The sequence below is a fragment of the Maribacter chungangensis genome (genome assembly GCF_042676845.1).
Taxonomy (GTDB): Bacteria; Bacteroidota; Bacteroidia; order Flavobacteriales; family Flavobacteriaceae; genus Maribacter; species Maribacter chungangensis.
The window spans coordinates 1-57,671 of sequence record NZ_JBHTHY010000022.1 but is presented as its reverse complement, the minus strand read 5'-3'; the positions used below and the strand labels follow the sequence as shown (position 1 = coordinate 57,671).

Genomic DNA, 57,671 nt, shown 5'->3' with positions numbered 1-57,671 from the left:
AGCCTTGGATTCTCCGTTGTTAAATGATAATAAAATTCACGGTGCTAAAAACGTATTGTTGCTTATCGTTTCCGGAGCCCAAGAAATTACGATCGATGAAATAGGGGAAATCAATGATCATATTCAAATAGAAGCAGGCCACGGTGCAAATATAATAATGGGTGTAGGTGAGGACGAAAGTTTGGGAGAAGCTATTGCCGTAACGGTTATTGCCACGGGATTTAATATAGAACAACAGGACGACATCGTAAATACGGAATCAAAGAAAATAATTCATAACCTTGAAGAGGGCCAGAAAGCAGAAATGAGTCTTATGTCCTCTACTAAAACTGTTCACGTGCTAGAGGAGGATAAGCCAGAAGAAAAACCTCAGGCTAGGTACGAATTACTAAATCAGGGCGATTTTGATTTGATTCCTACCACAAATTATATTAAAAACTTCAATGTTTTTTACGAAGAGGTTGTGGCAAAGGATGTCTCCGAGGATGATTTCGTAATCATCGAATCTTCTGATAATTTAAGGGGAATAGAGGTAGTTGACCCACAAGAAGTGACTAGGCAGAATCAAGAAGACCAATTTACAATAGGTTTTGATCTGCCCTTGGTAACGGATGAAGAGGAGAAGGAAAATGTGATTATGTTCGACCTTAATGATGAGGTCAAGGATATGGATGTAAAGGATAGCGTTGAAATTATCCCGGTATTGGAATATAATAACAAGGGCGAAACCAGATATAGCCTTGACGATTATATGCAACTGGAGAACAAGCTTACCGGAGCAAAGTCAAAAGCTGAGGAATTTGAGCCTAAAATAGTTGAGGACGAGCTCGTTTTTGAAAGAAAAACTGTTGCTCCAAGAGCTCCGGTTAATCAGCCAGAGGAACAATTAGATCCTATGGAAACTCCTATTGAGGAATTACTTAAGGAAAGAGCCGATGAGCGACGACGTAAATTGAAGGATTTCAACTATAAGTTTAAAAACAGTGTAAATAACATAGACGAGTTTGAAAAGCAACCTGCATACAAAAGGCAGGGTGTTGATTTAAATGAGAATAGGAGAGAACAAAAAATTTCTAGGACAAGTTTAAGTGATGACAGCAACAATGATATTCAGTTGCGTTCCAATAACTCATTTTTACATGATAATGTAGATTAATAAGGTATTTCAGTAGTAGTTTTAAACCCGTAAACAAGTCTTGTTTTCGGGTTTATTTTTTATCTTCGCTGCACTAAAAACTTATGAATATGGGACTGCAACAATTGGTAATGGATCAAATGAAAACAGCGATGAAAGCTAAGGATTCGGTTGCATTAGAATCACTACGTGCTATTAAGTCCGCTCTACTATTGGCGCAGACCAGTGGGGAGGGAGCGCTTACGGAAGAGGATGAAGTAAAGTTGGTGCAAAAATTAGTAAAGCAACGAAAGGATAGCGCAGCCATATTTAGCGAACAAGGTAGACAGGACTTAGCTGATCCGGAATTGGCTCAAATTGCGGTTTTGGAGCAGTTTTTGCCGGAGCAATTAGCCGATGAGGAAATTGAGAAAGTGGTAGTACAAACTATCGCGGCAACAGGGGCATCAGGAATGAAGGATATGGGGAAGGTCATGGGAATGGTTTCAAAGGAATTAGCCGGTAGAGCAGATGGTAAAACTATTTCCGCCATTGTTAAAAATAAGTTGGGTTAAAGTATTGAAATAGCAATAAGAAATTCTATTTTTGAACCTTGAAGTAGAATCAATGGCCGCGTGGCGCAACTGAATAGCGCATCAGATTTCGGCTCTGAGGGTTGGGGGTTTGAATCCCTCCGCGGTCACGACACTCAAGAACCATGCTTAGGAGAGCATGGTTTTGTGTTTTTTGGGAGTATCACAAAGCGCGGCTTTGTGTAAGCGACCAGAAAATACAAAACTAGCACCGCTTTTTCCGCGGTGCGTGGTTTCTTATTTGCAACATTGAGCGTATTAGGGATATGCAATCCCTCCGCGGTCACTAAAAGCAGAAAACCACGTCACTTTTGACGTGGTTTTGTGTTTTTTGAAAAAACTGAGGCATTGGCCTCAAAGTTTTGGAGACAATAGAAAACTAGGGGGATAGCCCCTAAGCCATAATGTAAGCTTCCCTTTTATTTAAACAATCCATAGTTCAATATTAGTTGCATAATTTCCACATTAGTATTAATTTGCATCAATAATATTAATTTTGGTTCAAAATGGCAGTAATCAGAAAATCTATCACATTTACGGAGCAACAGGAGGCTTTTGTAAAAAGCCTGATCGAACAGGGTTTTTATACGAATGACAGTGAATATGTCAGAGATATCATCCGGAAGGACCAAGAGCGAAGAAAGCGTATTGTTGATTTGAATGAGGCACTTATCGATGGCATTGAAAGTGGACCGTCCGATGCGACTTTAGATAGCATTTGGAAAGAAGCCATAAATGAGCAAAATGCCGAAGAATAGCTATATAATAAGTGTCAAGGCGAAGAGGGATATCAAGTCGATCGCCAAATACACGATTAAAGAATTCGGGGAACGACAATCTCTAAAATATGCCAAAGGCCTAAAGAAGGTTTTGGAAGAATTGGCCAATAACCCAGAATTGGGTAAAAGATACGTTGCAGTCAAAAATAAAATGCTACTGCGGTATCGATATAAGTCACATGTAATTTTCTACTATATGAATCAGAAAGGAATATTCATAGTCCGAGTCCTCGGTGGCATGATAGACTTTTCAAAACACCTTAAGTAAAGTTCAATAAAACGATTCCTTTAAACGTACTGTCGGTATGTTCTTTTATATTTTCAGAAATACATATTACTCCATTCAAAATACTTGTAACAAAAACAGTAAAAGTTTGTTACAAAGTATTTCACTTGTAAGGTAGGCAAAACAGACGGTCGGCCTATTTTAATTGTTCATGTTTGAAAAGTTCAACTGGTGGGATTTTGAAATAATTAAATGGACATCTTCCTTCAAGAAGTTTGAACTCTGTTCGTTTTGGGTTACTAACAGAACAAACCATCTTTTAGTAAATGCTTTATTGATGAATTATAGCCTTATAATTTGTTGGTGATATCCCAAATAATCATCTTCGCATGAACTCTGGAATTTTCTATAAACCATTTATGGGTTTCCATGCCGCCACATATAACCCCGGCGAGGTAAAGACCCTTTACGTTGCTTTCCATGGTTTCCGAGTTGTATTCCGGTAGTTTTTTTTCGTCATCACTTAAATTGATTCCAAGTGATTTTAGAAAAGTAAAATTAGGTTTATAGCCGGTAAGGGCAAGAACAAAATCGTTTTTGAGCGTCTTACCACCCTCAGGTGTATCTAATCGGATTTCTTTTGGGGTTATGGCTGTAACGGTGCTATTGTAGTAGGCGATAATGCTGCCTTCTTCGATCCTATTGATAATATCCGGGCGCACCCAGTATTTTACACGTTGCCCTACTTCCGGCCCTCTAATAATCAGGCTTACTTCGGCTCCCTTTCGGTAACATTCCAACGCAGCATCCACGGCGGAATTGCTAGCACCGATAACGGCAAGTTTTTGCCCCGCATAATAATGGGGGTCCTTGTAATAATGGGACACTTTTTCTAAGGATTCTCCGGGTACATTTAATGTATTGGGTATATCGTAAAACCCAGTGGCAATAATTACATTGGAAGCCGAGTAAGTGCTCTTTACCGTTTGTACGTTAAACTGATGACCTGTATTCACAAGCTTATCAACTTTCTCGAATAAATTGATGTTGAGCTTATTGGAAGTAACGATTCTTCTGTAGTACTCCAAGGCCTCGTCGCGTTTTGGTTTGGCCTCCTTGCTTATAAAAGGTATCTCGTCGATTTCCAATTTTTCGGAGGATGAAAAAAACTGCATGTTGGCCGGATAGTTGAAGAGCGAGTTTACTATAGGACCTTTTTCTAAAATTAGATAGCTGAGTCCATTTTTTTTTGCTTCGAGTCCGCATGCGATTCCGATGGGGCCTCCTCCAACAATAATAACATCCAAGTGTTCCATTATGCCTTTAGGCTTTTTATGGTTGCAATGGGGTCAGTGCTCTTAAATACAAAGCTTCCGGCTACCAAGACGTCTGCACCTGCTGCGACCAATTCTTTTGCATTTGCAGTAGAAACACCACCATCGATTTCAATTAAAGCCTTACTTCCCCTTGCGGTGATCAGTGCTTTTAAGGCTCTTACTTTATCAAAGGTATTGGCAATAAAGGATTGTCCTCCAAATCCTGGGTTTACACTCATTACACAGACCAAATCGATATCTTGGATTATATTTTCCAAAAGCTGTACCGGTGTATGTGGATTTAAGGCCACCCCAGCTTTCATGCCGGCCACTTTTATGGCCTGTAAGGTTCTGTGTAAATGTGTACAGGCTTCGTAATGCACGGTAAGGTAGGTTGCTCCCAAGTTGGCAAACTCTTTTATATACCTGTCCGGGTCCACGATCATTAAATGTACGTCCAAAGGTTTTGTGGCATGTTTTTGAATGGCTTTTACTACCGGCATTCCGTATGAAATATTAGGTACAAAAACGCCGTCCATTACATCGATATGGTGCCAATCGGCATCACTGTTGTTCACTAATTCAACATCGCGTTGCAGGTTGCCAAAGTCCGCGGCGAGCAGAGAGGGCGCTATTTTTGTCTTTTGCATTTTATGACTGCTATATATTCAGTGCAAAAATAGTGAATTGCGTTTTTCCATAGGCACTTGTGTTGCCATTTACGGATGCCCTTTGCCAAAGTACTGTATAAGGTCGCTTTCTGCTGCTATATATCCGAAAGAACTCCATGATGGGCTTTCCACCAAATTGGTCATTAGGTTTTTGGCTGTTTCCTTATCATTATGGTAGAAATACCAATTAGAAAGTCCATAGGCCACGGCATCATTAGACGGATTACCGGTTTCGGTTCGTAAAAGGGAATCAACGGGAATCAACGCTTTGTACAATTTACAAAGTTCGTGGTAGCTTTGATTTTCTATTACCTTCATTTTGGCCGTAATCGGTTTCAATATTTCTTGGGCCATTGTTTCATTTCCAAGCCTGCGTTGAATCATATAGAGCCAATGTGTGCTTGAAACAATATTATCTGGAAGATCGCTCGATTCCCTACATTTTACAAAAGCATCAAAAGCTTTTTGATAATTGTGTTCAAGGTAATACGCCAATCCTAAATGATACCAAATGTTTCCATGCAATGTGCTTACGGGAATATTTTGGGCATTTGGCATACCGTCGGGTTCTATTTCATTATCCGTACCTTGTATTAACTGGCCTGCTTTCTCCAAATCTGATATCGCTTCTTTGAACTTGCGGATGGAGATATACCTATGACCTCGATGCCTATACAATCTAGGTTCCTGTGGGTGTTTTTTTATCCCTTCGCTATAAATGGCAATTGCCTCGTTATAACGACCTAGATAAGCCGTTCTTCTACCGTACCAAATTAGGGACTCTACGTTGGCAGCATTGGAATCGTATTTTTCTTTTGCTTCTTTATATTGTCCCATAAGTTTTTCCGAGGGTTCGGCAATGACTATTGTTTTGTTTAAAGGTGTTGTGAAGATAACCGGTTTTTCCGCCACCACCTTTTTACGCTCTTGATTGTTTTTTTTGGTGTCCTTACAATTTATAAATAGCAAGCTGGCGATGACCGGTAAAAAGAGTATTAATGCTTTACCTGCGACAATTTTCATCATTATCATTTATTTATTCAGAGATTTCAATTTCATCAAACCCCGTATTCTTCAGCGTGGTATTTACCTTTGGTAGATGCTTCTGCATCACGGTGTTTAGTTTGTCCAAGTGTTGATCTAACGCTGCGGAAAGCTCTTTGAATACCTTGTACGCACCATCCGTAGGTCTTGCATCACCGGTTTCCACGCTTCTTCTTAATGAGGCCAGTCTATTGTTCAGTTTTATAGGGAAATTCAATGGATCTTGATTGGATTGATTTTTTACTTGATACAAATCTTCCTCAATTTCTGAAATTGCTACAATAAATGGGTCAACAGTCTTTTTCCAGTCCCTACTCGCAATCTTCTTTTTGGCAGGTTCTAACTGGTTTTTAATTTCCCTGATTTTGATAACGGTGCGGTTGGCCTTGTCCGTTTTTTCCATAATGTTCTTGGACAATTCAAATTGCTCGTCCAGATGGTCTTTTGTTATCCCTTTTAGGTTAGGATCTATTTCAATAGCAAAATCATAGGTTTTTTCTTGATTCGGAGTTTTCATACGAATCTTATAATCTCCCAATGGAGCTTTAGGTCCTCTTGTAGGTCTAGCGCTCCAAATAATCATTCCTTCAAAATCGATAGCACCCGGATAACGTAGGTCCCACGTAAAGGTGTTCAGCCCTTTAGCCGTGGTCGGTTTGGAAGACCCGCCTTTTTGCCACCAAGGAAGGTCCGGGTCTTCTTCATATTTCGCCTTGCTACCGGTAAAGGTATCTATCAGTGCACCCTGTGCATCCAATATTTCAAAAGTAATGGTGTCTAATTCCTGTTGCAGATAATATTGGATTTTTGCGTCCGAAATACCTCTTATGGCATTCGATGGTCGGAACAGTACCGCGGATTGGTTTTTCATTTCTTCCTGATATTGTCGTAAGGGATGGATGTCGTCCAAGATCCAAAAACCCCTTCCGTGTGTTCCCAAGACCACATCATTGTCCTTGATTACCAAATCCCGTATGGGGGTATCCGGAAGTTTTAATTGAAGTGATTGCCACGAATCACCATCATTTGCGGAAAAATAAACCCCATGCTCCGTGCCTAGAAATAGAAGTCCTTTTCGTACTGGGTCCTCCCGTACGGCTCTTGCGAAATGCCCATCGGCAATACCGGTAATAATTTTGCTCCATGTTTTTCCGTAATCATGTGTTTTGAAGACGTAGGGTTGGCGATCATCCACTTGATAACGGTTAGCAGCTACATATAAGGTTCCCGGGCTATGCACGGATTCTTCTATGATACTTACACGAGAAAATTTGGGAAGTTCCGCCGGGGTGATGTCCTGCCAGTTGCTGCCACCATCCCTGGTAATATGGATTTTACCATCATCTGATCCAGCCCATATCGTATTGATGTCATGAAAAGATGGTGCTAGGGCAAAGACAGTGGCATATATTTCCGGTCCGTTCATATCCATGGTGATCACACCGCCGGTTTTTCCTAGGGTACTTGGGTCTGCATAAGTAAGGTCCGGACTTATTTTGGTCCAAGACTGACCATCATCCGTTGTTTTCCATACATGTTGAGAGCAGGTGTACATGACCTTGGAATCCTGTGGGGCAAACATGATAGGAAAGGTCCATTGCCATCTTTCCGGTAAGGCACTAGCAGGTTCTCCGGAGAAGAATCTAGGATAGACCTGTATGTCCCTGATCTGTCCGTTACTTCTGTCGTATCGCGTTAATAATGCGCCTTGGCTGCCAGCGTAAAAAACATCCTTGTTCTCCGGATGTTGGGTAATCCAACCGCTTTCGCCGCCGCCAACGGCATAGTACCAACCGTGGTTGGGGCCTCTGGCTTGCTTATGTTCCCAGCCCTCGCTGGGTACCGCCACGGTACTATTGTCCTGTTGTGCCCCTGCTACATGGTAAGGAACATCGCTGGTAGCCATTACGTGGTATAGTTGTGTGGTACTATAATCCTGCTCCGTCCAACTTTTACCGCCATTGATACTGACGTTTCCCCCTCCATCGTTGGAATTTATCATACGATCAGGATTGTTTGGGTCTATCCATAGATCATGATTGTCACCATGGGGAACCTTAATGGTAATGTCAAAAGTTTTACCACCATCCGTAGATTTGTAGAAACCGGTATTTAAACAATAGACCGTTTCTTTGTCTTTTGGGTCCGCATAAATTCTGGAATAATAAAAGGCTCTTTGGCGTAATTTACGTTCATCATTGGTGCGTGTCCAAGTTTTACCGGCATCATCGGAACGAAAAACACCACCTTCGTTCGCTTCCACTATGGCCCAGACCCTATTGGAATCTACGGGTGAAACGGTTACCCCAATTTTTCCTATGGGAGGAGCGGGCATTCCGCTGTTACTTGTGAGATCCGTCCAATTTTCGCCACCGTCCGTTGATTTCCATAGTTTGCTGTCGCCACCGCCGCCCCACATTTTCCAGGCTTTGCGTTGTACTTGCCAGGTTGACGCATAGATCACTTGTGGGTCGTTTTGGTCAATTATTAGGTCTACGGCACCGGCCTTATCGCTCACATACAATACTTTTTTCCAGGTTTTGCCACCATCGATCGTTTTAAAAACCCCTCGTTCTTCATTGTCGCCATAAGGATGTCCTAATGCTGCCACATATACGATATTTGCATCCGTAGGGTGTATTCGAATCCTTGCGACAGCCTGAGTTTCCTTTAGGCCTACATGCTCCCAGTTCTCACCGGCATCGCTACTTTTGTAGACGCCGTCTCCTTGGGTAATGCTGCCACGTAATTGCACTTCGCCCATGCCTATATAAACGATATCGGGGTCCGATTCCGATACGGCCACGGCTCCAACGGAAGAACTGGTAAGTTGTCCGTCCGTAACCGGTTTCCATTCGTTGCCGCCATCTACTGTTTTCCAAAGTCCGCCACCGGTGGCGCCAAAGTAGTATTCATTGGGTCGGGATGGGCTTCCTGCGCATCCCAGTGATCGTCCTCCTCTAAGTGGCCCGATGTTTCGCCATTCCAGACCTTCATAAAAAGAAGCGGGAATAACTTCATTTGAAACACTAATTTGCGAATCGTTGTTGGTTTGACCGTTTAGAACGGCACCCATGATACATGCGATTAAGGTAAGTAAACGTGATAAAGTTTTCATTTTTTAATGGTTGTGATAGGATGAAATTTATTTTTCTGCCGAATAAATTTTATGACTACGGTCTCCCCCTGCCTGCAAATACGCAAAAAGATCTTTGATTTCTTTTGGATTCAGTCGGTTTAATAATCCAGAAGGCATAGGGGATAGTGGCGATAATTCTTTTTTGACGATGTTATCTTTTTGGATATCGATCGTATAGGTGTCGTTAAATGGGTTGGGCATCAAAACAACGGTGGCATCGGTTTCCGATTTAATCCGGCCCGATAGTTTTTTGCCGTCTTTTAAATGGAACAAGGTGTTGGCATATTGATCTGATATTTCATCATTAGGGCTGTAGGTGGCAAACAGCATCTCGTAGTTGCCAAATTTGGTATGGGCCTGGGTCAAATCCGGTCCTACCGCAGCTCCTTCTCCCCGCATTCTATGGCATAGAATACACATACCTGCTTCAAAGGCACGTTTTCCTTTTTCAAAATCTACTTTGTAATCGGCCAATTCCGCTCCCCAAACTACACTGCCTATTTCATTTGCACCGTATTGTTGCCCTGGCCCAATAGGTGCAGGTAATTCTGCAATGGCCGTTTCGGGGGAATAGACACCGGACAATTCCTGGAAATAGTTCTTTTCATTATCGGGAACATGTTGCATAGCTGTCAAACGGATATTTTCCATCCCTGGTTTAAAGCTAAGGCCACCTTTCGCGTTCAGCACATCATAAAACCATTGAAAGTAGGATGATCTGCTTTCTTTGGTCCATCCTTTATCGGCATGGCTCAGTAATACCCCATAATAAATAGCTTCTGTTGGTGGCATTTTAGCTATGATTTCCCTGATTAGTGGTCCATATTGCTCACTGCGTTCCGTAACTTCAGATGAGAGGAACGCTGTTTGGCCTGCAGTGCCTTCTTGGGTGTGGCGTTGCAATAATGCCACAAGTTGTTGCGTGCTGTTTTCGGGGTCTAAATACAACATTAACTGACCCAGCTCCCGGTTAATTTTGTCACTGGTGTTCGGAAAATTGGATTTCAATTGGTTTGCCACTAATTTTTTATCCGAAGCCTTTGGTTCGCCCATACGGATAAAAAGCAACTGGTAGGCGCGAAGAAGATTTAACTGCTGCTCGGCCGTCTGGTCTTTTAAGGCCACGCTATTTAGTTTCTTTAGTATTTTGGATTGTAAGGCAGCATCGCCCTGGTGCGCCAAAGCAATACTGGCTTCGATGATTTTTACACTATTATTTTCGGATAAAAATTTAGTTTCCCATTGGTCCGTAGGTTGGTGCTCCAAAGCAACGCGTGCGGCATATCGTATAAAACGGTCTTCATGATCTAAATGATTCCATGCTAGCGCAACGGCTTCTGGATCTTTTGCCGAATGGTACTTTTCAAGACGGTGCCGTAATTCCCTGAGTTGCTGTTCATCATTTTCCTCCTCAATTTTGAACTCGCTCTTTGCAGCTCCTGTATATCTTAATCGAAATACATGTGAATCTATCCTACGACCACCCGTTGCAAAGTAGAGATGGCCATCATTACCGGCGATCATATCCGTTAAGGGGAGCGGAGTGCCAGAGAGGAATTCTTTGCGCACCGCGGTATAGCTACTTCCTTTGGCTTTTAAGTCCGCAAAGTAAATAGTACCAAAGCTCCAGTCCATTACAAAAAGGCCGTTCGAATATTCATTAGGGAAATTGAGTGTTTGTCCTGAAAGTACCGCTGTGGGCGAGCCCTGCTCTAAATTGTGTACCGCTGGCAACGCATCAGGATAATATTCCGGCCATTTTCCAGATCCGGTTCTCCAGCCATACTCACTTCCACTGGTCACGTGACATATTCTCGTAGGTCTATACCAAGGCATGCCTATGTCCCATTCCATATCGGCATCATAGGTGAATAATTCGCCATCGGCATTAAAAGCCATATCAAAGGGATTACGGTAGCCTGCGGAAATTAATTCCCATTCTGTACCATCTGGGTTGAATTTACAGATCCATCCGCCAGGTGCTGTTATATCATTGGCATGTCCCCGGGCATCCAAATAGGGTTTAAAAAGGTTGTCCTCTCCCCAGTTGGTGGGGATTCTACTATTTTCTTTAAGTTGGTCGGGAACCAAGGTATGGTTGCCTGCAATAAAATAGATTTCTTTGCCGTCCGGGGAAGGCACGAAACTATGTGGCCCATGCTCACCGCCTCCTTCAAGTCTGAGCAACATGGTTACCGTATCCAAGGTTCCATCGGTATCGGTATCCGTAATTCTGTAAATTCCGCTTCCGTTTTTAACTCCTTCGCGCCAATGCTTGTTCACGGCTACGTATAGGCTATTATGGGCCCAAAGCAGTCCGTGAGCTTCACCTATTTCTAATTCCAAGGGGTGTACGTCATCCGGTACTAGTGTTTGTCCAATGTCCGGTGCTTTAAAACTATAGATTTTACCATATTGATCACAGGCAAAAATGGTGTTGTCACCACCCTGAGCCATGGCTACCCAGGATCCTTGGTCGTTTTTGCTGGGTTGATAGAGTTCTTCCAAAACAAAACCTTCCGGAATATTGAATTCTATTTTAGTTGCGTCTTCAAAAGCAGCACTGACAGTGCTATCGTTTTTGCAGGACAGAAATATACAGCCAAGGAAGAACAGTAGCAGAGTAGTGTATCGCATAGTTTTGAAAAATAGTGGTTCCTATAAAAATAATAAAAACTAAGGTAGTATGTCGCTATATTGGTAAATGGTTGAAAATGTAGCACACTAGTGCAGTATTACTAACATATACGATAATTGTTGCAAGTACCATTGGTGTTATGGATAGTGTTTGTGTTAATTTAACGCATTGAAATAGATTACCATGGTTCGGGATCTACGTTACCACGGATTTTGAATGTTGGTAAGTGGTGTTCGTAAGATTTATTGTTGATGCAAGCGTAGCTTTGCTTACTATGTAATTACGTTGCATTTATATTTTCAATTGCCGTAGTCCCTCATAAACCGTTATAGCTACTGCATTGGCTAGATTTAGACTTCTGATTTCTGTGCTGTAGAGTGGAATTTTAGCAATCTCGTAATTTTGATTTTCTATGATCGATCTTGGAAGACCAACTGATTCTTTACCAAAAACTAAAAACATTTCGTCTGAATAATCGACGCTCCAGTGTGTTTTTTCCCCATGGGATGAAAAGAAAATCATTTTTTTCGCTTTGTGCGATGCAAAGAACTCCTCTTGGCTTTCATAAGTGAATAATGATATATGCTGCCAATAGTCAAGTCCGGCACGTTTTAACCGTTTGTCCGATATTTCAAATCCAAAGGGTTTAACAAGGTGAAGGTTAGCACCTGTCGCTAGGGCAAGTCTGCCTATATTTCCTGTATTGGTAGGAATTTCCGGTTCTATGAGTACGATATTTAAAGCCACTATGAACGTATGGATTGTAGATACAAATGTTCAACCTGTTCTCTTGCCCAAGGTGTCCGTCGTAAAAATTTTAAACTGGACTTAATGGAGGGATTGCTCTTAAAACAATTGATGTTTACTTGGCCGGCCAGATCTTCCCAAGAGTATTTACGGGTTAGATACTCTAGGATATCTATCAGTTTTACACCATGTAAGGGATTGTTGGGTTGACTATTGTCCTCTTTCAATATAGTTGCTTATGTTTAGTTAAAGTTCTAAGAAATTTATAGTATTGGTTACATAAATTTTATGCAATACTTCAGTAGAAAGCCCCAAGCCTTTGTTTACTTGTCCACGGATTTCAACGGTATCTGTGCTACTAAGATATAAGTGAAGTTGGTCATAACCGGTCTTTAGGTCTTGTTCTTCTTTTTTCCGTTCTTCCGGACTCATGCCAGTAGGTGGGTCATAGTTTCCGAAGTCGGTACCAAAATGGATACGGTTTTGATATTGCTCAAAAAAAGCTTTCACCTTATCGGAATCTTGACGTACTAAATCACCAAACCTAGCTGCTAATTCTATATTAAAATTTGGAAATTTATCAAGTCTTTCCGCAATCATGTCTACATCGTGGGACATGCTTCCATTATGTGCGCCTAAGATTTTAAGATTTGAATTATTTTGTGCCCATTTATCTCTTGCGGCTATTATAGTTTCATAACTTGGAACTTCTGGAGATGTATAGGCATGGTATTGTGGGTTATTCTTATAGTAACTAAAGTGCGGATTTTTTGGGTCTAAAGGTGTCCAAGCTTGTAGCGGTTCCCCTATGTGCGCCATTACGGGAATGTTTTCACTGGATAGGAAGTCCCATATTGGTTGTAGCCGAACGTCGTCTATTTGTATAAATTTCCCAGAGGCATCTTTGGTAATCATTCCAAAATTCTTCCAAACTTTTACCATTTTGGCGCCTTGCCTTATTTCTTTCTTTAGACGAGAAATTTCTTTTTCTGTATACTTTGGGTCGTCTATCCCAATACCGATCAAAGAGGAGCATAATAGAAAGATATCGGGATATTGTTTTGAAAGTGCAAGGTAGTTGTCCCAGCTTCTGTTCACTTTTGTGCTATCGTCCGTGTTATGTTGCGCGACATCCACTAGCACGGCCTTCATATTGTTGTTATCCATAAACGATTTTAGATAGTCGGTATCATATCTAAAATGGGAATGTATATCTATTTTATCTATCTTATCAACGTTGTTTTTAGCTATTGCTTTAACCTTTGCGTTAGGGCCTTTGGAGTTTTGTTTACAAGAAACAAAAGCAAGTACAAATAAAAAAATTAGCTTAGTTTTCATGGTAACTTTAGGTATCAAAAGCATGCAACCTACCTAAAGATAAGATTTTAAATTAAAAAATGAATCCTTAATGTTAGGGTATCTAAATTTTGAAGCTTTAAAATGAAAAAACTCCGGTAATCAGCCGGAGTTTATTCATCAATCAAAAAACGAACAGTCATGATAACTGTTGTTAAGGTTAAAATTACAACTTATATGCCAAATTTCCAATTTAAGGAATGTTTAACGTGTAATTTTTGACCTTGGTTTAGCCAAGGTAGGTTTTAAGTATTTTACTTCTAGAAGTATGCTTTAATCTACGGATCGCTTTCTCCTTTATTTGGCGAACACGTTCTCTTGTAAGATCAAAAGTTTCTCCTATTTCTTCTAAAGTCATCGAGTGCTGTCCTGCAAGACCAAAATATAAACGGATAACATCCGCCTCACGTGGTGTCAAGGTTTCCAAAGCACGCTCGATTTCCGTTCTTAGGGATTCATGTAATAATTCCCTATCAGGATTTGGAGATTCTCCACTACGTAAAACGTCGTAAAGGTTGGAATCTTCACCATCAATTAATGGTGCGTCCATGGATACATGTCTTCCGGAGTTTTTAAGTGATTGTTTTACATCATCAACGGTCATATCCAACTCCTTTGCAATTTCTTCGGGAGAAGGCATTCTTTCATGGGCCTGCTCTAGAAAAGCAAAAGTCTTGTTGATCTTGTTGATCGAACCAATTTTGTTCAAAGGCAAACGAACGATACGCGATTGTTCTGCCAATGCCTGTAAAATAGATTGACGGATCCACCATACGGCGTAGGAGATAAATTTGAATCCCCGCGTTTCGTCAAAACGCTGTGCAGCTTTGATCAGGCCAAGGTTTCCCTCGTTGATCAAATCCGGTAAAGTAAGTCCTTGGTTTTGGTACTGCTTGGCAACCGATACTACGAATCTGAGATTGGCTTTTGTAAGTTTTTCAAGAGCGATCTGGTCGCCTGCCTTGATGCGTTGTGCCAATTCTACTTCTTCATCTGCAGTAATCAAGTCCACTTTTCCAATTTCTTGTAAGTACTTGTCCAAAGATGCGGTTTCCCTATTGGTAACCTGTTTTGTAATCTTAAGCTGTCTCATTAAAGTAAATTAAGTTCAATTTGCATAGACTGCATATACTTATACGTAAAAATCTTAGGAATGTTACAAATAGGTAAAAAAAAGATGATTTTAACGATGAACGACATAAAAAAAGCCCCATCCTAGGTTGGATGGGGCTTTTTAGTTATTCAAAAATTAATTTTTGTCTAATGTTGCAAATTAATCTCTTCTTGGTTTGCGATCTCTGTTTCTATCGTCCCTGCCACGGCCACGGTCACGATCGTTGTTCTTGCGCGGTGGTCTTTCAACAAAGCCTTCTGGTTTTGGTAAAAGCGCTTTACGCGAAACTTTCTCCTTGCGTGTTCTTGGATCTGTACCTAAATACTTTACTTCGAATTCGTCGCCCATGTTCACCACGTCGGTAACATTTTCGGTGCGTTCCCATGCCAATTCGGATACATGTAATAAGGTCTCGTTGCCCGGAGCATCAAGATACTCTACCACTGCGCCAAAATCCAGCATCTTTATGACCTTGACCTTATAAGCTTCGTTCATTTTAGGTTTGAACATCAACGAATCGATTTTAGCCAAGACTGCATCGATACCATTTTGATCTGTACCCAAGATCTCAACTAGACCTTCTTCCGTAACAGGGTCTTCATTTATAACTATGGTAGTTCCTGTTTCTTTTTGAAGTTCTTGAATCACTTTTCCTCCTGGTCCGATAAGAGCACCAATGAACTCATTAGGAATGGTACGCGTAACCATTTTCGGAGAATGTGGTTTCACATCTGCCGCTGGTGTGGCGATCGTATCCGTTAATTTCTCTAGAATATGTAAACGACCTGCTCTAGCCTGTTTTAATGCATTCACTAGAATTTCATAGGACAGTCCTTTTACTTTAATGTCCATTTGGCATGCGGTAATACCATCAGCGGTTCCGGTCACTTTAAAGTCCATATCTCCTAAGTGATCTTCATCACCAAGGATATCGGACAACACGGCGTATTTTCCAGAGGCTGCATCGGAAATTAATCCCATAGCGATACCCGAAACTGGTTTTTTCAACTGAACGCCTGCGTCCATCATTGCCATAGTACCTGCGCAAACTGTAGCCATAGAAGAAGAACCGTTAGATTCCAATACTTCTGAAACGATACGGACCGTATACGGACAATCATCGGGAACCATTCCTTTTAATGCACGTTGTGCAAGGTTTCCATGACCTACTTCTCTCCGTGATGTTCCACGAATAGGTCGTGCTTCACCGGTACAAAAAGGAGGGAAGTTATAGTGTAGGTAGAAATTTTCCTCGCCTTCGTGAGAGGGCATATCTATTTTGTTGGCATCTCTAGAAGTACCCAAGGTAACCGTTGCCAGTGCTTGAGTTTCCCCGCGGGTAAAGATCGCAGATCCGTGTGTAGACGGTAAATAATCGATCTCACACCAGATTGGACGGATCTCATCGGTTTTACGGCCGTCCAAGCGTAAACCTTCGTTTAAAGTAAGGTCCCGAATAGCCGCTTTTTCGGCTTGGCGGTAGTATTTGGATACCAAACCACCAAAATCCTCTAATTCCTCTTCTGAAAAAGTAGCTTTTATTTCTTCTTTGATTTCATTGAACGCTGCACTTCTTTCATGCTTTGCAGAGCCAGCTTTGGCTATGGCGTATACTTTGTCATAAGCCATGTCGTGAATCTTTTTCGCAAGGTCTTCATCCGAACGCTCCTCTGGGTACTCGCGAGCTTCTTTCTTGCCGAAAGCTTCCGCTAAACGCAATTGGGCGGCACATTGTACCTTAATGGCCTCGTGGGCAAACTTGATAGCGTCTGCCATTTCCTCTTCGGAAATTTCATCCATTTCACCTTCCACCATCATAACGGAATCGGCAGATGCGCCGATCATCATGTCGATATCCGATTCTGCTAATTGCGCTCTTGTGGGGTTAATGATGAACTCACCATTGACACGACCCACTCTGGCTTCGGAGATAGCGCATTCAAAAGGAAAATCCGATAATTGAATAGCTGCGGATGCAGCCAAACCTGCCATTGCTTCTGGCATTACATCATCGTCATGGGACATTAATTGGATCATCACTTGTGTTTCGGAGTGGTAATCTTTTGGGAAAAGTGGACGTAAAACACGGTCTACCAATCGCATGGTGAGTACTTCGCCGTCACTTGGTCTAGCTTCTCGTTTGAAGAAACCACCAGGATACCGACCAGCAGCTGCGAATTTTTCGCGATAATCTACCGTTAATGGAAGAAAATCCAAATCTTTTTGCTCGTAATTGGAAACTACCGTACACAGTAGCATACATTTTCCAGATTGAACAACAACAGATCCATGTGCCTGTTTTGCCAGTTTTCCGGTTTCGATAGAAATTTCCCTACCGTCACCAAGGTCTATGACCTCTCTAAATACTTTTGGAATCATAAAATTGATTTTTACCCGATACGTGTCGGGATTTTGTTAAACAATGGTCATCCGGTTGTTGAAGCCGGAAGGTTGTGTTGTTGTATGTGCTTAAAGCACTTGACCAATGAAAAACTGTGTGCAGCTTTTTACGCTGAAACAAGTTCAGTGTTAATTTTGCCTTTCCTTCAGATAAATCTACAGGATATAATTTCAGGACTTTGAAATGCTATAGTCCAAACCGGAGTTTAGTCAAATAATAAAGAGGGAAGCAAAAGCTTCCCTCTTTATATATGTATTATTTTCTAATGTTCAATTCCTTGATAAGCTCACGATACTTAACGATATCGTTCTTGATCATATAATCTAAAAGACTTCTTCTTTTACCCACTAGCTTTACCAATGAACGCTCAGTATTGTAGTCTTTATGGTTCTTTTTTAAGTGACCGGTCAAATGATTGATACGGTGCGTGAACAATGCAATTTGCCCTTCGGTAGAACCAGTGTTCTCCGCTTTTCCGCCGTATTTCTTAAAAATTTCGGCTTTTACTTCTTTCGTTAAATACATGCTAATATTAGTATTAATGATTTTTATGTATCTGATTGATTTTCAAACAGGGTGCAAAAGTACTGTTTTGTTGGCAAATAATATAACTATTTTTCTCTATTTTTTAAGCTGACTGAACTTCTTCTTTACGAACCGGAATATTCTGTATCAAATCAACATACAGATTTATTTTTTTCTTTAATGCGCTACGGTGCGTTATAAAGTCCAGAAACCCGTGTTCCAACAAAAATTCCGAAGATTGAAAACCTTCTGGCAAGTCTTTTCCTGTGGTGTCCTTTACAATGCGGGGACCGGCAAAGCCTATGAGTGCCCCTGGTTCTGCGATGTTTATGTCGCCAAGCATTGCATAGGAGGCCGTGGTGCCGCCCGTTGTTGGGTCTGTACACAGTGAAATATAAGGTAGGCCTGCTTCGGCCAATTGTGCCAGCTTAACAGAGGTTTTTGCCATTTGCATTAAAGAAAGTGCGGCCTCCATCATACGAGCCCCACCGGATTTTGAAATCATTACGAACGGGGTCTTCTTTTTAATGGCGTAGTCTATACCTCTCACTATTTTTTCACCCACTACACTGCCCATAGACCCACCTATAAAGCTAAAGTCCATGCAACATATTACAATGTCTTTTCCAAGCGATTTTCCAAAACCGGTTCTGACGGCATCTTTTAACCCGGTTTTTTTCTGCGCCGCCTTAAGCCGTTCTCCATACTTTTTGGTGTCCTCGAATTTTAGTGGATCTTTGGAGGAAAGTTTGGCATCCAGTTCGGTGAATTTGTTGTCGTCAAAAAGGATTTCAAAATATTCTTTACTCCCAATGCGCACGTGATAGTCGTCCTCTGGGCTTACATAAAAATTTTTGGCCAGATCATCTGATTCAACAATTTTTCCAGTTGGGGATTTATACCAAAGCCCTTTTGGCGTATCTTTTTTTTCTTCGGTAGAGGTTTGTATCCCTTTTTCTTTTCGTTTAAACCAAGCCGTCATGTCTTCCATATTTAGAGTTAGTCCTCAAAAAAAACTACAAGGTGTTTACATTGTTTAGATCTTCAAATGCCTTTTTCAATCGGTCTACAAAAGAAGTTTCCCCATGCCTAAGCCAAACCCTTGGGTCGTAGAATTTTTTGTTGGGCTCGTCCGCTCCTGTCGGGTTTCCGATCTGCGCTTGTAGGTAGTCTTTTTTGTCCTGTATATAATCCCTTACCCCGGCTAAAAAAGCATATTGTAGATCAGTGTCTATATTCATTTTTATAACTCCGTAGCTAATACCTTCCCTTATTTCTTCAACCGTTGATCCAGAACCACCGTGAAAAACAAAATCGATGTGGTTATGCTCTACCCCGTATTTTTTAGAAATGTACTCCTGGGAATTCAATAGAATTTTCGGCGTAAGCTTTACGTTCCCCGGCTTATAAACTCCGTGTACGTTTCCAAAGGCTGCTGCGATCGTAAACCTTGGACTTACTTTTGAAAGTTCCTCGTAGGCATAAGCTACCTCCTCTGGCTGTGTGTATAATTTGGAATCATCGACATCCGAGTTGTCAACACCATCTTCCTCACCACCGGTAATGCCCAATTCTATTTCCAGTGTCATTTTCATTTTGCTCATGCGTTCCAAGTACCTTTTGCATATTTCTATGTTTTCTTCCAAAGGTTCTTCAGAGAGGTCTATCATGTGAGAGCTAAATAGCGATTTTCCAGTTTCGGCGTAATGCTTTTCGCTTGCATCCAATAAACCATCTATCCAAGGTAATAATTTTTTTGCGCAGTGGTCCGTATGCAGAATAACAGTTGCTCCATAAGCTTCTGCTAACTGGTGTACATGCTTTGCGCCGGCAATGGCTCCTTGGATTGCAGCGTTTTGTCCTTCGTTGGACAACCCTTTTCCGGCATTGAACTGTGCGCCTCCGTTAGAAAATTGTACGATAACGGGAGCGTTTAGGCTAGCAGCTGTTTCCAGAACACCGTTGATGGTGTTAGAACCTATTACATTTACCGCAGGAAGTGCAAAGCCTTTTTTCTTTGCGTAGTTGAATATTGCTTGTACTTCATCTCCTGTGGCAACGCCTGGTTTTATATTGTGGGCCATTATAAATGTTTGTTTAGTTGTTTTTAATTTAGAAAGGGTAAAAGTAATAAAATAAACAAGGCTTAGAAAAGGACTTGTATAAAAACCCCTCAATCTATGGTTATCGTTTTAGAAATTAAATGGCCATTGTCCGAAAAACCTTGTATATGGAAGCTCAGGTTTTTTAAATGGTAGTCCTTTGAGATTTTAAAAGTAGCTTCTCCTTTGTTGTTTGTTTTTAAATTCGGCTTCCAATCTACCTCCGTTAGTGTACTAGGTCTGGATCGCTCCAAAACATACAAGGGTTTATAATAGTTTTTGGCCCGATCAAAACCGTTTTTAATAATGAATTTGTCAAATAGGGTAGTTGTTTCTTCTCCAAAAGCGTCTTTCGTAAATACTTGAAAAAAGGTGAGTTTTTCGCGTCGTCCTTTAGGTCGGAGAATAACAGTACTATGAGTCATGACATTTTCGATATCGTTGATTTGCAATTGAATACTTGGCAGTTGTTCAGGAGCAACAGGTTTACCGTTGATATACAAGGAAGCCATGCCGTCGTAGCCTACCAAAAAATATTGCACATTATTATCGGTGCGAGGCCTATATCCTTGGCTACCGATAAATTCCATTAGACTGGTATTGTATTTACTCGCTGCTTCGGGGATAGGCAGGTCATAGTATTTACCTATGTCGCTGACTACCGGTTCATATTTTTGAATGACTTTTCTTCTGGCCAAGTATTGTTCACTTCGTTTTCTTTCTGTTACTGTTACTTCGTCCAAGTCTATAGTTCCTTCTATACTTTTTATTGTGTCATCTCCATTTTTTAACGTGGTCCCATCATTTTTTGATTTATCCAATCCAATGGTTTGGTTCATTACTGCATTTGTCCTAGTAAAAGGTAAAGTAATGCTAAGGTTAGATGTGTTTTTAACGGCTACAGTATCATAAGCTATCTTTTCTGGCTTAATGATTTTCCCCAACCAATTTTGATAGGCTACCCGAACGGTGTCCCCCTTGGTAACGTTCAGGTTTTGAAAAACAAATTTAAAGCTGTCTTTCAAGGACGCTTTGTCCATAATTCTCAAGCCTTTGGGAATCAGTACTAATTTTTTATGTTTTGTATCTTCTTTTATTTCACCTTTAAGTTCAAAACCGGTTTCAAAGGCATATTTTTGTGTAGGGTTGATTTCTTCGATCATTTCCTTGAGCGAGTACCTTGTCCAGCCCTGGGTTAACAACAATAAATCTAGGTGTTCCTTTCGTTTTTTGTTTTTTGTATTGAAGTAGTAGGCGGGCTTGTTTATATAACCTTTTACATGTGGTGAAAGCATAAAAGCGCTCTTGATCGTATTTTTGTAAGTAGCTACCTCGGAATTTTCATGTAGCACTGCGATACTCAAATCTAGATTTAGCGTTTGTTTTTTTTCTTTTGATGACAGGAGATATGTGATAGAGTCGTTCGTTACCTCAGATTGTTCCACGGTAACGAAGGTTTGTTTACGGCCAGTCTCAATAAAGAATTTTCGCTGGGCTATGGGTTGATCGTCAGCAAAGAGTGTTACGGTATGTACTCCATCTAAAAATATATTTTTTTTGGTTTCGATAAGTCCGGTGAGCGAATCCAGTCTGGCCACGGAGACCAATTCGAAAAGTTGCCTATCTTGGTGGTATAACAAGGTGTAATTGGAGTAGATCTGGTCATAGAACGTGGCTTCATTCGTTTTCAGGTATACTTTTAGGTTGTCCTCATCGGAATTGTCCACGCTTAATGAAACCCCTTTCTTTAATCCAGTTGGTATGGCTTGGGTTATGAGTGTATCCTTGATGTTTATTTGTGCCCTATAGGTCTCTCCATTCTTGTAATAAAATCGACATTTTCCCATGCCCTCATGTTCACCTTTAAAACTGGTGACCAACTCTCCTTTCTCATTGACTATAACTCCGTCGAATTCTGCGTTCTTACCGTTTACCATGACTTTGATGCCGACGGTGTTTTCAATATTTTCCAAAAGGTTACCGCTTTCTGGAAGTAGTTGTAAATCATATATGTTTCGTTTTTCGTTAGTTTTTTTGGGCAGAGCCTTACCTAGAACCGTAATTTCCTGTAGGTATTTATGTTCTTCCCCGTAATTGCGCATGTAGTTCGTACGGGCTTGGAGATAGTATATGCCTGGAGCGATGGCATCGTTTAATTCTATCTGTCCATGGCCGCTTCCGTCCGTTATGGCTACTTTTTTGCTGAATATTTGGGTGCCATTGTTGTCAAATAAGTTTACTTCCAAAATTTTTGTAGCTACCGAGGGCTGGTTTAAGCTGTCACCAACATAGGCCTTGAACCAAATAACATCATCTGGAAAATAGGCGGTCTTGTTCGTATGGACAAAGACTTTCTCCTTTAATCTAGGGTTAACTTGCATGGTATGCAATTGGTCTATCAATGAAGATTGGGCTACCGAAAATACAGCCCAAAAAAATAGCATGAATTGGAATAAGGATTTCACATTGTAAAGTGTTGAATACTTAAAATAGGATACGATATTAAAAGATACTAAAAAGGATAGTTAATGCCAATTTGAAGTACGGAATTGGCAAAATTGTAGTCGCGGAACCATCTTTTGGATTGTATTTCAGCAGGATTGTAGGTCTTAAATCCTAGGTCCAAACGAAACAAAAAGTAAGTAAAGTCGTACCGAAGGCCAAACCCTGTACCCAAAGCAATATCTTTTAAAGATGAGAGGCCGTTAAACGTAGCATCGGGATCTTCTACATCGTCAAAAACATTCCAAATATTACCGGCATCCGTAAAAATGGCTCCATTAAGGCTACCGGCGATGGGAAAGCGATACTCTAAGTTTAGGGCTATTTTTAGGTTTGCCTCATTGAAATCGTTTACGGCAGAAGTACGCCCAGGCCCTAATGAATAAGGGAACCAGGCACGGTTATCGTTAGATCCACCACCAAAGTAACTACGTACAAAAGGTATGTTGTTGGAGTTGCCGTACGGTAAGGCGATTCCAAAGAAGGTACGTGCAGCGAGAACATTGGAACGGGATAGATCCCAGTATTTTACATAATCGAACTCTGTTTTTATATACTGCGAAAAAGGTACGTTAAACACTAAAAGCTGTTCATCTTTTTCGTTGAATGGAATAATACTTGAAAGCCCCGATAGTAAATTACCGGCACTCTCCAACCTAAACCGGAATTGGTAAAAACTGTTGTCCGTTATCCCGTTTCTGTTATTTTTATTGAAGGTGTAATTCGTGGTAAAAATAAGATTGTTCTCCGTTAAGCGTTGCTCTCTCTCATCTATACTTTGGACTTCGTTAAATTCTTCTGTTGTTAACCCGTTTGTGGAAACGGGTATTTCTCCATTTAATACGTCATCTATAAATCTATCTGTACCAATGCTATCGGAATCTGCCGCCTCTATTGGTGTGGTAAGGTTTCCTTCTTCGTTAAAATAAAGCGGATTTACAACTGCTGCATTCTCTGTGGCTATCCCGTTAAGTATATTATAGGTATTCCGATAAACGTTAAAAAAGCGATTGCTGTTAACGTTGCGTACATATTGTACATTCAATAATTCTATGTTGTGTTTTTTGAATTCCGAAGGGGTCCAATTATAGCTGAGTACACTGTTCAAGGTTTGTTTGTCCAAACCAATGTTTTTTTGAAAACTCGTACCAATGGCCACTCTTGTTTGGGGTAGGGTATAATTAGGTATAAATCTCGTTGTATTTAAAAAAGGAAACCATATTCGAGGAAAATCCAATGTAATATCGCCACCTATTTCCGAGAAGAAGTCTTCTTGGAAAGAAGGGCTACTTAGTAGGCCAAAGGTTGCATCGCCCGATATGCTCAAATTTTCCGCACCTTTAAAAATATTCCTGATCAATAGGGATGCATTTAGTCCAACACCTAGTCTTCGAATGTTTGATCTGCTAACATCAAAGTTGGTTCCTAGGGAATATTTGGTTTTGGGTGCCAGATATATTTTATAGTTGACATTGGTGCCGCTGCTATCTACCTCTGGTATTATACTGGGATATTTAAAAATATTTAAACTATTCAGTTGTCTTGCCGTTCTAATCTTATCTATATCCCTATAGATATTGTCCTTTTTGAAAAAAATCGCATTTGCCAAGGTTTTTGGCTTAATGTTAAATTTTCCGGTGTAGTGAATGGTGTAATCCCCGTATTCAATAGTTTTTAGAGATTCTTTATTACTGGAAGAAAGGTAGTTGGTATATACGTCTATATTATTAATTTTTTCTACTTTGTATTCCTCTGTCGTTACCAGATTTTCTCCTCGTTTTTTTAGATCCCCTATGTTTAGTACAACGTTCATTTTTTGATCATCCCCATCTACCACGGTATCCCTAGCGATATCAAAAGTAATAGAGCTTTCTTGAAAATTACGGATACCATTGTTTCTAAATATGGTGGTAAGTCTTTCCCGCTCTGCATTAAATATGTCGCGATCAAACTGTTGTCCCTTTTTTATCAAGGATCGATCGGCGTTTATAAAATAAAGCGAGTCTATTGCTTTGGAAGATATTTCGTTAGAAACGGAATCAACTAAAAAGGGCTTGCCCAGCGTAATCTCATAGGCTACGGTGGCCCGTTGCTTACGGCCTGTGGAGTCTATACTGTAATGCGTGGTATTGTTAAAGTAGCCCCTGTCGTAATAATAGGAACTTAGTCGTTGCAAGCTTCTACGTGTTCTGGAGGTGTCCAGTACCACGGGTGCCTCGCCGATATCTTTTAACCAATTACTAATGCCCGATACAAAAAAGGATTCGCCCAAACGTGACACCTGCTTTGCCGACAGGACCTTTGTAAGGCGTTCTTTTCTTTTCGGTTTCTTGTAAAGCCAAGACTGGTAGAGGGAATCCGGGTTTTCTTTGGCAAGGTTGTACAGATTCAGACGTAAAGGATAGCCTAAAAGTGCCGCATTGGGTTTTTGGTAGATAAGGCTTTCTATGGCTTCGTTCTTTACTTCAAGGGAATCTACAAGTAATTGGTTTTTTACGACCAAATACGCATCGGCATCGACTTTTTTTAAAGAATTGCACGACAGGACAACTATTGCCAGAAGCGATAATAAGCTTATTTTAGCAATGTTGTTTTTAAAGCATAGTGCCGTGTTCATAGAAATCAAAAATACATTATTTGGATGGTTGTTAAAAGTGAATTGAAACTAATAAAAAGCTTACATCAAAAAAAGTACCGAAATGAACATGGGCTATTCGTTATAGAAGGTAGAAAGGGACTGGAAGAACTTTTTAGTTCTAGCATAAAGCCATATAAAGTATACACTACCGGTGCTGTTGAACTTAACGTGAAGTATGACGACATACAACTAGTTTCGGCCAGGGAATTGAAGCAGATGAGCGCCCTTAAAAATCCAAATGGGGCTATAGGGGCGTTTCATATACCCACTCCAAAATCCATTGATTTTGAGGATTGGATCCTCCTTTTGGACGAAATTCAAGATCCTGGTAACTTGGGAACTATCATCAGATTATGCGACTGGTTCGGGATCACCAATTTGGTCTGTTCCAAGAATACGGTAGACTGTTACAATCCAAAGGTGCTGCAGGCCACAATGGGTTCTATTGCTAGGGTAAATGTTTTGTATACCAATATTGTAACTTTTTTGAATAGCTGTCCGTTACCGGTTTATGGCTCGTTTATGGATGGTGTCTCTGTCCATGAAACCGAATTGCCAAAAAAAGGTATTCTGGTTATGGGTAATGAAGGAAACGGTATTTCCTTGAACGTAAAAAAATTATGTAATCATCATATTGCCGTACCACAATATGGCAAAGGAACTACCGAAAGTCTTAATGTAGGAACGGCTTCCGCTATTTTGTTGAACGAGGTTCGTCGCCAGGGTTAGTCGGTTATTGAGCTTGGTCTGTGAACGCTACCGAAAACGGGACTATGGGAACAGATTTTTTAACGTAGCATTTACATATCTTTTAAATCGCTCACTGCCAATACGTGATTTAAAAAAAATGCCAATTCAATTTAGTATCAAACTAGTGCAAGGCTAAGCTTAGAGGTAACCTCATTATTCAAAGGTGAAATTTACGAAAATACCTCGCGTCCGCATCGCATCTATATTTCCTGTCCATGGGCTATTGGGGTCGTTATCCCGGACTAGTTCATCCGTTAAGGCAAAAACACCGCGGATCGATGGGCTAAACTTAAAGTATTCCAAGTAAAAATCTATTCCAAATCCTAACTCGTAGTTGTAGACCCACTTTGTCATTCTAAAAGTCCCTGCCGAGTTATCGTCAAGACTACTTTCGTTACTTCCCAAATTTAGGGACATGGAGCCGCCCCCAATAATAAACGGTTTCCAATTTCCTATTCTTCGGGTGCTGGCTTTTAGTAAAAGTGGAAAGTTGATATAAGTCGATTTTACTTCTCTTATGGCATCTCGCTCTTCGTCAAAACCTGGAAAACCTATGGTCCTAGCTGTATAATGTAGACCAGGTTCCAGTCTAAGGTCCAAGAATTCGTTCAAACGCATTTCTCCTATAAGTCCTACATTAAAACCTAAAGTCTTGGTGTTAAGAATGTCCCTATCGTTATCTATATAATCGAACTTGAAGTCGTACTGGTTAAAGCCTAAAAAATAGCCATAGTTAAGGAACTTCTTATCTTCATTTTCCTTATTGAGAACGGGTCTCTCATTAAATTGGGCATTGATCCATTGGCCTGTGCACAATATTACGATGCCTACTAAAATCCATTTCTTCATCTACACCTAATTACTAAAACCTGCATGGATTATGGCTAAACAGCAGTGTTTTGACCAGCTGTAAAAATTATGCTTTTTTAGCAACATATATCGATGCAACCCCAAAAGTTTGGGGGATATTGGTTACCTCTATAAACCCAGTTTTGCGTAAAATATTGTTGAAAGTTTCCCCATGCGGAAAAACAGCTGCAGATTCACTTAAATAGCCATAGGCAGAATTGTCTTTTGAGAAGAGTTTCCCAATGAGTGGCAGCATGTATTTTGTATACAGGTGATACCCTTGTTTAAAGGGTGTTTTTGAAGGAACCGAGGTCTCAAGAATTACTAAAGATCCTTTTGGTTTTAGTACACGTAAAATCTCTGCCAATCCGGTATCCAAGGTTTCAAAGTTTCTAACGCCAAAAGATACCGTTACCGCATCGAACGAATTGTCTGCAAAAGATAGTTTTTCACTATCGCCCACAACCATTTCTATGGTATCGTCCAAGTTTTTGTGGTTGATTTTATCTTTTCCAACTGCTAGCATACCTGGGGAAATGTCCAGGCCAACGATTTTTTTAGCACCGGTCTTAACCAGAGCTATAGCCAGGTCTCCGGTACCTGTAGCGATATCCAATATTGATTGTGGCGCTTCTTTTTTAAGTAGCGCGACCACCCGTTTTCTCCATTTGATATCTATACCAAAGGAAATGACCCGGTTTAAACCATCATAGTCTTTGGAAATAGTATCGAACATTTTGGTGACCTGTTCTTTTTTTCCAAGATCGGAGTCTTTATAGGGGGTAACCTTTTCGGGCATAACAGTAATTTTTTGCAAAGATACGATATAGGAAAGTAGCCTTTCTTAAATTCCTGGATATTGGTGGTACCTAAAAGGGAGGTTAAATATTCTAAAAAAAAGGCCAACCTAATAAAATTATGTAATTTTGTACTTAATTACAAGCCTAACTCATTGACTGCTTTATGTAAAACGGGATAATTGTCTAGCGAAAAAGAGCATCATGTATACTACAAATAGGTAACCTAAGAAATTAAATGAAAATTATTATTGCAGGGGCAGGTGAGGTTGGATTTCATTTGGCTAAGCTACTTTCCTACGAATCGCAGAATATTACGCTGATAGATACACACAAGGAAAGTCTTGTGTATGCTGATAATCACTTGGATATAAGGGTGTTGAAAGGTGATGCGACTTCTATTGCCGTTCTAAGGGATGCACAGGTAGAGGACTCCGATCTGGTTATTGGGGTAACTTCTTCCGAAACTACCAATATTACCCTTTGTATGCTGGCCAAGCAGTTGGGCTGCAAGCAAACGATCGCGAGGATTTCCAATACCGAGTTTGTTGATAATAAAGAGTTGCTCAAATTTTCGGAGTTGGGTATAGACGAACTGATTTCGCCCGAGGAATTGGCCGCTACTGAAATTCAATTGTTATTGAACAAATCTGCATTTAACGATACCTTCGAGTTTGATGAGGGCACATTGATCATGGTAGGGGTTTCCTTACCCAAATCGGCTCCTTTTGTGGGTAAAATGGTCAAAGAGGCCGCTAATATTTTTTCAGAGCTTCACTTTATGCCTATTGCCTTGCAGCGCATGGGAACCCAGTATACGGTGATTCCTAGAGGGGATACCGTTTTTAAGGAAGGTGATCAAGTATATTTTATCACGGTTAAGGAAGGAGTGGACGAGTTGTATAAGCTTACCGGAAAGAAAAAAGAGGAGATAAAAAATGTAATGATTTTGGGCGGTAGTAAAGTGGGCTACAAAACAGCAAGGGACCTTTGTAACAATAAGTTTAACGTTAAACTTATTGAAAAGAATAAAGAGAAAGCTTTTGACCTTGCAGATGAATTACCGAATGCACTGGTTATTAATGGGGATGGAAGGAACGTGGAACTTTTAGAGGAGGAAAGTCTGGAATCAATGGACGCTTTTATTGCGGTTACCGGAAATTCGGAAACCAATATCATGTCCTGCTTGGTAGCTAAATCCAAACATATAAAAAAGACCATTGCGTTGGTGGAGAATATGGACTACTTTCAGCTCTCCCATTCCATAGGTATAGATACCTTGATCAACAAAAAGTTATTGGCAGCGAATAATATCTTCAGGCATATTAGAAGAGGGGAAGTAGTTGAAATGATGCGATTAAATAATCTTAATGCCGAGATATTGGAGTTTATCGTGAAAAAGGATTCCCGTGTTACCGGAGCCGTAATTAGGGACCTTAATTTTCCTAATGCAGCTACTATAGGTGGTGTCGTACGCGATGGTAAAGGAATTATTGCCCTAGGTGGGTTCGAAATTAAAGCAGGGGACAGAGTCGTTGTTTGTTGCCTTCCGGAAGAAATACCCAAAATAGAACGAATGTTCCTTTAACATGCGCTTAAACTCAAGAATTATATTTCACATCATGGGGTTGTTGCTCCTATGCAACGGTGGTTTTATGCTAATCGCCGCGGTAGTAAGTGCCATATATAAAGACGGGGCGGCACTGAGTATTTCATTAGCTTCGATTTCTACAATGTTTGCCGGTGTTTTTGCTATGTACTATACACGTGGGCACCGCAAAGAGGTCAAGAAAAAGGAAGGGTACATTATTGTAACCTTTGGTTGGATCGTAATGTCCATTTCAGGAATGTTGCCCTATATATTTTCCGATGCCATTCCGGACCTTACCAATGCTTTTTTTGAAACCATTTCCGGGTACACAACAACCGGGGCTTCTATAATTGATGACATAGAAACCATGCCAGAAGGGATTTTATTCTGGAGAAGCCTTACCCACTGGATCGGCGGAATGGGAATTATAGTTTTGGCGATTGCAATCCTGCCTTTGTTGGGAATTGGGGGTATGCAATTGTTTGCCGCAGAAGCTCCCGGCCCTAGTGCAGATAAGTTGCATCCAAGAATAACCGATACCGCAAAGCGTTTGTGGCTTATCTACGTAGGATACACTGCAGCGGAAACCCTATTGTTGAAACTTGCGGGAATGTCTTTTTTTGACGCCGTAAACCATGCTTTGGCTACCTTGTCTACAGGCGGATTTTCTACGAAAAACGCCAGTATTGCACATTGGAACGATCAGCCTTTGATACAATATATTATTATAGTTTTTATGTTTTTGGCAGGAACCAATTTCGTACTGAGCTATTTCGCGTTTAAGGGCAAGGTGCAAAAGGTAATCAAGGATGAGGAGTTCAAGTTCTATTTGTTATTTATGCTATCCGCTACGGTAGTTACAGGAATGGTGATTTACTTTAGGGCTAACATTAGCGAGCTGACTCCCGGTTACCCCATGGTTTTAGGACAGGCCGAAAGCGCATTTAGACACGCCCTGTTTCAGGTCATTGCCGTTGTTACCACTACTGGTTTTGTAAGTGCCGATTTTACGCAGTGGACACCATTTTTAACGATATTCTTTTTTGGTCTCTTCTTTGTGGGCGGTTCGGCAGGGTCTACTTCCGGAGGTATAAAAGTAATGCGGCATTTGTTGATCATCAAAAACGGTTTGTTGGAATTTAAACGCACTTTGCATACCAATGCCGTTATTCCCGTGCGTTATAACAACAAAACCGTAAAAGAGAACATTGTATATAATATCATTGGTTTCTTTGCCCTGTATATGCTCCTTTTTATAATCGGTGCCATGGTACTTGGTTTTTTAGGGCTGGATTTTGAATCCGCCATTGGTGGGGCGGCATCCTCGTTAGGCAACGTAGGTCCTGCTTTGGGTAGTCTAAATCCCGTGAGTAATTGGAACGGTCTACCGGATTTGGCCAAATGGTGGTGTGGTTTCCTAATGCTCGCTGGAAGGCTGGAACTTTTTACCGTTCTTATTTTATTGACCCCTTATTTCTGGAAGCGCACGTAAAATATGCGAACCGATTATGGATAGCATTTACATTGGGGTAATGCCTCCTAAAAAATCAAACCTATATTGATTCCTCTCTCTACGGAATTATAGTAATAACTTTGGGCATAACCTACCCTAAGGAACCTAAATTTCTTCCAACCGAGATTCCCTAGAGCAATACCTAATTCCGAATACGGACGGTTATTTGTCGTTGCTAGAAACTTACCGGATACGATCAAGTGCGAATTCAATTTCCTTAGGAGTGGAATTCTATTCATTATAAATCCGTTGAAATTATGCTCTACGTGCGCTTCAACATATTCTTTATTGGTGCTTAACTCGTAATATGGCAGAAGAAAAAAGGATTCCATATAGTCCTTTCGTGTAATATAGGATTCGTTCCCGTTAAAATGTTGGTAGTCTACAAAAGAAATATCCTGTTGATTTAAAAACGCACCGGCTCTTATGTTATAGGAAAAATCTCCTTTATTGGCTACATCAAAAGACTGGTTCAATCTAACTTTTAATTGGTCAAAATGGTTGGCGGCCGAACTGGATGCGAACCCTTTTTCATAACCTAGATGCAGTGTTGGATATAGTTCATTGGTGATATTGAATTTTTGATCGGGATAACTTAGATATTGTTGTCCAAAACGAATGCGCACATCTACACCTAATTTGACAATAGAATGATCATCGATTATAGCAGTGTCAAAATTATCTGGTGCTAGCGGATTATTTGAGGTAAATTGCCGATCGTTAAAATCAATGTAGGTGAAGTCTGTAGTATTAAAGAGTGGTTTCCTGTCTTCAAAACCTAAACTGAGGTTTGTTTGTATCCCATTTGTGATCTCCTTAGTGTACGAGAAGTTTGCAAAGGTGAGGTCATAAAATTTTGCGAAGTTGCGTTCAAAGAATAAGGAGGTAATACTATTTCCTATCGTGGTAATAGGTTCTTCGTTATTTATTTGTTCGGCTACATTTCCTATTTTTAACCTAAGTATGGGTCTGGAGAATCTATTAAAGCGATAATAAAACGATGCTGTAGGGCGCACCCTTTTGTCCGATAGTCCATAATTTACCGCAATATTGAACTGAAAAGCCGTGCCCTCCTCTTTGTCCAGTTTAAGATAATCAAATGCAAGGGAACCATGCCAACCTTGTACCGTGTTAAAAGCAATGTTTTCTAGCGGAGTGTTGAGCGTATAGTATTTTTCCTTAAAAGTATTGTCGTAACTATAGCCAAACAACAGGGACGATAGCTTGAATTTATTTTTCTTGGCATCTACGGAATCCAAGTATTTCTGTGTTTTTCGTATGATTTGGATACTGTCTTTTAGTTGGTAATCCACCGCCTCTTCCACAGTAAGCGGCACGGGTCTTTTGACCTCCCAAAACACACTATCCTTTTTGTTGGCATTTTCTTCAAAAGATAAAATTTCAGAAGTGAAATCTCCCTTAACAAAGTTGGGTTCCAAATCATAGTCCTTATAGGCAGCCGTAAACCTGCCAGATCCTTTAAAACCTAATATGCTATATTCAAAATCGAAACTTTGTAGCACTTTTAGCCACATCTTGTCCTTTTTGGAATAGTTGAAACTTTGCTTAATGTAGAAGGTGTCCACTGGAACAATCTGAGCCTGTTTTCCAGTAAGTTTTAGGTCTACTGCATATAAAGCCCATTCGTCCTCTACAATATAAATAGTCCCGTTAAAGGTCTTTCCTTCGGGGAGTTTCGATTTTACTTCAATTTGATTGATAAGCCTATTGCCCTCGTCGTAAAAAGTACCCTTTAATTGGTATTTGTAGTAAGAAAAAGCATTTTCTGCTAGCGGAGAAACCAGTTGACTGCCCAACTCGACCCTGTTTTCGTAAAACGAAAAATCTATATCCAATGCGGCATTAAAACTAAAACCGTTATCGTTACCACTTACTTTTGTTGCTAAAATCTTTTCCTTTAACTTTCCTTCGCTGCGAGCTACCTCCGATATGGTTTCCGACAGATAAAGTATCCCCGTACGTGTGGAATCCAGTCCTCCGCCAAAATCGCCCAGTTCTTGGCCAAGGATACGTTCTGGAGCGTTCTTGATTTTTAGAAGTCCTTTGGAGTAAAAATTCACCCTGTAATTCGTTATTTTTTCTTGTAGCTCCTTGCGGTTGGCAATCACATTTCTCATGATGGTGTTTGCAGGGTTCGAATTCGCTACAATTTCCACCTCGTTAAGGTTTAAGCCTTCTTCGGTCATGGTCATGTTTAGTTCATATACCGCTTCAGTGATGTCTAGGGATTTCTTTTCGGTTTTATAGCCCAAATATTTAAAAACAATAACTTGCTTTCCCTTGGATGGTACTGTTAATTGGTACTCTCCATTGGCATTTGTGGTAGTGCCGTTTAAGGTTTCTTCTACGTAGATATTTACAAAAGGCAGAGGCTCATTGTTTTTATCGGTCACAAGGCCAAAGACCTGGGCATTGCCATAGAAGCTGCAGCAGATAAGGAATAGTAAAACTAGATACTTGTTTTGCATAGGCTATGAGTTACAGTTTACGTAAAACGCAGGAATATAAGAAGTAATCTTCTTCTGCATGCTAAATATAGATAAAGATGGATTCCCTTTTGGTAAAAACAAATTCCGAATCGTAGAAATTCTATGATTTACTGTTAAGAACTAGTATTGAATTGAGGTAGGTTTTAAATCTATTGTTCCTGTCCTACAGTTACATCTTAAGGCTTTCAATAAAACGAATTTCAATAAAAAACGACCATGATAATACTATCATGGTCGTTTTTCTATTCAAAACTAGCTACTATCCCTTCAATGCTGCTTCTATCCTGGAAACCGCCTCCCTTATTTCTTTTTCCGACGCCGCATAGGATATACGAATGCAATTCCCATTTCCAAAAGCATCTCCTGTTACTGTCGCAACATTGGCATGTTCCAACAGGTACATGGCAAAGTCGGAGGCATTGTTAATGACAGTTCCTTTTAGTGTTTTTCCAAAATAGGCGCTCACATCGGGAAAAACGTAAAAGGCACCTTCAGGTTCATTGCAGGTGAAACCGTCTATGTTGTTCAAAAGTTGTAATATCAACTTTCTTCTCATTTTAAATTCATCAACCATATATTGGATACGACTTGGAGCCTCGGTAAGTGCGGTAATGACTGCACGCTGAGCAATACAGTTGGCACCGCTGGTAACCTGTCCTTGTAACTTATTACATGCTCGTGCGATATAAGCTGGTGCGCCAATATAACCAATACGCCATCCCGTCATGGCAAAGGCCTTTGCCACGCCGTTTACGGTAACCGTTCTATCGTACATATCTGGAAATTCTGCCATAGAGGCATGTGCCGTAACTCCGTAATTGATATGCTCGTAAATTTCATCACTGACAACGATGATTTGTGGATGGTTTTTTAGCACGTCCGCCAAGGCGCGTAATTCTTCCTTACTGTATATAGAGCCACTAGGGTTGCAAGGAGAGCTGTACCAAAGCATTTTGGTTTTAGGGGTAATGGCAGCTTCCAGTTGCTGAGGTGTCATTTTAAAATCGTTTTCTATGGTGGTGGCAACTTCTACCGGTACGCCATCCGCTAGTTTTACAATATCCGCGTAGCTTACCCAATAGGGGCATGGTAAAATTACTTCGTCTCCTTGGTTAAGGACTACCTGGGCAACATTATATAAAGACTGCTTTGCTCCCGTTGACACTACTATTTGTGGCGGGTCATAACTAAGTCCGTTATCACGCTTAAATTTAGTGATGATAGCGTTTTTAAGTTCTACATAACCATCTACCGGGGTATAGGAATTATAGTCGTCCTTTACCGCTTGTATGGCAGCCTCCTTAATATAATCCGGGGTATTAAAATCAGGCTCGCCCAGGCTCAAACCTATGATGTCTTTCCCTGCCGCCCTTAATTCCCGCGCTTTTGCAGCCATTTCCAGTGTTGCGGAGGGTGTTACACTATTGATTCTATTAGATAGTTGGTTACTCATACGTATGTTCATTTAGTTTTAGTGCGCTATGTTGTCCAAGAAAAAATAGACTGTAAACCACTCTTTCTTGATACATATCCAAAATTAAAACATTTGAAATTCTTTGTTATCTAAAAATGAAATTGATTATTAACTATTTGCATATACTTTGTGAATAGTATTAAACAGAGTAGTCCGATAAAAGTGATGGTAAAAAACACTTTTATCGGACTACCATGAATTATCAGTACTGTTAAGCCTGCAGGGCGGGTTGTTTCCCTAATTCTTTAAGGTGGGAAAAGTGGGATATAATCGCCTTCCTTGTTGTTTTGTATTCGTTGTAAGGTAAATTAAATTCCTTAGCGGTTTCTTTTACGATTTTGGAGATCTTTGTGTAATGCACATGGCTAATATTTGGAAAAATATGGTGTTCTACTTGATGGTTGAGTCCACCGGTAAACCAATTTACTATCTTGTTCTTTGTTCCAAAATTAACCGTAGTAAACAACTGGTGAATGGCCCATGTATTTTTCATTGTACCGGTTTCGTCCGGTAATGGGGTATCCGCTTCGTCTACAATGTGCGCCAACTGAAAAACAACACTTAAAATAACGCCCGCTACATAGTGCATTATAAAGAAGCCCAACAGAATTTTGTACCAAGCAATGTCTAAAAAGACCATTGGGACAACGATCCAAATAGTTATGTACAAAATTTTTGTTATCAGTAGGGTAGTCCAGTTGGTGGCGGCACTTGGTAGTTTACCATAAGACAATTTGCGCTTCATGTAGCGGTACATCTGTTGAAAATCTGTTGTTATGGCCCAGTTGAACGTTAACAAACCATATAGAAAAACGGAATAGAAATGTTGGAACTTGTGGTGTTTTTTCCATTCGGTATGTTTGGAAAAGCGTAATATTCTTCCGGCCTCCATGTCCTCATCGTGCTCATGAATATTGGTATAGGTGTGGTGCAATACATTGTGTTGTACTTGCCAATTGTAAACATTTCCTGCAAGGATATAGATGCTTCCGCCCATAAATTTATTAACCCACTTTTTGTTGGAATACGCACCATGGTTGCCGTCGTGCATTACGTTCATGCCTACTCCCGCCATACCTACGCCCATCACTATGGTAAGTAATAGATTCGCCCAATTAGGCAGACCCAAGGTTAATATTAGAAAATATGGCGCCAGGAACAAAGAGAACATAACAATGGTTTTTATATGAAGTCTCCAGTTCCCTGTTTTTTTTATTTTATTTTTCTTAAAGTAGTCGTTTACCCTTCCGTTCAGCGTTTTGAAAAACTGAGCAGAATCTTTTCTCGGAAATCGAATGGTCTTTTTTTCCATATATCTTAAAACTTTTTTATAAATATAATGCAATTGAATTTCAGAATAGTTTGATACCTTGATTAAAAACGGAATCTTTGCATTAGCAATATACTAAATTACTTTTTTTACAAAGATACGAATGACAACCCTAAGGCTATTTGAATATTTTCCCAATTTATCAAAAGAACAACAGTCGCAATTCCTTCTTTTGGAAGATTTGTATAAGGACTGGAATAAGAAAGTAAATGTTGTTTCTAGAAAGGATATCGATGAGCTCTATCTTAGACATGTGCTTCATTCGCTTGGAATAGCTAAAATACAAGAGTTTTCCGATGGTGCGGAAATTTTGGACGTGGGAACCGGCGGGGGGTTTCCTGGTATTCCGTTAGCCATACTTTTTCCCAATGTAAAATTTACCTTGGTAGATTCCATTGGTAAAAAAATAAAAGTCGTAGACGAGGTAGTCGAAGGTTTGGGCTTAGCTAACGTAAAGACTGTTAATGCAAGGGTCGAGGAGATATCGGGGCAATTCGATTTTATTGTAAGCAGAGCGGTTGCCGCTATGCCAACATTTACCCATTGGGTAAAAGGAAAAATCAAAAAAGAATCTGTGCACGAGAGACGAAATGGTATTTTGTATTTAAAGGGCGGTGATTTAAAAGAAGAGTTGAAAGAGTACCGGACAGCTCAAATATTTAACCTATCCGACTATTTTTCCGAAGACTTCTATGAAACCAAAAAAGTAGTTTATTTGCCTCTTAAATTTAAGGGGTAATCAAGAATTTTGATCAACTATTTATGGTTGATGTTTTACTTGCAGGGAGAATCTGGTCTACTGAAAATAGTTTGTGCGTTTATGACTTCTTTAATTTTTATTTCATCATTTAAAAGACCTAATAATTCTCCACTGCAATTATAAATTGGGACAATGGTTCCGCAAATTGCACAGCAGTTATTGGATATGAATATTGTTTCTCCTTTATATTCAGCTATTTCTATATAAAAGAAAGGGGCTACATCGCTTTCGTTTTCTGTTATTTGGTTTACTTGTGCCTGTAGCCAAGACAAATTCTCAATTGGATTAGTTACGTTACAAGCTGTAATTATAGGCAGACCAGTATTATCATTAGTACAACAAACTAGCGTACAACAATAGATAAGCAGTATAATTTTTTTCATTACAGCTAGTTTCAAACAAAGATGCATGTAGCTCAAAAAGATTGCTTATTTTGAAATGCTTTAACAACTAATGCAAAAAAGATGCTTAAAGCATCTTTTTAATAGAATTTGGTGTTTGGTTACTTGCTCCATGGCGGCACAACACCATTGGAACGTGCGTAGGCTATAAGTTGACCTTTATGTTCGCCATTATGTTCCATCATGGCCAAAAGACCGCCAAGTTTGTTCATTTTGGCAAATCCGAAGTCTACTTCCTCGTTTAGTTGAGCACTTTCAACCTTTAGGATGGTTTCCAAAGCAAAGGCATTACTTTTCTTTAATGCGGCAATAATGTTTTCTTTTCCGGAGATTTTACCTAAGCCCATCATATCAACATCGGCTGGAGGGGCAAATCCCATTTTAGATGCTAAAAAATAATTTGCTCCCGCCACGTGCAAAAGTGCCTCTCCGACCGAACTTACGCCTTCACTAGGTCTCCAGTCATATTGTTCTTCGGAAAAAGCCTCGGCCAATTGTACCACCTGCGCTTGATTTCCTGTGAGTACGGCTTGGATGGTAGATTGTGCCAAATTGTCCTGACCGTAGCTTAAAACGGTAGCTCCCAAAAATAAGAGCGTAACTAGTATTTTTTTCATTTGTGTTTTGGTTTATGTGAAAAAGGTTCCTATGGATTATCCATAGGAACCTTTAAATGTAATCAATATTTTGGCTACATACTTTTTAGGTGCCAATTTTATAGTCAGATACTTATCCTAAGAAAGGATACCTGTAATCCTCTGGTGTTACAAAAGTTTCCTTAATTAGTCTAGGAGATACCCAACGCAACAAGTTTTGTGCGGAACCAGCTTTATCATTCGTTCCGGACGCTCTTGCTCCGCCAAAGGGCTGTTGGCCTACAACGGCACCTGTTGGCTTATCATTGATATAGAAATTACCTGCACAGTTTTGAAGTACTTTAGTAGCTTCATCTATCGCATACCTGTCCTTGGAAAGTACCGCTCCGGTGAGGGCGTATTCAGATGTGGTATCTACCAATTTAAGGGTGTCGCTCCAATCTTTGTCTTCATATACGTATATGGTGACTACGGGTCCAAAAAGCTCGGTTTCCATGGTAGTGTACTTAGGGTCGGTAGTAAGTATTACTGTGGGTTCTATAAAATATCCTTTGGATTTGTCATAGTTGCCCCCTGCAATAACTTCGGCATTACTATCTTTTTTAGCTTGATCTATGTAGCTCGCGAGCTTGTCGAACGACCCTTCATGTATTACGGCGGTGATAAAATTGGATAGATCTGCCGGACTGCCAGGCTCGTTAAAGGAGGCAATATCTTTTTTGACCAAATCCAGAATTTCTCTTGAAGTCGATTTTGGTAAGTATACACGAGATGCCGCACTACACTTTTGTCCTTGGAACTCAAAAGCACCACGAACAATAGCAGTGGCGACTTGAGCTGGTTTGGCAGATGGGTGTGCTATGATAAAATCCTTACCTCCTGTTTCCCCTACAATTCTTGGATAAGTCTTATAGGTATGTATATTATTCCCTATTTGTTTCCATAATTCTTTAAAGACGTGTGTGGAGCCGGTAAAATGTAATCCTGCGAAATCCGGACTGGCCAATACGGTATCCGTAATCATTACCGGATCACCGTAAACAACATTTATAACACCGTCCGGTAGGCCAGCTTCCTTGAATACATCAACGATTACTTTTGCCGAGAAAATTTGACTGTCGCTTGGTTTCCAAACAACCACATTGCCCATCATAGCGGCACTCGCGGGCAGGTTTCCGGCAATTGCAGTAAAATTAAACGGGGTAATAGCGTAAATAAAACCTTCTAAAGGTCTATATTCTACACGGTTCCAAATACCTTCTGCAGAATCAGGTTGCTCTTCATAAATCTGTGTCATATACTCTACGTTAAAACGCAGAAAGTCAATAAATTCACAAGCTGCATCAATTTCTGCTTGATGAACGGTCTTGGATTGCGCTATCATGGTAGCTGCATTAATTTTAGCTCTGTATGGGCCTGCAAGCAATTCGGCCGCTTTCATAAAGACTGCCGCACGCTGCTCCCAGGTGAGGTTCGCCCATGCCTCTCTAGAATCCAAACAGTTTTGAATAGCCTCGCTTACATGTTTCTTTTCGGCTAAATGATAGGTGCCAACCGTATGTTTGTGGTCGTGGGGAGGCGACATAGTTCTCGTGTTGCCGGTGCGAACTTCCTTGGACCCAATATACATAGGAACATCTACGCTACCATTGTAATACTCGCTATATTGTTTTAGAACCGCGTCTCTCTCCGGGCTTCCAGGAGCAAAGCTGTTTATTGGTTCGTTAAATGCTGTTGGAACTTGGAAAAAACCTTTACCCATTATGATAATTTTAAAAATTAAATTGGGAACAAAGGTAAGCTTAGTATCTGAGAATTAAAAGGGAAATTGAGATTGGAGATTATAGTGTTCAAGATTAAAATCAATAGATTCAATCTCTAATATTCAGGTATTTGCATTTGTAGCAAAAGCATATCCAAGGGTATTGCTCTTGCTATATCTGGTTTAGAGTCAAGCCTGTTCTTACAGGTGTTTTATCAGTAGTATTAAATAAACTTTGGAACAGTTTTTAGTTTAGGGCAAATGGTGCGCTAAACTTAAAAGTTGGGATGTATACCCTAAATTTTTCTTTGGAATCAAAATTAAACATATTGTAATGCCCTCTCATTGCACCGATCGGCGATGTTAACAAACAGCCGGAATTGTAGGTGTGCGATTCGCCGGGGTTGATAACCGGTTTTTTTCCGATAACGCCCTCTCCGTCCAGGGTTTCCATTTCATTTAAAGAGTCATATATTCTCCAATGACGCGATGTGAGTTGTACCACATCCTTACTTTGGTTTTCTATGGTGATAGTGTACCCGAAGGCATAGTGCATCTTGTAGTTTTTGAAGAACGTTCCTTCAAAATTAGTGTGCACCGATATCTTAATTCCTTTTGTTATTTGTGTTGTCATAAGTCTTTCTTAATACGTAAAAATACTGCCGGCTAAAAGTAAAACTACCCCAATGCAGGCTAAAATAACGAAAACTGTGTTAAGAATACTATATTTAACAATAGTTTTAAATCTACCTTGGCCATAAAAGTTACGCATAGACTTGTAAAGGTAAATGGCAAAAATCAAAAGGAAAATCCCATTGCTTTCCGCCTTAAAAAGACTATTTATCAAATAGCTAATAATGAGCAATATAAATAAGAGTGATTGATTGTGAAAGCTAAAGATCAAATGATCGGTATATGTATGTTTTTTCCTGATATATATCAGCCAAATGAATACCGTAAAAACAGGAAGAAAGAAAAATGTGGTAAAGGGAAGTTTGGAAATTAGTGCGTTAATAAAGGTGCCGGGCTCCTTTTTGGAGCGTATTGTTCCTTTTGCCGTGGTAAAAGCGGTCTTGTTGCCAATAGTATTTTTTAGATCGTATTTGTCCTTTGTTTCCGCGAACGTGTAAAGTGTGTCTTTGGTAATCAAGGTGCTGTAGATCTCCAGTTTTCTGAAAAAACGTGGAAACAGCTTTAGTTCATCGGCAGCTTCAATCTCTCTTTTCGGATTGGAATATATTACGGAATCCCTGAGCCTTACCTGTTCGTAAATTACTCCATCGATATCCAAGGAGTCCAGTTCTGAAATAATCTTGTCCTTATCTTTTTCAGCCTCTCCAAAATCAATGTTTTTTAATGCCGATGTATTTATGTTGATCAATCCATTGCCGGTATCTTCACCAAGGCGATTCAGCTGTTCAAAACTCCCGGAGAATCCCATCAACAGAAAGTAAATGATCGCCAAGCTCAACAAAAATCGAAAGGGATTGGTGTAGGAAACACGTTTGCCGGCAAGGTAGTCCTTTGTTATTTTTCCAGGCCTTGTGAGCATCGCGGCCAAGGTCTTAAAGAGTTTTGTGTCGTAGGAAAAGAGACTGGAGAAAAACTCTTCGAAAAAATCTTTTAGGGTAAGCCTTTTGGTACTGTTGGCCTGGGAACAATTGGGGCAGAACTTGTCGCTGATATCCAATGGATGTTTGCAGTTGAGACATGTAACGCCACGGTATTTTAGTCTGTATCTTCCGGCCTTTTTATTTCCTAAACTAAGTTTCACGGCCTTTTTTTTGGGTTTTGGGTTTAATTCGTAATCGTTCTTGAATTGGCAGATCCTACGCCAATAATACTATCGTAAATATCTCCAAAATCCCTGTAGTATACCAGTATCAAATAATTGTTTTCCGTGAAGTGAAAATTTCCTCCCACATCGTTTAGTCTAATGTTTCCTTCTTCTCCACGAATAACATATTTGTAATTATAAAACCCTTGTTTAAGTTTCATGGTAGCCTCCATCATGCCATTGTCCTCGTTATAGGTCATCTTATTTTCGTCTGTTAGGGCGTAATTGTTATACTTGCCGAATATATGTACATCATCCAGCGCCAATACATCTGTATACGGCAGACTAAAATGTACATTGGTATATTCCGCCTCTCTAGAGTCGTCATCGCCTTGTAGGGTTCGCACCCTGTAATCCCCGTTCACATCTGGGAAGTATGTATAGGGTTCATCATATCTAAAGTCGTCCGAGAACAAATAATGATTGTAAATATCAATAAGGTCTATTCGACTAATTTGTGAGCTTGGTGCCCTTAAGTCGCTTGTGTCGAACAGGAGGTATTCATTACCTCCAAAAAAGGATGTTTCTTGATCGTATTTATAGACCAGTTCGTTGCCGATCGTAAATTGGGGAGGGATGTTGTAGAGCGCCGTTGGCCAATAATAGTTTTGTAAAATTGCGATTTTTACTTCCTTTTTTGGATTTACCAGTCTAAAATTACCGGAGTTTATGGAGACTTGAACTACTTGTTTTTCATTTAAATATTCAAAATCCCTGGACCTTTTGACCGTGCCGCCCACGTTTACCAAATTCTTGTAGACTACAAAGCGCCTAGAAAATTGAAGTTCATAACTGCTATTGTATAGCTCCAAAACGTAATTTCCGGTAACTTTTAAACGTACGTTTTCGTTCGGTATGGTTAGTTGGTAATTAGAATAGGTTTCTAGGGTGTTGTAGCTGTTTTCATAGTTAATAATGCGTTGGTTGTCCATTCCCTTTAAATATTGGGACTTTAAAAGGTCGGAGGGGGTCCAATCGTAATCGCAATGAACGATTTTGTAATAGTAATCTTGCTCATTGGCCAAAAGGTCATCAAACTCCAAGTATATTGGTTCGCCGATTTGAATTATGGGAAATTGGTCTTCGGTAGGACCTTTGAACGTTATGGATTTTATGTTTTCAGGTGGATTCACTTCAACTTGGACTTGGCAAAATACCGTCTGGGTAAGAAAAAGCGTAAGAATATGTTTAAGCAATATGCGCATTTTTATGCAAATTTTATTTCAAAGGTAAACAAAAAGGATGCCGAATAAATTAACATCGATATAAAGCCTAAATTATAAGTTAATAATTGGGTAATTTTTTCATTTAGTAGTAAATTTGCGTCAAATTTTGTTAACCTAAGGTCACCATATATGTCCAAAGACATTCAAATTAAAAAAGGGTTGAGTATTAACCTAGTGGGTGCTGCCGAGCTAGAGACCGCCGCCGCGGCACTTAGTAACGTATACACGTTAAACCTAAACGATTTTCATGGTATAACCCCAAAGATGCTTCTAAAGCAGGGTGCCGAGGTAAAGGCCGGGGAACCAATATTCTACAATAAGAATATAGAGGACATGCTTTTTGTTTCTCCCGTAAGCGGCGAGTTGGTAGAAATCGAGCGTGGTGCGAGAAGACGCATATTAAAACTCAAGATTTTGGCGGACAAGGAGCAGGATTTTGTGGTTTTGCCCACAATCGATGTTGATAGTGCTACAAAGCAAGACATCAAATCAATTTTGTTGAAAGGCGGTTGCTGGCCATTTATTAAACAGCGCCCCTACGATATTATCGCTGACCCGGATACAACGCCGAAAGCTATTTTTGTCTCTGGTTATGTTACCGCGCCTTTAGCGGCAGATGTTAACTATATACTTAAAGGTAAGCAGGCAGAGTTGCAAGCGGCTATTTCCGCATTGGCGAAATTGACCCCGGGAAAAGTACACGTGTCCGTTGGTAAATCCGACGACTCCCCTTTGGCCGCATTAAAAGGAATAGAGCTACATAAGGTTTCAGGGCCACATCCGGCAGGATTGGTAGGAACCCAAATAAATAAATTGGACCCCATTAATAAAGGGGAGTTGGTATGGACAGTTTCTCCTCAGGATTTGGTGATCATGGGTGAGTTTTTGTTGACCGGAAAGTTTAATGCAGAACGCACCGTGGCCTTGGTTGGTTCCTCGGTGAAAGTACCTAAATATTACACCACAAAAATAGGTGCGGAAATCGCTACCTTCTTATACGCAAGTGGGGTAACCGAAGAAAATATTCGCGTCATTAACGGTGATGTGCTTACCGGGTCTAAAAGTAGGCCGGATGGTAGCTTAGGATTTTATAATAGCACCGTAAGTGTAATTCCGGAAGGCGACGATTATGAGTTTTTTGGATGGAACAAGCCAATTTTCAACAAAATTTCAAACACAAGGGCATTGACATTTTCTTGGATGCAACCCAAAAAGAAGTATGACTTAACGACCAATACTAACGGTGAACATAGAGCGTTTGTTGTTACCGGTCATTACGAGCAGGTTTTTCCGTTGGATATTTTTCCAATGCAATTGCTCAAAGCCTGCATGGTAAAGGATTTGGATGAAATGGAGCAGCTAGGTCTGTATGAAGTAGCACCGGAGGATTTTTCATTAACGGAATTTATATGCATCTCCAAACAGCCCCATCAGCAAATTATTAGAGAAGGTTTGGATTATTTACAAAAAGAAATAGGATAAGACATGAGCGTAAAAACCACACTGCACGAATTAAAAATGAAGTACAAGGGCAAAAAGATGGCGCCTGCCTTCAATGCCTTTCATACCTTCCTGTTTGCTCCCAATGAGACCACCCATTCGGGTTCTCACGTACGAGGGGCAGATGATTTAAAAAGGACAATGAACACGGTTATTATGGCCTTGGTCCCCATACTTATTTTTTCTATGTTCAACGCGGGCTATCAGTATTATAGCGCCTTGAACGGGTTCCCGGAAAACTTCTCCGTTTTAGAGCACTTTATTACATGGGACAATTTTTGGATTGGAATAATAAAAGTACTTCCGCTAGTTGTTGTTTCTTACGGGGTAGGTCTTTTGATCGAATTTATTTTTGCCGTTATAAAAGGCCATGAGGTAGAAGAGGGGTACTTGGTAACCGGTATGTTGGTTCCGTTAATTGTTCCTATCGATACACCTTTATGGATGCTTGCTGTGGCAGTTATTTTTGGTGTAGTTATCGGAAAAGAGGTCTTTGGCGGTACGGGAATGAACATCCTTAACCCGGCACTTACCATAAGAGCTTTCTTGTTTTTTGCCTATCCCACCTGGATGAGTGGCGACAAGGTTTGGGTGTATGAGGCTAGGGAGCGTTCAGAGCAAATTTTAGCCGGTGCGGAGAATGTAGATGCGATTTCCGGTGAAACAATCTTAGGTTATTTGGCTCAAAATAACGAGGCGGCAATGACAGCAAAATACAGTATTTCCGATATGTTCTTTGGTTTTATTCCCGGGTCTGTTGGGGAAACGTCCGCATTCTTATGTTTGCTAGGAGGTTTGTTTTTGATTTTTAGTAAGATTGCCAGTTGGAGAATTATGGTAAGTGCCGTAATTGGTTCCTTGGTCATGGGATTGATGTTCAATCAAGTTGTAGAAATGGGCTGGGTTGGCGAGACAAGCAAGTTCTATGGCCTAATGAGTTTTGATTTTTGGAAACATCTAATTGTCGGTGGGCTTGCCTTTGGTATCGTATACATGGCTACCGATCCGGTTACGGGTTCCCAGACCAATAAAGGAAAGTGGATTTACGGATTCTTCATCGGATTTATATCCGTGATGATACGTGTATTTAATCCTGCTTATCCTGAGGGCGTTTTCCTAGCGATTTTATTGATGAACGTATTTGCACCTACCATAGATCATTATGTGGTTCAAGGTAATGTAAAGCGAAGAATGAAAAGACTTAAAAATGCAGTGGTGCTTCCAAGGGATTCGGACAGCGCGGCTAAAGAACTTAAAGCAGAAACCGTTTAGTTATGGCAGTAGATACAGATAAAAACAGTTATACCGTTATTTTTGCAGGCCTCATGGTTGTTGTGGTCGGTGCTATATTAGCGTTTTTGGCGTCGAGCTTAATGCCTACCATCAAGCAAAACGAACGCTATGCTACACAGCAGGACATTTTATATGCCATGGGAGTTAATGAAAACGGTGACGATCAAGGTAGTGTAAGCAAGATTCCAACGGACAGGGTAGAGGCCGAGTTTACCAATTTCATTAAGGAGCAATACATTATCCAAGATGGTAAAACAACACCGGATGATGAAGCCTTTCTGATCGACCTTAAAAAACAATTGGCAAATAAGAACAAAGGGGAATCATATAAGTTACCATTATTTGTAGGCGAGAAGGATAACAAGAACTACTACATCATCCCAATGTACGGTAAAGGTTTGTGGGATGCAATATGGGGCTACATTGCACTGGACGATAGCATGACGGTTCAAGGTGTTTATTTTGATCACAAAGCAGAAACTGCAGGTTTGGGTGCCAATATAAAAATGCGTTTCTTTTTGGATGATTTTACCGGAGAAAGCATTTTGGACGGTACCAAGTACGCAGGTATTGCAGTTGCCAAAGGTAATAATGACCCATTGAACAAAAGAAAAGACGATAATGCGGTGGATGCCATAGCCGGTGCTACCATCACCGGTAACGGTGTTGCCGCAATGATTACGGAGAGTGTAAACCTTTACAAGGATTATTTAGAAACGATTAGAGTTAAATAACTATGGCCTTACTAACAAAAAAAGATGCAAGTCTCATTTTAGACCCGTTAACGGATAATAATCCCATTACCATACAGGTATTGGGTATTTGTTCCGCTTTAGCTATTACCGCAGAATTAAAGGCATCCATCGTGATGGCAATCTCCGTTGTGTTCGTTATGGGCATGGGGAATGTGGTGGTGTCGTTAATGCGAGATATAATTCCATCAAAAATTAGAATTATCGTACAGCTTATAGTTGTAGCAACCTTAGTTATTATAGTGGATCAGGTGCTAAAAGCATTTGCTTTTGAACTAAGTAAAACACTTGGTGCATTTATAGGGTTGATTATTACCAATTGTATTATCATGGGTAGGTTCGAGGCATTTGCTTTGGCAAATGGACCTTGGAAGTCTTTCTTGGACGGTATTGGTAATGCATTGGGTTACGGCGTAATTCTTATCATTGTTGGTTTTTTTAGAGAACTGTTCGGTTCGGGAACGCTGTTAGGTTATCCTGTTTTTGGAGATCCAATTATGAAAACGGGATTATACGCTACCGGTTATGAGAATAACGGGTTTATGATTCTACCACCTGCAGCGTTAATCGTGGTGGGTATCATTATTTGGGTACAACGTGCCAAAAATCCAGCCTTAGTAGAAGAGAACTAAACGAATAGACACACAGAAATTATGTTAGAACATATAGAGTTATTTTTCAAATCGATTTTTATAGATAATATGGTATTCGCCGTGTTTCTAGGAATGTGCTCCTACTTGGCAGTATCTAAAAAGGTAGCTACGGCCGTAGGTCTAGGAGCAGCTGTGATATTCGTATTAGCCGTGACGGTACCTTTAAACTGGTTGTTGGATAAATACTTATTGCAAGATGGCGCCTTAGCTTGGTTAGGACCGGAGTATGCGGATTATAATCTAAGTTTTCTATCGTTTATTCTTTTCATTGCAACGATTGCGACAATGGTGCAGTTGGTAGAGATCATCGTAGAGAAGTTTTCACCTTCCCTGTACAATGCGCTAGGTATATTTTTACCTCTTATAGCCGTAAACTGTGCTATCTTGGGTGGTTCTTTGTTCATGCAAGCTAGGGAAATAGCAACATTTGGTCTTGCTTTAAATTATGGGATTAGTTCCGGTATAGGTTGGTTTTTAGCTATTTTGGCTATTGCGGCCATTCGAGAGAAAATTAGATACTCCAACGTTCCTGCGCCGTTAAGGGGGTTGGGAATAACGTTTATCATTACCGGACTTATGGGTATAGGGTTTCAAAGCTTTGGCGGTATGTTGACCGGAGGGGGTGGAGAAGAGGCTCCCGAAGCTATTAAAAACACTACTGTTCAACAATTGGAAGATACAAAGGTGCTCTCCGATAAGGAGCAGGAGGTAAAGAAACAAGTAGACGAAAAGGAAATTTCGTATAACGACATAAATAAGTAAAGGATGATTTTAGCTACTAGTACAGTTGGAACAATAATGATAACCGTTGTAGCATTTTTGGTGCTATTAATGATTTTGGTGTCAATTCTGTTATTTACCAAACAGAAGTTATCCCCGTCGGGACCTGTTACCCTAACCATTAATGGTGAAAAGAAAATTGAGGTTGCCTCTGGTAGCACTTTGCTTACCACACTTGGTGCCCAAAAAGTTTTTTTGCCATCCGCTTGTGGTGGTGGTGGAACTTGTATTCAGTGCGAATGCCACGTCCTTTCCGGTGGTGGCGAGGCACTACCTACGGAAACCCCTCATTTCTCTAAAAGAGAATTAAGCCAAGGTGCACGTTTGGCCTGTCAAGTGAAGGTAAAACAGGATATGGAAATTTCCATTCCCGAAGAAGTTTTCGGAATTAAGAAATGGCCGGCTAAAGTGGTCCGTAATTATAATGTCGCTTCTTTTATCAAGGAATTTGTAGTCGAAATTCCGGAGGATATGGGTTATAAAGCGGGTGGTTATATTCAAATAGAAATTCCGGAATGTGAAGTAAAATTCGCTGATATGGATATTACAGCGCACCCAGAGGAACATGACACACCGGATAAATTCAAGGCAGAATGGGATAAGTTTAACCTATGGCCTTTGGTGATGAAGAATCCGGAAACAGTGGAACGAGCTTACTCTATGGCCTCTTTTCCTGCAGAAGGTAGAGAGATCATGTTAAATGTTCGTATCGCGACACCACCATGGGATCGCTCCAAGAACGGCTGGATGGATGTAAATCCCGGTGTTGCTTCATCCTATATTTTTGGATTAAAGGAAGGTGATGATGTTGTTATCTCTGGCCCTTACGGAGAATTCTTTATCAACGAGTCCGAATCTGAAATGTTGTATGTTGGCGGTGGTGCCGGAATGGCACCAATGCGTTCGCACCTATATCACCTTTTCAAAACCTTAAAGACCAATAGAAAAGTTACCTATTGGTACGGTGGGCGGTCTAAACGGGAATTGTTTTACCTAGATCATTTTTACAAGTTAGAAGAGGAGTTTCCAAATTTTAAATTCTATCTGGCACTCTCGGAGCCTATGGAAGAAGATAATTGGAAAATTAAGGAGAGTTTAGATGGCCCAGGAGATGGTTTTGTTGGTTTTATACACAATTGTGTAATAGATAACTACTTGGATCACCATGAATCTCCTGAGGATATAGAATTATATTTCTGTGGTCCACCATTAATGAATAAAGCTGTTCAGAAAATGGGTGAGGATTACGGTATTCCGGATGAACATATCCGTTTTGATGATTTTGGCGGATAATACAGCTTAGACAATAAAGTGTATACCATGTAATTTTAAAAACCGATATGAAAAGTATCGGTTTTTTTGCAGATGGTTAGTATGGAAAAGCTAAGAATGAAAAAACAGTATAATGCACATACTTACGGAACAAGAGTTACATAATTTGGCCATGAATATTGTGGGTAAGCAGCTAGAGGAAGCAGGTTTTGAATTTTTAGCCGTCAATAGCGAGTTAAAAAAGAACCCGCAGTTTGTGTGTACCAAGGAAAAGAAGCTTCATTTTATCGTAGTTAAAAGTATTGGGTATCCCGGTGATCCAAAGGATATTGAGTTTTTTCGTTCCGATTTAAATAAAATGAGAGATCATGCCCTAAAGTTCGAGGCACGCACATTTTATGCGGCCGTAGGTTTGGTAAACTCTAAAGATCATAATCTGCCGGTATATCTTAACGAAGAATATATCGTTGATTATGACGGATTAATTGAAATCGAATAATGAAGAAATATCTGTTCTTTATTTTTTGGGTTGGGGCGGTATCTTGTAAAAGTGATACCAAGGAGGTTATAAAAAATCAATCTACTGGAGGGATATTTGGAACGTCTTACAGTATTATTTATTTAGCGGAGCGTTCTTTGGACTATCAGCAGGAAATAGATTCGGTTTTTAGGGTCGTAAATCAATCTTTGTCCACCTACATCCCAGAGTCGGACATCTCCAGAATAAACAGAGGAGATTCAACACTTCAAGTAGATCACATGTTCAAGGATGTGTTTGAGCTGTCAAGAAAAATCTATAGGAATACCAAGGGCTATTTTGACCCTACTGTGGGTACCTTGGTGAATGCATGGGGTTTTGGTCCTGGGGAAGAAGTGGCTATGGATAGTACAAAAGTAGATAGCCTTTTGCAGTACGTGGGCTTTGATAAGGTTAGGATTTCAACGCAGCGCACTGTGGTTAAGGAGAATGTAAATATATATTTCGATTTTAATGCCATAGCCAAGGGTTATGCCATCGATAGGGTAGCCGTACTAATGGATAATAAAGGGATTCAGAACTATTTGATAGAAATTGGAGGTGAAATAGTAGCTAAGGGCAGGAATACGATTAAAGATAAGCCTTGGACCTTGGGTATAGATAATCCGGAGAATGAAGAGGAAAGGGAGTTGAAACTAATCATTAATCTAAAGGACAGGGCATTGGCCTCCTCGGGAAACTATAGAAAATTCAGGGTAGATGAACAGACGGGAGAGAAGTATGTGCATACTATAGATCCGATAACCGGTTTTACAAAGAATTCCAGTACGCTTGGAGTGACTGTTCTGGCCAATGATTGTGCAACTGCCGACGGTTACGCTACGGCCTTTATGGCGATGGATTTAGATACTGCAAAAAAAATAATAGAATCGGATAGCGGTCTAGATGCCTATATTATCTATGTAGATGTTAATGGAGCCATTAGGGAGTATATGACGGACGGGTTCAAGAAGGTTGTCCTAAGGTAGTACTTTCTTGACTAGGGGTATGATTTCTCCTTTTGCCAGCCTGTAAGTGTCTACCTGTTCAGGGCTTAACGTACGCGTGAAATCTACCTCTACTACCTCAAAGCCAACAGATCTTAGTTTGTCAAAATAATCTCTGCCATAAATACGCACATGATCATATTGGCCAAATATTTTCGCCCGTTCCTTTCGGTCGGTAATGTTGTCGTCTTGGAAGGTTACCGGTCGTTCTAATTGTTGTGGAACTTGAAAAATACCCCAACCACCCGGTTTTAGAATTCGATACAGTTCGGTCATTGCTTTGGTATCGTCCGGTATATGTTCCAAAACGTGGTTACAAAGAATGACATCAAATGAATGGTCTTCAAATGGTAGGTTACAGATATCGGCACTAATATCCGCCAGAGGTGAATTAAGATCTGTAGTCGTGTATTCTAGGTTTTTTAGGTTGCGGAACTGGGTATAAAAGGCCTGTTCCGGTGCAAAGTGGAGTACCTTGAGATTTGCTTCAAAGAAATTGGTTTCTGTTTTTAAAAATAACCAAAGTAGTCTGTGCCGCTCCAAGGATAGGGTAGAAGGAGAGAGTACGTTTTCTCTTGGGTTTTCGTAGCCGTAAGGTAAAAAGCTACGAAACTTTTTACCATCTATAGGGTCGGTATAGGTAGCTCCTTTATACCATAATGCAAATAACGGCCTTACGAGATAACTGAACTTAATGAGAATAGGTCTTGGAATAGCATTGAGAAAAAATTTAAATATTTTCTTCATTTAGTAGCTAGTTCTAAGGCGATACCGGTTGTTGTCTAAATTCATCTTCTTCGGTACTTTCTATGCCTAATGCATCGTATATGTACTTAAAGGTAGAAAGTAGTTCCGGTTTTCCGTTTACAATGGCCACATTGTGTTCAAAATGTGCGCTAGGTTTTCCATCCGCGGTAAGAATAGTCCAACCATCCTTTAACTGCTTTATATTTTTAGTGCCTAAATTTGTCATCGGTTCAATAGCAACGGTCATGCCTTCCACAAACTTTTTGCCTCTACCTCTTTTGCCATAGTTTGGCATTTCTGGATCTTCATGCATGGTTCTGCCCAGGCCGTGGCCTACCAACTCGCGTACTACGCCGTAGCCATGGTCCTCTGTAAATTTCTGAATAGCATATCCTACGTCACCAACTCTATTGCCCACTTTAAATTCGCGTATACCTATATAGAGTGACTCCTTCGTAATTTCCAATAGTTTTTTAGTCTCTTCCGCTACTTCGCCTACTTCAAAGGTATAGGCATGGTCGCCATAGAATTCATTTTTTAGTACGCCACAGTCTATAGAGATAATATCTCCCTCTTGCAAAGGTGTTTTGTTTGGAATCCCGTGCACTACCTGAGCGTTAGGACTCATGCATAAAGAATTAGGAAAGTCGTATAGCCCTAGAAATCCCGGTACTCCGCCATGGTCTCTGATAAAGGCCTCGGCCAACCCGTCTAAATGAAGGGTGCTGACACCGGGTTTTACCTCGGCCGCCAACATACCTAAGGTTTTGGATACGATTAATGCGCTTTCACGCATTAACTCAATTTCTTCTGCCGATTTTATTTTTATCATAGGTAGCAAAGGTAAAACAATACTTTTTTACTGGTCAACTGTCAATAGTACTCTTTTAGATCAAGGGTTTGCAGGTCATGGCCTTAGGTTGTTCAACCCCTATTATTTTTAAAATAGTGGGTGCTACATCGCCTAGAACACCATCACGAATTTTGGTTGCATCCGGATCGATCAAAATAATGGGAACAGGATTGGTAGTGTGCGCGGTATTTGGCGAACCATCTGGATTGATCATGGTTTCGCAGTTGCCATGATCGGCAATCAATATAGTTGCATAGCCGTTCTCCAAGCCTGTTTCTATAACTTGTTTAGCACACACATCTACTGCCTCGCATGCCTTTATCGCTGCTTCCATAATTCCGGTATGCCCCACCATATCTCCATTGGCAAAGTTTAGGCACACAAAATCGGCTTCCTGTTTTTTTAGCTCTTCTACCAAGGCATCTGTTAGTTCAAAAGCACTCATTTCTGGTTTAAGATCGTATGTGGCCACTTTAGGGGAATTTCGTAGAATTCTACTTTCCCCGTCAAAAGGTTCCTCCTGTCCACCAGAGAAAAAGAAAGTCACATGGGGGTATTTTTCGGTCTCCGCTATCCGTATTTGTTTTTTTCCTGCTTTGGAAAGTATTTCGCCCAGGGTATCGGTTATGTTGTCCTTATTGAACACCACGTTTATGCCTTTAAAACTTTCGTCGTAATTGGTCATCGTTACATAGTACAAGGGCAGTTTTTTTGTGTTGTATTCCGGAAAATCGTTTTGCGAGAGCATGTTGGTCAGCTCTCTTCCCCGATCGGTTCTGAAATTGAAAAAGATGATGACATCGTCTTCGGCTATTAAACCTTCTTTATCGGCGATTAGCGGTTTGATGAATTCATCTGTAATATCGTTGGTGTAATTTTCCTGTAAACTGGCAATGATATTCTCGGTTGGTGTTCCTTTGCCATTTACCATGCCGTCGTAGGCTAATTGCACACGTTCCCAACGGTTATCTCTGTCCATAGCGTAGTATCTGCCGGTAACCGTAGCGATTTTACCTACGGTTTTGGACATGTGTTGCTGCAGGTCTTCAATGTAGCCAACACCCGATTTTGGATCTACATCCCTACCGTCTGTAAACGCATGCACGTAAACATTGGTAAGTCCATTATCGTTGGCAGCGGTCAGTAGGCCTTTTAAGTGGTTAATGTGCGAGTGTACGCCACCATCACTTAACAAGCCTAAGAAATGTACCTTTTTGGTATTTTTTTTGGCGTAATCAAAAGCGGCTACCAAGACCTTTTCGTCCTTTAGTGTATTGTTTTCAACGGCCAAGTTTATGCGGGTTAATTCTTGGTATACAATTCTACCTGCTCCCAAGTTCATGTGTCCTACTTCGCTATTCCCCATTTGTCCTTCAGGAAGTCCAACATTAAGGCCGTCTGTACGTAAGGCGGCATTGGGGTAGGTTTTGTACAGGGAGTCGATATAAGGGGTATGCGCGTTGTCGATCGCGGAGACTTTAGGGTCTGGAGATGTTCCCCAGCCATCTAAAATCATTAAAATTACTTTTTTATTCATTGGTTAAGTCAAAAAATATTCATTCAAAAATAGTACGATTTACCTAGTTTAACTAGTATTTACTCTAGCTTTTTTAGGGTATTACCTATGACGATACCAGTTTAGGAGATACGGCGGCCATCAGTTGGCGTGAAGAAGCGAACTCCGGTTTTTATGGGTAGCCATTAAATTGTTTGGAAAAGTGCAGCTTGGACGGCAACACGGGATAAAGAGACTGCATTTTAATCGCATAAAAAAACCCGTTTGCAAGGCATAACGGGTCTTCGGTTTTTCATAAAGCTCTTATAGTGTTCAGGTAAAAGAGTACAAACGTTAAAATTCAAATCCATTAAAGACCCTGTATGCAAAGGCATAAAAAGCCATTAGCAACATTAATCCGCAAAAAACGGAGTAGATTTTTAAAATTACTACCAAAATTTCCGGTTTGCAATTTTCAAATGCTGCTACGTATAGACTTTTAAAGTGTAATAGTGTTCCCATATAGTTCTGTTTATGTGACGTGTTCTACTTCATCACAAATAATTTTACCAAAGCTATAGGGTTAATATGTAAATGGTGTACCTAATTTGGGAATTTCAAATATAGTGAAAAGTAATTCGTTTTTGGGTTAATGCACCGTTTAAGCACCCTTTTGATCGATAAACGTTTAGCGCTGATTACTGTATTTTTCTATAGCTTCCTTTATTTTTTCTATTCTATTTTCAGGGTCTGGATGCGTGCTTTGGAATTCTGGAGCGCGGTTGGGGCCACCGGCAGCTTTTAGTATCTCCATGACCTTTATCATTTCGTAAGGGTCGTAGCCCGACTGTATCATAAAGAGTACACCAAGTTCATCACTTTCGAGTTCATCGTCCCGTCCGTTTTTTAAAAGGGTATTCTGGCCAATACCACCAACGATGCTGCCTAAATCACCGACACCTACGGTAGCGCCCATGGTAGCCGTTTGCCATGTTTGGCTGTCTGCAATGCGTTCGGCGGAATGTCTTCCGATTACGTGACCTATCTCATGGCCTAGAACTCCTGCCAATTGTGCCTCGTTTAATTGGGAAAATAGTGCGTAGGTAATAAAACATTGTCCGCCGGGCAAGGCGAAGGCGTTTATGGTCCGGTCGTCTGCCAAAAGATGGAAATCATATTTGTATGGAGTGTCCCTGGCAATACTGCTGTTCACCAATTTGTTGCCTACGGCATCTACAAAGGACTGTATTCGTTCGTCAGGATAGAGACCACCATGCTGTTGTGCCATTTCAGGCGCACTTTGCAGTCCGATCGCTATTTCCTGGTCGGAGGTCATGGTAATATGCTGTGAACGACCGGTATAAGGATTCGTTTCTGTGTTGCTCCATTTTTGGATAAAAGCAAAGGCAACAATGGCCAGGCCAATGAATATTCGGATTTTCCAACTACCTCTTCTCATGGTATTAGTGTTCTATTTGGAACACCAAGATACAAAAGAGTTAAAGAAGGTTTCTATTGATGTCCAAAATATTATTCTGGATATAATTTTTTAAGAATCCGATAGTAAAATGCTCTGCACCATAAAACTCTTCCAATTGCAGTAATTGGACTATGTTTTTACTCCTGAACGCTTCTAGCATGGGTTTGGAAATAGGGGCATAGCTGTAGTGCCATGGCTCATATTTAAAGCCTCGTCTTTTAGGGTCGTCCGTGTAGACCAAATGAAAATCATAGGTCTCCGAATTTTCGTCCATCCATGCTTTGAAATTTTCAAAAACAGCACCGGCACCAAATTTTTCCGGAACTAAGACATCTCCTTCCGTTTTTGGGTATCCGTCTATAACATCGATATCCGTACCCCAATGATGCCTGCTTGTTCCAGGTATGGTAGAGTATTCAATAATCTTATCGATGGCAGCTAATGGATCCATGCCATCCTCTTCGGTGTAGGTCATGAACTTTCGTTCAAAAATAACCTCTTGCCGTTGGAAACTTCTAAAACTGGAAACAATTTTAAGGTCGATGCCGTCCGAGTAGGCGGCTTTTTTCATGGCAATAAAAGCATCGTGCGCTTCCTTTCTTAAGTTAATGCCTTTTCCATATAACTCTATATCGGTCTTTCCCATAAGCTCAATAATGGAGTATTCCATTTCTTGGCTTAATGTAATACCAGGTAAAACGGTCATTGCAATACCTGCAGCACCCGTTTTTTTTATAAATGACCTTCTGTGCATCATGATGTACTTTATTTGATTCAACTACCGCATGTTCAAAATCAATGAACGTGCCAAAGCGATTTTTTAAAATTAAATAAATATTTTGGGTTTGTGCCGGTTTTCCGTTGCTCTTTCCGTTTTAAAGGTATCGCAGCTTCTTTAGGGTACAACCACAATCAAAGCGATTTTTGTTTTAAAGTCTAAAAATAAGGCTAGCCGCGCAGCTGTGCATATTATTGTTGTCTACGCGCGTGGATTTGTGGTATAGCCCGTGTTTTGTTATTCTGTTACCGGTTCAAATGTGTTGGCACAGGTACAAATGAGAAAAGAAATTACTTATTGGTAAGGTATAAAAACCCTTGATAATTAAGGTTTAGGTCTTTCATAAAAACCGTGTAAAAGTAAACCCCGGCAGGCAGGCCTTGGTCTTTCTGTACAACAAGATTGTCTACATTGGGAATACCTGAAAACTCGTCCCTGTAGTTCGGTTTTTCAAATACCTTTAACCCGTACCTGTCATAGATCCGAACTAGATTATTTGGGGATTCCTCCAATTCGGGAATAAACAAAAAGTCATTAATACCGTCTCCGTTGGGAGATACGAAATAGTTGTCCAGGCTAAGAACCTCCTTGGCCAGGGGTTCAAACGGAATTTTTGAGACGCCCAAACCTATAATGTCATAGTCGTTTGGTACAAAAGGCAGCGAGGTGAGAAAGCCTTCTTCCAAATCTCCAACTACCGAACTTGCCCCTAGATTTTCCCAACGGATATTGGTTTTGCTCCAGCCCGCTAATACGATCGTGTTTGTGTCATCCGTAAGTATCCCCATGTTGCTTCTTGTATTCCAGCTCAGGTTTATGGTCGCGGCTACATCGCTTTCTAGTTTCCAAAACTCTACCGCGTTTACGCGCTCTAGTTCGCGCCCTAGCTCATTAGTGTCATAGGAACCGTTCAAGGACAGGGGCGCACTCGGATCTTCAAAGAAATAGGCACATTTGGCAAAAAGGGTAGTCCTTTCCGAGCTTAGTGTAACCGCTCTCAAAAATGTGCCGTCCCCGACCGGAAAAACAAAATTTTGCTGGTTGGCAATGGCTGCAAAGCCGTTTACCTTGGTTAGGTCGCCTTCACCGATGTAAAAACCGTCCGAATCCAAAAAGTTATAGTAAATATCGTTTAGGTTTTTTGGCGTGTTAATGTCCCCTAAAATAAAGTTGGTATTGTTGGCATTGTCTATTCCCAAGTTTAAGTTGAGGCCATTCTCTACCATGATTTCGACATCGTGGAACAGGGGAACCACGCTGCCCGAAACCCTAAGTGCGTCGGTGCCATAAAACCCGGCCAAGCCCAAATTGGTGTCGAAAGGCGCTTCATTGATGAGATCGGTGTGAAAGCCTAAAGTACCATTTTCATGAATACGTAGGTTGCCGCTGTTGTACAGGGCGGTTTGGGCAGACATGCCGACCGCCAAGAACATTAGAACTATGCTGAGCAATTTTTGCATTAGTCTTTAGTCTTTGCGCTCAACATTTTTTTAATTTCCTCCATTTGGGCTTTCAGCAGTTGAACTTCACTGGCCATGGTCTCGTTGGCTTGCTTTAGTTGGTTTATTTTTTTCTCCTGTTCTATGGTGTGGAGGAAAAGTTCTTCAATTTTTTCTAGGTTGATTCTTGATGCTTCCCCTAAATTCCAATAGCCCTGTTTTTTTATTTCGGAGGCTGATTGTACTCCGGGCAAATGCTGATGTTGTGTTACAAAGGCTTCAATTTCTTGAAGGCTTTTAAACGTATAGTTTTCATTTAGTGTTGAAGTTCCGGTAAAATATTTTTGGAATACGTAGTCGGGGATAAGTGCAATTCCATTTAAATTAATTGCTCCGGTACTGTTTATGCCTGCTCCAGCATTGATTATTCCTGCGGCATTAAAGATATTACCATTTATATTTCCCGTAGTAACGATGTTTTGAGCAGCAAAATCTGGGATTATTTTAGAGCCATCAATTCCGAAACCAATATCAACATTAAGAACTGTTCCATCATCGATTTCATCTGAAGAAACAGCATTAGATCTAAGTTCACCTGCTCCTACTGAATTTAATCCTAATTCTCCCTGGGTGATGCTATTTGCTGGAATTTCTATAGTTATATTTCCTAAAACAGCATTTGTATCTCCACCTACAGTAAGGGAAGTAGAAGTGATATTTCCAGTACCAACAGGATTAATTGTTACGGTTCCGCCGCCGTTTGAAAGCGTCAGGTCGTTCCCCGCTATTGCCAGTGTCTGGATT

Annotated in this window: 50 protein-coding genes and 1 tRNA gene (1 of these 51 running past the window's edge); 17 read left to right on the top strand and 34 right to left on the bottom strand. The window is 40.5% G+C overall.

The annotated features are described in order from the left end of the window. The 5 genes from ftsZ to ACFQZJ_RS17465 form a co-directional block, all read left to right on the top strand. On the top strand, positions 1 to 1,156 hold the 3' portion of the coding sequence (ftsZ, locus tag ACFQZJ_RS17485) for a cell division protein FtsZ (protein WP_379936206.1). 752 nt of this gene lie to the left of the window's left edge; the window shows 1,156 of its 1,908 coding nt (coding positions 753-1,908); its start codon lies beyond the left edge, outside the window; the stop codon is at positions 1,154 to 1,156. Between the two features lie 89 nt (positions 1,157 to 1,245). After that, on the top strand, positions 1,246 to 1,689 hold the full coding sequence (locus ACFQZJ_RS17480; RefSeq protein ID WP_379936205.1) for a GatB/YqeY domain-containing protein: 444 nt from the start codon (positions 1,246 to 1,248) through the stop codon (positions 1,687 to 1,689). A gap of 54 nt (positions 1,690 to 1,743) precedes the next feature. Next, positions 1,744 to 1,817, top strand: a tRNA-Arg gene (locus ACFQZJ_RS17475). A gap of 396 nt (positions 1,818 to 2,213) precedes the next feature. Beyond that, on the top strand, positions 2,214 to 2,465 hold the full coding sequence (locus ACFQZJ_RS17470) for a type II toxin-antitoxin system ParD family antitoxin (protein WP_379936203.1): 252 nt from the start codon (positions 2,214 to 2,216) through the stop codon (positions 2,463 to 2,465). After that, complete coding sequence (locus ACFQZJ_RS17465) at positions 2,452 to 2,754, top strand: type II toxin-antitoxin system RelE/ParE family toxin (protein ID WP_379936201.1); 303 nt, start codon at positions 2,452 to 2,454, stop codon at positions 2,752 to 2,754. The genes ACFQZJ_RS17470 and ACFQZJ_RS17465 overlap by 14 nt, the downstream gene beginning before the upstream one ends. Positions 2,755 to 3,062: 308 nt before the next feature. On the opposite strand, the gene ACFQZJ_RS17460 is transcribed toward ACFQZJ_RS17465, so the two are convergent. From ACFQZJ_RS17460 to tamL, 15 genes are all read right to left on the bottom strand, one after another. Continuing rightward, a complete protein-coding gene (locus ACFQZJ_RS17460; RefSeq protein WP_379936200.1) occupies positions 3,063 to 4,028 on the bottom strand; it encodes a YpdA family putative bacillithiol disulfide reductase in 966 nt (321 codons plus the stop codon). Continuing rightward, positions 4,028 to 4,678 (bottom strand): ribulose-phosphate 3-epimerase, encoded by a 651-nt coding sequence (rpe, locus tag ACFQZJ_RS17455; protein WP_379936199.1) that lies wholly within the window; start codon positions 4,676 to 4,678, stop codon positions 4,028 to 4,030. Before rpe ends, ACFQZJ_RS17460 begins: the two co-directional genes overlap by 1 nt. A gap of 69 nt (positions 4,679 to 4,747) precedes the next feature. After that, positions 4,748 to 5,725, bottom strand: coding sequence for a tetratricopeptide repeat protein (locus ACFQZJ_RS17450; RefSeq protein WP_379936198.1), 978 nt, complete (start codon positions 5,723 to 5,725; stop codon positions 4,748 to 4,750). A 10-nt stretch (positions 5,726 to 5,735) separates the two neighbouring features. After that, positions 5,736 to 8,861 carry a VPS10 domain-containing protein gene (locus ACFQZJ_RS17445; protein WP_379936197.1) on the bottom strand — a complete coding sequence of 1,042 codons (3,126 nt, stop codon included), beginning with the start codon at positions 8,859 to 8,861 and terminating at the stop codon, positions 5,736 to 5,738. Between the two features lie 27 nt (positions 8,862 to 8,888). Next, positions 8,889 to 11,519, bottom strand: a complete 2,631-nt coding sequence (locus ACFQZJ_RS17440) for a hypothetical protein (RefSeq protein ID WP_379936195.1) — start codon at positions 11,517 to 11,519, stop codon at positions 8,889 to 8,891. Between the two features lie 292 nt (positions 11,520 to 11,811). After that, positions 11,812 to 12,267 (bottom strand): tRNA (cytidine(34)-2'-O)-methyltransferase, encoded by a 456-nt coding sequence (locus ACFQZJ_RS17435; RefSeq protein WP_379936194.1) that lies wholly within the window; start codon positions 12,265 to 12,267, stop codon positions 11,812 to 11,814. Beyond that, positions 12,267 to 12,494: a VF530 family protein gene (locus tag ACFQZJ_RS17430; protein WP_379936193.1), complete on the bottom strand. Its 228-nt coding sequence runs from the start codon at positions 12,492 to 12,494 to the stop codon at positions 12,267 to 12,269. The genes ACFQZJ_RS17435 and ACFQZJ_RS17430 overlap by 1 nt, the downstream gene beginning before the upstream one ends. A 19-nt stretch (positions 12,495 to 12,513) precedes the next feature. Continuing rightward, positions 12,514 to 13,605 carry an amidohydrolase family protein gene (locus ACFQZJ_RS17425; RefSeq protein WP_379936192.1) on the bottom strand — a complete coding sequence of 364 codons (1,092 nt, stop codon included), beginning with the start codon at positions 13,603 to 13,605 and terminating at the stop codon, positions 12,514 to 12,516. 247 nt (positions 13,606 to 13,852) lie between these two features. Then, positions 13,853 to 14,716, bottom strand: a complete 864-nt coding sequence (locus ACFQZJ_RS17420) for a sigma-70 family RNA polymerase sigma factor (protein ID WP_058106041.1) — start codon at positions 14,714 to 14,716, stop codon at positions 13,853 to 13,855. Positions 14,717 to 14,896: 180 nt separating this feature from the next. Further along, a complete protein-coding gene (locus ACFQZJ_RS17415; RefSeq protein WP_379936190.1) occupies positions 14,897 to 17,116 on the bottom strand; it encodes a polyribonucleotide nucleotidyltransferase in 2,220 nt (739 codons plus the stop codon). 277 nt (positions 17,117 to 17,393) lie between these two features. Next, positions 17,394 to 17,663 carry a 30S ribosomal protein S15 gene (rpsO, locus tag ACFQZJ_RS17410; RefSeq protein ID WP_379936189.1) on the bottom strand — a complete coding sequence of 90 codons (270 nt, stop codon included), beginning with the start codon at positions 17,661 to 17,663 and terminating at the stop codon, positions 17,394 to 17,396. A gap of 103 nt (positions 17,664 to 17,766) precedes the next feature. Then, positions 17,767 to 18,645 carry an acetyl-CoA carboxylase, carboxyltransferase subunit beta gene (accD, locus tag ACFQZJ_RS17405; protein ID WP_379936188.1) on the bottom strand — a complete coding sequence of 293 codons (879 nt, stop codon included), beginning with the start codon at positions 18,643 to 18,645 and terminating at the stop codon, positions 17,767 to 17,769. A 34-nt stretch (positions 18,646 to 18,679) separates the two neighbouring features. Continuing rightward, a complete protein-coding gene (fbaA, locus tag ACFQZJ_RS17400) occupies positions 18,680 to 19,747 on the bottom strand; it encodes a class II fructose-bisphosphate aldolase (RefSeq protein ID WP_379936186.1) in 1,068 nt (355 codons plus the stop codon). Between the two features lie 89 nt (positions 19,748 to 19,836). Then, the gene (locus tag ACFQZJ_RS17395) at positions 19,837 to 22,209 is read right to left on the bottom strand and encodes a hypothetical protein (RefSeq protein WP_379936185.1); all 2,373 of its coding nucleotides are present in this window, start codon (positions 22,207 to 22,209) and stop codon (positions 19,837 to 19,839) included. Between the two features lie 68 nt (positions 22,210 to 22,277). Beyond that, positions 22,278 to 24,884, bottom strand: coding sequence for a translocation and assembly module lipoprotein TamL (gene tamL, locus ACFQZJ_RS17390; protein WP_379936184.1), 2,607 nt, complete (start codon positions 24,882 to 24,884; stop codon positions 22,278 to 22,280). A gap of 42 nt (positions 24,885 to 24,926) precedes the next feature. Here tamL and ACFQZJ_RS17385 point away from each other — a divergent pair, with 42 nt between their 5' ends. Next, positions 24,927 to 25,634, top strand: coding sequence for a TrmH family RNA methyltransferase (locus ACFQZJ_RS17385; RefSeq protein WP_379936182.1), 708 nt, complete (start codon positions 24,927 to 24,929; stop codon positions 25,632 to 25,634). A gap of 174 nt (positions 25,635 to 25,808) precedes the next feature. Here the strand turns inward: ACFQZJ_RS17385 and porT are convergent, their stop codons facing one another. Further along, on the bottom strand, positions 25,809 to 26,504 hold the full coding sequence (porT, locus tag ACFQZJ_RS17380) for a type IX secretion/gliding motility protein PorT/SprT (protein WP_379936181.1): 696 nt from the start codon (positions 26,502 to 26,504) through the stop codon (positions 25,809 to 25,811). Positions 26,505 to 26,571: 67 nt separating this feature from the next. Next, on the bottom strand, positions 26,572 to 27,303 hold the full coding sequence (gene ubiE, locus ACFQZJ_RS17375; protein WP_379936179.1) for a bifunctional demethylmenaquinone methyltransferase/2-methoxy-6-polyprenyl-1,4-benzoquinol methylase UbiE: 732 nt from the start codon (positions 27,301 to 27,303) through the stop codon (positions 26,572 to 26,574). Positions 27,304 to 27,539: 236 nt separating this feature from the next. Between ubiE and trkA the strand changes: the two genes are divergently transcribed. Beyond that, a complete protein-coding gene (gene trkA, locus ACFQZJ_RS17370) occupies positions 27,540 to 28,889 on the top strand; it encodes a Trk system potassium transporter TrkA (RefSeq protein WP_379936178.1) in 1,350 nt (449 codons plus the stop codon). Position 28,890: 1 nt separating this feature from the next. Continuing rightward, complete coding sequence (locus tag ACFQZJ_RS17365) at positions 28,891 to 30,384, top strand: TrkH family potassium uptake protein (RefSeq protein ID WP_379936177.1); 1,494 nt, start codon at positions 28,891 to 28,893, stop codon at positions 30,382 to 30,384. Positions 30,385 to 30,431: 47 nt separating this feature from the next. On the opposite strand, the gene ACFQZJ_RS17360 is transcribed toward ACFQZJ_RS17365, so the two are convergent. The 3 genes from ACFQZJ_RS17360 to ACFQZJ_RS17350 form a co-directional block, all read right to left on the bottom strand. Continuing rightward, the gene (locus tag ACFQZJ_RS17360) at positions 30,432 to 32,894 is read right to left on the bottom strand and encodes a DUF5686 and carboxypeptidase regulatory-like domain-containing protein (RefSeq protein ID WP_379936175.1); all 2,463 of its coding nucleotides are present in this window, start codon (positions 32,892 to 32,894) and stop codon (positions 30,432 to 30,434) included. Between the two features lie 280 nt (positions 32,895 to 33,174). Further along, on the bottom strand, positions 33,175 to 34,368 hold the full coding sequence (locus ACFQZJ_RS17355; protein WP_379936174.1) for a pyridoxal phosphate-dependent aminotransferase: 1,194 nt from the start codon (positions 34,366 to 34,368) through the stop codon (positions 33,175 to 33,177). Positions 34,369 to 34,600: 232 nt separating this feature from the next. Beyond that, positions 34,601 to 35,701, bottom strand: coding sequence for a fatty acid desaturase family protein (locus tag ACFQZJ_RS17350; RefSeq protein WP_379936173.1), 1,101 nt, complete (start codon positions 35,699 to 35,701; stop codon positions 34,601 to 34,603). Positions 35,702 to 35,822: 121 nt separating this feature from the next. Here ACFQZJ_RS17350 and rsmG point away from each other — a divergent pair, with 121 nt between their 5' ends. Further along, positions 35,823 to 36,458 carry a 16S rRNA (guanine(527)-N(7))-methyltransferase RsmG gene (gene rsmG / locus ACFQZJ_RS17345; protein WP_379936172.1) on the top strand — a complete coding sequence of 212 codons (636 nt, stop codon included), beginning with the start codon at positions 35,823 to 35,825 and terminating at the stop codon, positions 36,456 to 36,458. A gap of 35 nt (positions 36,459 to 36,493) precedes the next feature. Here the strand turns inward: rsmG and ACFQZJ_RS17340 are convergent, their stop codons facing one another. The 6 genes from ACFQZJ_RS17340 to ACFQZJ_RS17315 form a co-directional block, all read right to left on the bottom strand. After that, complete coding sequence (locus tag ACFQZJ_RS17340) at positions 36,494 to 36,862, bottom strand: hypothetical protein (RefSeq protein WP_379936170.1); 369 nt, start codon at positions 36,860 to 36,862, stop codon at positions 36,494 to 36,496. Positions 36,863 to 36,981: 119 nt separating this feature from the next. After that, a complete protein-coding gene (locus ACFQZJ_RS17335) occupies positions 36,982 to 37,497 on the bottom strand; it encodes a DinB family protein (RefSeq protein WP_379936169.1) in 516 nt (171 codons plus the stop codon). Between the two features lie 112 nt (positions 37,498 to 37,609). Beyond that, positions 37,610 to 39,238 carry an L-glutamate gamma-semialdehyde dehydrogenase gene (gene pruA / locus ACFQZJ_RS17330; protein WP_379936168.1) on the bottom strand — a complete coding sequence of 543 codons (1,629 nt, stop codon included), beginning with the start codon at positions 39,236 to 39,238 and terminating at the stop codon, positions 37,610 to 37,612. A 247-nt stretch (positions 39,239 to 39,485) separates the two neighbouring features. Continuing rightward, complete coding sequence (gene apaG, locus ACFQZJ_RS17325; RefSeq protein WP_379936166.1) at positions 39,486 to 39,872, bottom strand: Co2+/Mg2+ efflux protein ApaG; 387 nt, start codon at positions 39,870 to 39,872, stop codon at positions 39,486 to 39,488. A 9-nt stretch (positions 39,873 to 39,881) separates the two neighbouring features. Continuing rightward, positions 39,882 to 41,012 carry a DUF3667 domain-containing protein gene (locus ACFQZJ_RS17320; protein ID WP_379936165.1) on the bottom strand — a complete coding sequence of 377 codons (1,131 nt, stop codon included), beginning with the start codon at positions 41,010 to 41,012 and terminating at the stop codon, positions 39,882 to 39,884. 23 nt (positions 41,013 to 41,035) lie between these two features. Then, positions 41,036 to 42,280 carry a type IX secretion system plug protein gene (locus ACFQZJ_RS17315; protein ID WP_379936164.1) on the bottom strand — a complete coding sequence of 415 codons (1,245 nt, stop codon included), beginning with the start codon at positions 42,278 to 42,280 and terminating at the stop codon, positions 41,036 to 41,038. 150 nt (positions 42,281 to 42,430) lie between these two features. Here ACFQZJ_RS17315 and ACFQZJ_RS17310 point away from each other — a divergent pair, with 150 nt between their 5' ends. The 8 genes from ACFQZJ_RS17310 to ACFQZJ_RS17275 all read left to right on the top strand — a co-directional run bounded on the left by ACFQZJ_RS17310 (position 42,431) and on the right by ACFQZJ_RS17275 (position 50,057). Further along, positions 42,431 to 43,783 carry a Na(+)-translocating NADH-quinone reductase subunit A gene (locus ACFQZJ_RS17310; protein WP_379936163.1) on the top strand — a complete coding sequence of 451 codons (1,353 nt, stop codon included), beginning with the start codon at positions 42,431 to 42,433 and terminating at the stop codon, positions 43,781 to 43,783. 3 nt (positions 43,784 to 43,786) lie between these two features. Continuing rightward, entirely contained in the window at positions 43,787 to 45,073 is a 1,287-nt protein-coding gene (locus ACFQZJ_RS17305) for an NADH:ubiquinone reductase (Na(+)-transporting) subunit B (RefSeq protein WP_379936161.1), read from the top strand. Between the two features lie 2 nt (positions 45,074 to 45,075). Continuing rightward, positions 45,076 to 45,828, top strand: a complete 753-nt coding sequence (locus tag ACFQZJ_RS17300) for a Na(+)-translocating NADH-quinone reductase subunit C (RefSeq protein ID WP_379936160.1) — start codon at positions 45,076 to 45,078, stop codon at positions 45,826 to 45,828. Positions 45,829 to 45,830: 2 nt separating this feature from the next. After that, the gene (locus ACFQZJ_RS17295; RefSeq protein WP_379936158.1) at positions 45,831 to 46,478 is read left to right on the top strand and encodes an NADH:ubiquinone reductase (Na(+)-transporting) subunit D; all 648 of its coding nucleotides are present in this window, start codon (positions 45,831 to 45,833) and stop codon (positions 46,476 to 46,478) included. Positions 46,479 to 46,499: 21 nt separating this feature from the next. Beyond that, complete coding sequence (gene nqrE, locus ACFQZJ_RS17290) at positions 46,500 to 47,261, top strand: NADH:ubiquinone reductase (Na(+)-transporting) subunit E (RefSeq protein WP_379936157.1); 762 nt, start codon at positions 46,500 to 46,502, stop codon at positions 47,259 to 47,261. 3 nt (positions 47,262 to 47,264) lie between these two features. After that, entirely contained in the window at positions 47,265 to 48,572 is a 1,308-nt protein-coding gene (gene nqrF / locus ACFQZJ_RS17285; protein WP_379936155.1) for an NADH:ubiquinone reductase (Na(+)-transporting) subunit F, read from the top strand. A 112-nt stretch (positions 48,573 to 48,684) separates the two neighbouring features. Further along, complete coding sequence (locus ACFQZJ_RS17280) at positions 48,685 to 49,050, top strand: Na(+)-translocating NADH-quinone reductase subunit F (RefSeq protein ID WP_379936153.1); 366 nt, start codon at positions 48,685 to 48,687, stop codon at positions 49,048 to 49,050. After that, positions 49,050 to 50,057, top strand: coding sequence for an FAD:protein FMN transferase (locus tag ACFQZJ_RS17275; RefSeq protein ID WP_379936152.1), 1,008 nt, complete (start codon positions 49,050 to 49,052; stop codon positions 50,055 to 50,057). The genes ACFQZJ_RS17280 and ACFQZJ_RS17275 overlap by 1 nt, the downstream gene beginning before the upstream one ends. Here the strand turns inward: ACFQZJ_RS17275 and ACFQZJ_RS17270 are convergent. From ACFQZJ_RS17270 to ACFQZJ_RS17235, 8 genes are all read right to left on the bottom strand, one after another. Further along, positions 50,049 to 50,822, bottom strand: coding sequence for a class I SAM-dependent methyltransferase (locus tag ACFQZJ_RS17270; RefSeq protein WP_379936151.1), 774 nt, complete (start codon positions 50,820 to 50,822; stop codon positions 50,049 to 50,051). The genes ACFQZJ_RS17275 and ACFQZJ_RS17270 overlap by 9 nt on opposite strands. A 13-nt stretch (positions 50,823 to 50,835) precedes the next feature. Further along, positions 50,836 to 51,654 (bottom strand): type I methionyl aminopeptidase, encoded by an 819-nt coding sequence (gene map / locus ACFQZJ_RS17265; RefSeq protein ID WP_379936149.1) that lies wholly within the window; start codon positions 51,652 to 51,654, stop codon positions 50,836 to 50,838. A gap of 55 nt (positions 51,655 to 51,709) precedes the next feature. Beyond that, positions 51,710 to 53,212 carry a 2,3-bisphosphoglycerate-independent phosphoglycerate mutase gene (gene gpmI, locus ACFQZJ_RS17260; protein WP_379936148.1) on the bottom strand — a complete coding sequence of 501 codons (1,503 nt, stop codon included), beginning with the start codon at positions 53,210 to 53,212 and terminating at the stop codon, positions 51,710 to 51,712. A 312-nt stretch (positions 53,213 to 53,524) separates the two neighbouring features. After that, positions 53,525 to 53,692 (bottom strand): DUF6747 family protein, encoded by a 168-nt coding sequence (locus ACFQZJ_RS17255; RefSeq protein ID WP_379936147.1) that lies wholly within the window; start codon positions 53,690 to 53,692, stop codon positions 53,525 to 53,527. A gap of 166 nt (positions 53,693 to 53,858) precedes the next feature. Continuing rightward, positions 53,859 to 54,629, bottom strand: coding sequence for a M48 family metalloprotease (locus tag ACFQZJ_RS17250; RefSeq protein ID WP_379936145.1), 771 nt, complete (start codon positions 54,627 to 54,629; stop codon positions 53,859 to 53,861). Between the two features lie 40 nt (positions 54,630 to 54,669). After that, positions 54,670 to 55,404: a M15 family metallopeptidase gene (locus ACFQZJ_RS17245; RefSeq protein WP_379936307.1), complete on the bottom strand. Its 735-nt coding sequence runs from the start codon at positions 55,402 to 55,404 to the stop codon at positions 54,670 to 54,672. 314 nt (positions 55,405 to 55,718) lie between these two features. Next, positions 55,719 to 56,888, bottom strand: a complete 1,170-nt coding sequence (locus tag ACFQZJ_RS17240; protein ID WP_379936144.1) for a gliding motility-associated C-terminal domain-containing protein — start codon at positions 56,886 to 56,888, stop codon at positions 55,719 to 55,721. Next, on the bottom strand, positions 56,888 to 57,671 hold a 784-nt coding region (locus tag ACFQZJ_RS17235; RefSeq protein WP_379936143.1), incomplete at its 5' end, for a bZIP transcription factor. The genes ACFQZJ_RS17235 and ACFQZJ_RS17240, both read right to left, overlap by 1 nt.

What these genes read in the sequence shown, in the direction of transcription:
- ACFQZJ_RS17480 (WP_379936205.1), top strand. Translation starts at nt 1,246, where the DNA reads ATGGGACTGCAACAATTGGTAATGGATCAAATGAAAACAGCGATGAAA.
- ACFQZJ_RS17470 (WP_379936203.1), top strand. Translation starts at nt 2,214, where the DNA reads ATGGCAGTAATCAGAAAATCTATCACATTTACGGAGCAACAGGAGGCT.
- ACFQZJ_RS17465 (WP_379936201.1), top strand. Translation starts at nt 2,452, where the DNA reads ATGCCGAAGAATAGCTATATAATAAGTGTCAAGGCGAAGAGGGATATC.
- ACFQZJ_RS17460 (WP_379936200.1), bottom strand. Translation starts at nt 4,028, where the DNA reads ATGGAACACTTGGATGTTATTATTGTTGGAGGAGGCCCCATCGGAATC.
- rpe (WP_379936199.1), bottom strand. Translation starts at nt 4,678, where the DNA reads ATGCAAAAGACAAAAATAGCGCCCTCTCTGCTCGCCGCGGACTTTGGC.
- ACFQZJ_RS17450 (WP_379936198.1), bottom strand. Translation starts at nt 5,725, where the DNA reads ATGATGAAAATTGTCGCAGGTAAAGCATTAATACTCTTTTTACCGGTC.
- ACFQZJ_RS17445 (WP_379936197.1), bottom strand. Translation starts at nt 8,861, where the DNA reads ATGAAAACTTTATCACGTTTACTTACCTTAATCGCATGTATCATGGGT.
- ACFQZJ_RS17440 (WP_379936195.1), bottom strand. Translation starts at nt 11,519, where the DNA reads ATGCGATACACTACTCTGCTACTGTTCTTCCTTGGCTGTATATTTCTG.
- ACFQZJ_RS17425 (WP_379936192.1), bottom strand. Translation starts at nt 13,605, where the DNA reads ATGAAAACTAAGCTAATTTTTTTATTTGTACTTGCTTTTGTTTCTTGT.
- ACFQZJ_RS17420 (WP_058106041.1), bottom strand. Translation starts at nt 14,716, where the DNA reads ATGAGACAGCTTAAGATTACAAAACAGGTTACCAATAGGGAAACCGCA.
- ACFQZJ_RS17415 (WP_379936190.1), bottom strand. Translation starts at nt 17,116, where the DNA reads ATGATTCCAAAAGTATTTAGAGAGGTCATAGACCTTGGTGACGGTAGG.
- rpsO (WP_379936189.1), bottom strand. Translation starts at nt 17,663, where the DNA reads ATGTATTTAACGAAAGAAGTAAAAGCCGAAATTTTTAAGAAATACGGC.
- accD (WP_379936188.1), bottom strand. Translation starts at nt 18,645, where the DNA reads ATGACGGCTTGGTTTAAACGAAAAGAAAAAGGGATACAAACCTCTACC.
- fbaA (WP_379936186.1), bottom strand. Translation starts at nt 19,747, where the DNA reads ATGGCCCACAATATAAAACCAGGCGTTGCCACAGGAGATGAAGTACAA.
- ACFQZJ_RS17395 (WP_379936185.1), bottom strand. Translation starts at nt 22,209, where the DNA reads ATGCTATTTTTTTGGGCTGTATTTTCGGTAGCCCAATCTTCATTGATA.
- tamL (WP_379936184.1), bottom strand. Translation starts at nt 24,884, where the DNA reads ATGAACACGGCACTATGCTTTAAAAACAACATTGCTAAAATAAGCTTA.
- porT (WP_379936181.1), bottom strand. Translation starts at nt 26,504, where the DNA reads ATGAAGAAATGGATTTTAGTAGGCATCGTAATATTGTGCACAGGCCAA.
- ubiE (WP_379936179.1), bottom strand. Translation starts at nt 27,303, where the DNA reads ATGCCCGAAAAGGTTACCCCCTATAAAGACTCCGATCTTGGAAAAAAA.
- trkA (WP_379936178.1), top strand. Translation starts at nt 27,540, where the DNA reads ATGAAAATTATTATTGCAGGGGCAGGTGAGGTTGGATTTCATTTGGCT.
- ACFQZJ_RS17365 (WP_379936177.1), top strand. Translation starts at nt 28,891, where the DNA reads ATGCGCTTAAACTCAAGAATTATATTTCACATCATGGGGTTGTTGCTC.
- ACFQZJ_RS17360 (WP_379936175.1), bottom strand. Translation starts at nt 32,894, where the DNA reads ATGCAAAACAAGTATCTAGTTTTACTATTCCTTATCTGCTGCAGCTTC.
- ACFQZJ_RS17355 (WP_379936174.1), bottom strand. Translation starts at nt 34,368, where the DNA reads ATGAGTAACCAACTATCTAATAGAATCAATAGTGTAACACCCTCCGCA.
- ACFQZJ_RS17350 (WP_379936173.1), bottom strand. Translation starts at nt 35,701, where the DNA reads ATGGAAAAAAAGACCATTCGATTTCCGAGAAAAGATTCTGCTCAGTTT.
- rsmG (WP_379936172.1), top strand. Translation starts at nt 35,823, where the DNA reads ATGACAACCCTAAGGCTATTTGAATATTTTCCCAATTTATCAAAAGAA.
- ACFQZJ_RS17340 (WP_379936170.1), bottom strand. Translation starts at nt 36,862, where the DNA reads ATGAAAAAAATTATACTGCTTATCTATTGTTGTACGCTAGTTTGTTGT.
- ACFQZJ_RS17335 (WP_379936169.1), bottom strand. Translation starts at nt 37,497, where the DNA reads ATGAAAAAAATACTAGTTACGCTCTTATTTTTGGGAGCTACCGTTTTA.
- pruA (WP_379936168.1), bottom strand. Translation starts at nt 39,238, where the DNA reads ATGGGTAAAGGTTTTTTCCAAGTTCCAACAGCATTTAACGAACCAATA.
- apaG (WP_379936166.1), bottom strand. Translation starts at nt 39,872, where the DNA reads ATGACAACACAAATAACAAAAGGAATTAAGATATCGGTGCACACTAAT.
- ACFQZJ_RS17315 (WP_379936164.1), bottom strand. Translation starts at nt 42,280, where the DNA reads ATGCGCATATTGCTTAAACATATTCTTACGCTTTTTCTTACCCAGACG.
- ACFQZJ_RS17310 (WP_379936163.1), top strand. Translation starts at nt 42,431, where the DNA reads ATGTCCAAAGACATTCAAATTAAAAAAGGGTTGAGTATTAACCTAGTG.
- ACFQZJ_RS17305 (WP_379936161.1), top strand. Translation starts at nt 43,787, where the DNA reads ATGAGCGTAAAAACCACACTGCACGAATTAAAAATGAAGTACAAGGGC.
- ACFQZJ_RS17300 (WP_379936160.1), top strand. Translation starts at nt 45,076, where the DNA reads ATGGCAGTAGATACAGATAAAAACAGTTATACCGTTATTTTTGCAGGC.
- ACFQZJ_RS17295 (WP_379936158.1), top strand. Translation starts at nt 45,831, where the DNA reads ATGGCCTTACTAACAAAAAAAGATGCAAGTCTCATTTTAGACCCGTTA.
- nqrE (WP_379936157.1), top strand. Translation starts at nt 46,500, where the DNA reads ATGTTAGAACATATAGAGTTATTTTTCAAATCGATTTTTATAGATAAT.
- nqrF (WP_379936155.1), top strand. Translation starts at nt 47,265, where the DNA reads ATGATTTTAGCTACTAGTACAGTTGGAACAATAATGATAACCGTTGTA.
- ACFQZJ_RS17280 (WP_379936153.1), top strand. Translation starts at nt 48,685, where the DNA reads ATGCACATACTTACGGAACAAGAGTTACATAATTTGGCCATGAATATT.
- ACFQZJ_RS17275 (WP_379936152.1), top strand. Translation starts at nt 49,050, where the DNA reads ATGAAGAAATATCTGTTCTTTATTTTTTGGGTTGGGGCGGTATCTTGT.
- ACFQZJ_RS17270 (WP_379936151.1), bottom strand. Translation starts at nt 50,822, where the DNA reads ATGAAGAAAATATTTAAATTTTTTCTCAATGCTATTCCAAGACCTATT.
- map (WP_379936149.1), bottom strand. Translation starts at nt 51,654, where the DNA reads ATGATAAAAATAAAATCGGCAGAAGAAATTGAGTTAATGCGTGAAAGC.
- gpmI (WP_379936148.1), bottom strand. Translation starts at nt 53,212, where the DNA reads ATGAATAAAAAAGTAATTTTAATGATTTTAGATGGCTGGGGAACATCT.
- ACFQZJ_RS17255 (WP_379936147.1), bottom strand. Translation starts at nt 53,692, where the DNA reads ATGGGAACACTATTACACTTTAAAAGTCTATACGTAGCAGCATTTGAA.
- ACFQZJ_RS17250 (WP_379936145.1), bottom strand. Translation starts at nt 54,629, where the DNA reads ATGAGAAGAGGTAGTTGGAAAATCCGAATATTCATTGGCCTGGCCATT.
- ACFQZJ_RS17245 (WP_379936307.1), bottom strand. Translation starts at nt 55,404, where the DNA reads ATGCACAGAAGGTCATTTATAAAAAAAACGGGTGCTGCAGGTATTGCA.
- ACFQZJ_RS17240 (WP_379936144.1), bottom strand. Translation starts at nt 56,888, where the DNA reads ATGCAAAAATTGCTCAGCATAGTTCTAATGTTCTTGGCGGTCGGCATG.